Raw genomic sequence first — 56,829 nt, forward strand, 5'->3', positions numbered from 1 at the left:
GTTTGAATATCACTATGCTGAGAGAGGTGCTGCACTCGACGGCACAGGTCACCAGCATGGTGTTTTTGATTCTGATTGGCGCAGCGCTGTTCTCGCTGGTATTTCGCGCCTATGGCGGTGAAGAGCTTGTCACCGAGCTGTTTGAAGCCATGCCTGGTGGGGTCGTTGGCGCCACGTTAGTTGTGATGCTCGTCATTTTCTTGTTGGGCTTTATTCTCGACTTTATTGAAATCACGTTTGTAGTGGTGCCTATTGTGGGGCCGGTACTGCTAGCCATGGGCGTCGACCCTATTTGGCTAGGCATTATGATTGCGGTTAACTTACAAACCTCTTTTTTAACCCCGCCGTTTGGCTTTGCGCTGTTCTATTTGCGCGGTGTTACGCCGCAGAGCGTACCCACCTCGGCAATTTATAAAGGGGTGATACCGTTTATCCTGTTGCAGTTAAGTATGCTGTTGGCGCTAGCCTTTTTCCCAGGGCTTGCCACCTGGCTACCATCGATCATGTAAGAGGGGTATATGACTCATATAGCCAATGTATTGACCATCGCAGGCTCCGACCCTTCCGGTGGCGCAGGTATCCAGGCAGACCTTAAAACGTTTTCTGCGTTGGGTGTATACGGTACCACCGTGATAACGGCGCTAACGGTACAAAACACCGGCGGCGTGGCCGCTGTTTACCCTGTCTCGCCACAGGCCATTCATGAACAGCTTGAACACCTGCTGGACGATGTCCATGTGGATGCGGTCAAAATTGGCATGGTTGCTAGCCGTGAGGTGGCCGAAGTCATTGCTGACGTGCTGAGCACACGCCGCCCCCGCTGGATTGTGCTGGATCCGGTGATGGTGGCAAAAAGTGGTGATATCTTGGTCGATGATGCTGGTATCCGTGCGGTACGCGATATTTTGGTGCCGTTAGCCGACGTGATAACCCCCAACATACCCGAGGCCGCGGTGCTGTTGGGCACTGCGTCGCCCACCACTTTAGATGAGATGGAAGCTATGCTGCCAGGTCTCAGCCAGCTAGGCACACCCTATGTGGTGTTAAAAGGTGGGCATTTGCGGGGCGAAACCTGCCCCGACCTATTAGCCTCACCCGGCGGTCATTCATGGCTACCGGCCTCGCGTATTGCTACCAAAAACCTGCACGGAACCGGCTGCGCGCTCTCCTCAGCGATTGCCGCGTGCTTGGCCAAGCTGCCCCAAGACGCCGCCGCTGAGGCGCCGATAGAGGCCATTAGTGAGGCAAAACAGTGGCTACACACCGCGTTAGAAGCGAGTGAGCGGTTAAGCGTTGGTAAAGGGCGTGGCCCGGTGCACCATTTTCATGCCTGGTGGTGACTGAGTGACGATGGACATATTGTCCTGGCGCAGATAAACGAACAGAACAGCCAAGGTTAGGGCAGCGCCTGCTTGCGGTATGCGCATTCGGGCACCATGCTGAAGAGTGCCTGCTTGTCTTACGACTGCGCCGACTGCTCGGCCAAGGAGTTGTGCTGTGTCTCAGACCCTGCTGTTTGCCACTGACCTTTCCCAAGATAACCGCGCTGCGTTTGCCCGAGCGCTGCGCCTCGCTTACGCTCAGGGTGCCCAGCTCGATATTTTGCACGTACTCGATCCCTACTTGCCTCATCGGGTTCTGCATGAGGTGGAGCGTGCGGTCAGTGAAGACATTAGCGCCACGCTGACGGATCTTCGCGAGGACTATGCGTTAGAAGCCCCCGCACTAATGATTCAGACGCTAGCAGGCTCTCCCCATGTGGAGATCGTCCGCGAAGCCCATGAGCGGCATGCTTCGCTGATCATTATGGGGATGCACCGTAAGCGCGGTCAGAAAGACCTGCTCATGGGTACCACCGTGATGCGGGTGCTGCGCAGCGCGCCTTGCCCGGTGGTAGTAGCGTCGTATCTACCTACCCAGCCCTGGCAACATATCTTGGTGCCCATTGATTTTTCGCTGGCGGATCGTCAAACCTTAAAAGAGGCGTTAATTCGCTTTCCTGAAGCAAAGCTGACGTTACTCCATGCCTGGAGCCTGCCCGGCGAGCGTGAGCTTGGCTCGCAAGCTTACTACGCCCAGTGGCGCGACCACGAGGTATCGCGGTTACGCGAAGCACTGGATAACGAAGTCGAGAGCCTGCTGCGTGAGCTTGATGGTGTGCCTGATATAGAGCTTGTGCTGGAACAGGGCCAGCCCTGCAACGTATTGCACGATTACATAAAGCGCCACACCCCTGACCTAGTGATGATCGGAAGTCGTGGCCAGCCCCATCACACCAGCCAGTTAACCGAGATGCTGCTTAACGAACCCCACTGCGATTTAATGCTGTGCCGTGCGTGGTGAAAGTGATACGGAACCTTTATGAGTTGAGTTTGTATGTATAGCTGAGGTGTAGGGCCAAAAAGGCCGCCCCTTATGCCACTCAATTCGGAGGTTTTGACCGTGCCCCTTATTACTCTTAATCGCAGCATCGCAAGCGTCATACTGATGGCCGGTATGGCGCTTTTTGCGTCAGCGGCCTTAGCCGATAGCGTTACCGAGCGTGGTGAACGCTTTGACCGTGTTGTTGAGGAGAACGGCCAGCGCTATCGGCTGCTTGGCAGCGGAGTGTTTCGCTATATGATCTGGACCGCTTACGCAGGGGCTTACTATCAGCTTGAAGGTGAAGACCAGCCGCAGCCGTTAAGCAACGTGCCGCGCCGCCTGGAGCTTGCTTACTTTCACGCCATTGATGCCAGCGACTTCGCAAAAGCGACCGAAGAGTCGCTAAAAGCGTCGCTAACGCTTTATGAATTCAACCAGATTCAGGAGCCCCTTGAGCGGTTTAACCAGCGTTATCGCGACGTTGTGCCCGGCGACCGCTACCTGTTGAGCTGGGACGGCGAGCAACTGCGTCTTGGGCTTAATGGTGAAATGCTCTTTGAAGACGATAGCGCCGAGTTTGCCAGCGCCATGTTTAGTATCTGGTTGGGCGAACGTCCGCTTGGTGAAGGCTTTCGTGATGCATTGTTGGGCCAGAACTAAATGCGCGGTGAGTTTTGGTTGAATCGGGTGGCGGCGCTTACACTGTCCTCACTGTAGAGAACCATGCAAGGGGAAAGCGTGAAAGCACTGATTCAACGGGTAAAAAGTGCCAGCGTCACGGTAAATGGCGACGTAGTCGGTGATATTAACCACGGGCTGTTGGCGTTGGTAGGGGTGGAGAAGCGCGATAGCGAGACAGAGGCCGATAAGCTACTTCACAAGTTGCTGCACTACCGCGTATTTAGCGATGCTGACGGCAAGATGAACCACAACCTGCAGCAGGCTGACGGGGGGCTTTTGCTGGTTTCCCAATTTACCCTTGTCGCTGATACCCGCAAGGGGCTGCGGCCCAGCTTCTCTAGCGCAGCTCCCCCGGGGGAAGGGGAGCAACTGTTTAATTACTTAGTTAGCCAAGCCCGCGCTGCTTGGCCCAAGGTTGAAACCGGCCAATTCGGCGCTGATATGCAGGTAGCACTGGTGAACGACGGGCCGGTTACGTTTCTGCTGGAAAGCTAGGGGCTGTCCGCCCACCAAGTTAGGTATCTTCGCTTGCCAGTAGCTCGGCTTCCATGGCTTCAAGCGCTTCTTCGGCGGCGAGCCAGGTTTGTTCGGCGCCGTCTAAACGCGCCTTAATGTCTGCTTGCTGGGCAAGCGCTTGGGTTAATTCAGCCTTTCGAGCGCTATCGGTGTAGAGCGCGGGGTCGGCGAGCACGGATTCGACCTCTTCCAGCGCCTGCTGAGTTTTTTCCATGGCTTTTTCAGCGTGATCGCGCTGTTTTTTCAGCGGCCGCAGCTTCTCGCGCAGTTCCGCCGCCGCCTTGCGGGTAGCTTTGCGGTCGCTGCTGGGCTGCTGGCTTTGGCGCTCGCTCTTTTCGCTACGCGCATCGCGGCGGCCCTCTTCCAGGCGTGCCTTCAGCCATATCCGGTAGTCGTCCAGATCCCCGTCGAAGGGTTCCACACGGTGATCGGCCACCCGCCAGAACTCATCCACCGTCGCGCGCAGCAGGTGGCGGTCGTGGGAGACCAGAATCACCGTACCCTCGAAACTTGCCAGTGCCTCGGTAAGCGCTTCGCGCATTTCCAAGTCCAAGTGGTTAGTTGGTTCATCGAGCAGCAGTAGGTTGGGTTTTTGCCAGGCAACCAGCGCCAGTGCCAAACGCGCTTTTTCACCACCGGAGTAAGTAGCCACTTCGCCAAAGGCGTCATCGCCCTTAAAGCCAAAGCCGCCGAGGAAATTGCGAATGTCTTGGTCGCTCGCTGTGGGTGAGAGACGCTGCACATGCACAAAGGGCGTTGTGGTCACGTCGAGGCTTTCCAGCTGGTGCTGGGCAAAATAGCCAATGGCTAAATGCTCCCCAGGCACTCGCTTACCCTCGAGCAGCGCAAGCTCACCGGTCAGTGATTTGATCAACGTCGACTTACCCGCTCCGTTGGGGCCTAACAAGCCGATACGGCTGCCGGGCAGCAGGGTAATGTTGACCTTCTCTAGCTGCGCGACATCGCCCGCGTCGCCGCGATAGCCCAGGGTGGCTTGGTCAAGTACGAGGAGAGGGTGGGATGTTTTGTCGGCGGCAGGCAGGGTGAAGTGAAAAGGCGAATCCGTGTGGGCGACGGCAATGTCTCCCATGCGCTCCAGCATTTTCACGCGGCTTTGTGCCTGCTTCGCTTTGGTTGCCTGGGCGCGGAAGCGTGCAATAAAGCGCTCAATTTCTTCGCGCCGGGCCTGCTGCTTGGCGGCTTCTGCTTGTTGCAACGCAAGCTTTTCAGCCCGCGTGCGTTCAAAGCGGGAGTAGTTGCCGCGGTAAAGCTCAAGCGTTTGGTGATGCATGTGGACGATGTGATCGCACACAGCATCCAAGAAGTCACGGTCGTGAGAAATCAGCAGCAGCGTGCCTGGGTAGCGAGTCAGCCACTGTTCTAGCCAAAGCAGGGCGTCAAGATCCAGATGGTTGGTCGGCTCATCAAGCAGTAATAGATCGGAAGGCATAAACAGCGTGCGCGCTAGGTTCACCCGCATACGCCAGCCACCGGAAAAGTCCGACAGGGGGCGCTTAAGATCGGCTTGTACAAACCCAAGCCCCACCAGCAGCTGAGCCGCCCGTGATTCGGCCGTGTAGCCATCCAGCGTTTCGATCAGCCCATGTAATTCGGCTTCCCGGTGCGCATCGTCTGCTTCGCGAGCGGCCAGCAGGTCTGCCTGCGCGCGACGCAGCGCGTGATCGCCATCCAGTACATACTCCACAATGGGGCGGTTTAGGGCGTCTACTTCCTGGGCCATGTGGGCAATTCGCTGACCACCGCTCATCTCAACGTCGCCCTGGTCGGGCCCAAGCTCGCCTAGCAGGAGTTTAAACAGGCTCGACTTACCGGCGCCATTTGCCCCGATAATGCCCGCCTTTATGCCGCTGTGGAGCATAAGGTCAGCGTTATCGAGTAACGTTTGTGTGCCCCGTTGCAGGGCGACTTGGCGCAGTGCGATCATGCATTCTCCCGATAAAAGTGGGTAAATCAATGCTCGATTCTAACCGATTACAGCGCTTACAGCAGGCTCCGCTGTGGGATTTCGCACTGGCACTTTATGCCCAGCCCGGGGTTGAGCAGGCTTGCCTCGTATTACAGGACAAAGCAGGCGGTGATGTGTGCGAATTGCTGTTCCATAGCTGGCTTTATCAGTATGGTTTGCAAGCTGCTCCTATGGCGTTAAATACCATCCGTCAAGAGCGTTTAGGCTGGCAGCAGCGGGTCACCGAGGCGCTAAGATCGCTGCGTCGTGAGCTTAAGCCGCAAGCGGAAGGAAGTGACTCCATTACTACGCTGCGCAAAACCATTCAGCAGGCTGAGCTTCAAGCCGAGCGTGAAAACCTTCAACGCTGGCAGGCGTGGGCCTGGCACGCCACGGCGAGTAATCAACGATTAACAAATAATCAAATCAGCCCGCCAGAAGTCGCAAGATGGCTGCATGATACGCTGTTTTTTCTGGAATTTGATCAGCAAAGACAAAACGGGAGCCACACTCGTAGAGACCTGTTGTCGGCGTTGGAGGTAGTGGCTTGCCAGCTTGACCGCTTGGGTTCATCACGCTAGCCTGAAATTAAGCTATTTTTGAATAACGCGGCATACGCTGAATAAATCATCTGCTAAATCACAGCAATAACTAACTAATCAGCAGGGGTGATATGCGTTGGCTTTAGAGTCGTTGTGAGCTAGCAAAATAGGAAACTGCGTTATTCAAAAAATAAGATTTTGGCGCACTTGTATAGCGCGCTGACCACTGAAAGGGGAACTCTGCATGAAGGCAAAAAAAACTTTTTCGACTCGTTCAGTAACGACAAAGTTATTGACCACGGCTAGCGTTGGCGCCCTGCTGTTTGGCCTAAGCGCTGCTGCCCAGGCGGATAACTGGCGTTACGCCCACGAAGAATACGAAGGCGATGTACAAGACGTTTTCGCAATGGCGTTTAAAGAGTACGTCGAAGAGAACTCTGATCACACCGTTCAAGTCTATCGCTTTGGTGAGCTTGGCGAGTCTGACGATATTATGGAACAGACCCAGGCGGGGATTCTCCAGTTTGTTAACCAATCACCGGGCTTCACCGGGGCGCTGATTCCTGAAGCGCAAATTTTCTTTGTGCCTTATCTGCTGCCCACCGATGAAGAAACGGTTATTGAGTTCTTCAACACCAGTACCGCTATTCATGAAACCTTCCCAGAGCTTTACGCCGAACAGGGCCTTGAGCTGCTGAAGATGTATCCGGAAGGCGAAATGGTAGTAACGCTTGATGAGCCGTTTACTACGCCGGAAGAGCTGCGCGGTAAAAATATTCGTACGATGACCAACCCACTTCTGGCAGAAACGTATCGTGCTTTTGGTGCCAGCCCCACGCCGCTACCTTGGGGTGAAGTATACGGCGGCTTGCAAACCAACATTTTGCAAGGCCAGGAAAACCCGATTTTCTGGATCGAGTCTGGTGGTCTTTACGAAGTGTCGCCTAACTTAGTCTTTACTGGCCACGGCTGGTTCACCACCGCGATGATGGCCAACCAGGATTTCTATGAAGGGCTGTCTGAAGATGACCAGCAGCTAGTGCGTGATGCGACGGAAGCCGCTTACGAGCACATCATTGAGCACATCTCAGGCTTAGCAGATGAGTCACTGGAGAAAATCCAGGCCGCGTCTGATGAGGTTACGGTTACCCGTCTTGATGAAGAGCAGATTCAAGCCTTCCGTGAGCGTGCACCGCAGGTTGAAGAGCGTTTTGTTGAGCTGACCGGTGAACGTGGTGCTGCGCTGCTTGAACAGTTCAAGCAAGACCTGGAAGCAGTACAAAGCAACTAATCAGCCTTTGGATGGTTAGCGCAACGTGTGTAGGGGCGGCCATAGGCTGCCCCTTTTGCATTAAAGGCTTGTGCGGCTAATCAGCGTTGAATGTTGGGTAGCGGTTAATCGTTACAGTGTAGAGGGACGTGTATTAGCCCCATGTGCTTAGCGTCTCTGCATCACTCGGCACTAGATAACACCGCTGGCTAAATAACAGGACGCAGTGACTAGCGTCAGGGGAACCAAGAGGAGCAAATGCGATGGATATGAGCGAAGATGATATTGCAGAAAAAAAGTATCGCTCCATGTTGCCTGGCCCGCTTGGCGTATTGGATACCTGGATCAGTAAAGGTGAGGCCGTCATTTTAGGTGCCGGTGTCATCTTAATGGCGGTGAATACGGTGGCCAACGTGGTAGGGCGGTTTGTTTTTGGAGAGAGCCTGCACTTTTCTGAAGAAGTAAACCGCATGCTAATCGTGCTGGTAACCTTTGCGGGTATTGGTTATGCCGCACGTCATGGCCGTCATATTCGGATGTCGGCCATTTATGATGCGCTGCCTACCGGCGGGCGTCGCTGGCTGATGATTTTTATCAGCTTGTTTACTGCGCTGGTGATGTTTGTGTTGTGCTACTACGCCGTTGGCTACATCACGACGGTTATGGGACGTGGTCGCAGCCTTCCCTCTACTGGCATTCCTGCATGGTGGATGTACGTATGGGTCCCCGTTGGGTTTGCAGTAACGGGGATTCAGTACCTCATGACGGCCTATACCAACGTGATTTCGAAAGATGTTTATCTCTCGACCCACGTAGTGGATGGCTATAAAGATACCGAAACGGAAGTTTAGGCCGCGAGGAGCGACACATGACTGCAACGATAATTACCATCATGATCGTGCTGCTGCTGCTTGGCTTCCCGATGATGATTCCACTGATGACCGCGGCGTTTGTGGGCTTCTTTATGAGCTTCGGCGGTTTAGGGCAAATGGAAACCCTGATCCAACAGATGATGCGCGGGATAAGTCCTACCGCGCTCATTGCGGTGCCGATGTTTATTTTGGCTGCCGATATTATGACACGAGGCCAATCGGCTAACCGCTTGATCGATATGGTGATGTCCTTTGTGGGGCATATCAAAGGCGGACTAGCGGTGAGTACGGCGACTTCCTGTACGCTGTTTGGTGCGGTGTCTGGCTCAACTCAGGCAACCGTTGTTGCGGTAGGTTCGCCGCTGCGTCCGCGGATGCTCAAGGCGGGTTATAAAGACCCTTTTACGCTTGCCCTGATTATTAACTCCAGCGACATTGCCTTTTTGATACCGCCAAGTATTGGCATGATTATTTACGGAGTTATTTCGCAAACCTCCATTGCTGAACTGTTTATTGCCGGTATTGGGCCTGGCCTGCTGATTCTGGCTATGTTTTCAACCTACTGTATTATCTACGCCATTGTGAATAAGGTGCCTACTGAGCCAAAAGCGTCGTGGAAAGAGCGCGGGGTTGCGGTGCAAAAGGCATTATGGCCGCTGGGTTTCCCGGTTTTAATTGTTGGCGGTATCTATGGCGGCGTGTTTAGCCCTACCGAAGCTGCTGCTGCCTGTGTTCTCTACGCGGTGCTGCTTGAGTTTGTGATTTTCCGTTCCTTGAAGCTGCCCGATATGTTCACCATTGCAAAGTCCACCGGTTTGATTACCGCGGTGGTCTTTATTTTGGTAGCAGCAGGTAATGGTTTCTCATGGGTTATTTCCTTTGCCCAGATTCCTCAGGCAATACTGGGCACCTTTGGTATTAACGAGGCAGGGCCAGTTGGCGTATTAATCGCTATTTCTATTGCGTTTTTTGTCGCCTGTATGTTCGTTGATCCCATTGTGGTGATTTTGGTACTAACGCCGATTTTTGCCCCCGCTATAGCGGCTTCTGGTCTAGATCCCGTGCTCGTGGGTGTGTTGATCACGCTACAAGTCGCCATAGGCTCGGCTACGCCACCCTTTGGGTGCGACATATTTACGGCGATTGCGATCTTTAAGCGGCCTTACTTGGAAGTGATAAAAGGAACGCCACCGTTCATCTTTATGCTGGTTTCCGCAGCGGCGCTTATTATTGCTTATCCGCAAATTGCACTGTTCCTGCGCGACCTTGCCTTCCGCTAAACCATCACAAGGATAACGCACATGTTTAACCGCATTTTAGTGCCGGTGGATGGCTCAAAAGGGGCGATTAAGGCACTTGAAAAAGCTATCGGACTGCATATGCTGACCGGCGCTGAGCTTTACCTGCTGTGTGTATTTAAACACCACAGTCTGCTGGAAGCGTCGCTTTCTATGGTGCGGCCTAACAAGCTCGACATCCCCGATGATGCGCTTAAGGAGTACGCGACTGAAATCGCCGTACACGCTAAGTCTTACGCGATTGAACTAGGCACCGACAGCACTAGGGTCAGGGCCTTTGTTAAGGGCGGGCGCCCGTCGCGCACGATTGTGCGTTTTGCCCGTAAGCGAGAGTGCGATCTTATTGTGATTGGCGCTCAGGGTACCAATGGCGAGAAGAACCTCCTGCTGGGCAGCGTCTCTCAGCGTGTGGCGGGTGCAGCGCACTGTCCTACATTGGTGGTGTGATGCATTAAACCTCTACTCACTTATGTGGTCTGAGCATCACCCGCCGTTTCAGGTAATGCAGCCTGGGGCGGCGGGTGTTAGTCTTTAAGGCACTCAATTTTTGGCGTACCGCGCCCCTGAATAAGGTTTTTTTCATGAAAGTACTGCTCTCTTCAACCGCATTAACGGGTTTGTTACTGGTGGCACCTTTCGCCGCGGCGTCACCTGAAACGGACGAACAGCGTCTTGCTTACAGCTTAGGGGTCACCTTAGGCGAAAGCATGCAAGCCGATATCGAAGATCTTGACCTCGATGCCTTCACTGACGGCATGCGTGATGTATTTGAGGGCAATGACTTAGCGCTGAATGAAGAAGAGATGATGGAAGCGCTGGTGGCATTCCAGGCGCAGTCGATGCAGGCTCGTGAACAGGAAGCCGCTGAAATCGCCCAGCTGAATCTGGAAGAGGGTGAAGCTTTCCTGGCTGAAAACGCCGAGCGTGATGAGGTGGAAGTAACGGACTCAGGCTTGCAGTACGAAGTGCTGGAGTCGGGTGACGGCGCAACGCCGGGCGCTGAAGACACTGTTGAAGTGAATTACGAAGGTATGCTGCTGGATGGCACCGTATTTGATAGCTCTTTTGAGCGTGGTCAATCGGTGAGCTTCCAGGTCAACCAAGTTATCGAAGGGTGGCAGGAAGCGCTCCAACTGATGAGCGTTGGCGATAGCTGGATGCTGTATATTCCTGCCGAACTTGCTTACGGTGAAGGCGGCCAAGGCCCTATCGGTCCGAACGAAATGCTGACGTTCCGCGTTGAACTACTAGGCGTCGAGTAAGCCATGCGCTCAGCCCCGTCTGCTTCTGTGCGTTGCCTGATGGGCGCGCTTATTATGCTGGGCAGCAGCGCTGCCTACGCTGAGACTCCTGCCCCTCTGCCCGAATTAAGTGCTGATAGTGACCAGGCCAGCGTGCTGGGTGTATCGTCCGGGGGCTATATGGCAACGCAACTGGCGGTGGCATGGCCCGAGCGTTTTAGCGGTGTTGGGGTGCTGGCCGCTGGGCCATGGAGCTGTGCCCAAGGGGCATTAAGCCTTGCGCTTAACCAGTGCATGACAACCCGTCGTGGCCTACCTTCCCTGGATGACTTGGATGCACGACGGGAGCGTTACGCCGCGCAAGAGCTGGTGGGCAGCCAGGAGGCACTCAGCCAGCTGCGCGCCTATATCTGGCATGGCGCCGAGGACAGTGTGGTCACGCCTGAACTTGGAAGCCTGCTAGCTGAACAGTGGGAAGCTTGGCTTGCCTCACCGGAAGAGCAGCTTCGCTGGGTTAAAAGCGAGCATACCGGTCATGGGTGGCCGGTGCGGTTGCCCCAAGAAGCAGCCATCGACCCTCAGGCGTTGGGTGGCTGTCGTCAGGGTGGTGGAAGCCATGTACTGGCCTGCAATGAAGACGTCGCCAGCGAGATGTTGTCGTGGCTCTATCCCGAGCGCCCTTCTTCACCAAGTAGCGGTGAACTCGTGGCGTTTGACCAGTCGGAATTTGCGGTAAAAGGGCTGGCGGATACAGGCTATGTGTTTATACCCGAGGCGTGCGAGGCGGGCGGCTGCCCGGTGTCCGTTGCACTGCATGGTTGCCAAATGAGCGTTGATGCTATTGGCGATACGTTTATCCGTCACAGCGGCTTAAACCGCTGGGCAGAAGAGAACGGGCAGGTGGTGTTATACCCCCAGGCGAAAAGCAGCATGGCAAACCCCCAAGGGTGCTGGGACTGGTGGGGCTTTGCCGAAAGTACTTGGCAGATAAATCCGCTTCACGACACCCGCGATGGCACACAAGTTAGGGCATTAATGGCCATGCTGGACAGGCTAGAAGGTGAGGTGACGGAGGAGAGCGCGTCAGCTCACCAGGAGTGACGCGGCATCATCGCTCATCCATCCAGTTCGTTTTCCAATGCTGATATTAAGGCGTGGGGCGTGGGCGAGTAGAGTACTCGCTGCAAAATCTCGCCCTCACGGTTTACCAGGAAGAGCGATGCGCTGTGATCAATGGTGTATGACATCGCTGAATCAGGTGCTTCTACCCGGCGCCAGATGACCCCGTAGCGCGCCGCTACATCTTCAAGCTGTGTGGCACTTCCCACTAAGCCAATAAATTCGTCTCCGAAAAACTGCATGTACTCTTCCATTCGCGAAAGCGTATCACGCTCTGGATCGACGGTAATTAATAGGGGCAGTACGCGCTCGCGCTGTGTTTCGTCTAACTGGGCAAGCGCCTGGCGTTTAACGGCTTGATTGATGGGGCATACGTCGGGGCAGTAGGTATAGCCAAACGAGACAATAGCAATATCCCCTTCATCAAGCTGCGCCAAAGAGAAATCGCCGTGGGTCGAAGGCATTTCGATGGCCCCGCCTGCTGGCTCACCACTATCGTTATTCAGGGTTGTTTGGTAGAGACCGATAAGGCTGATTATCACCAGGGCGACTAACAGCCCTAAGCCTAGCCAAAGAGATTTACGTTTTGTTCTAGCTGCCATGCTTATTAACTCCGAATCACGTCAAAGTCGAACCAACTGCCCAATTTGCCTTCTGGGGTATCCAGTATGACACGTGCACGCCAGGGCATTACGGCTTGCGTACAAATACCTACCTGACCTTGGCCATAAAAATGATCAGCGGCGGTCGCGGTTAAGCCAAAGCGGTGTAGGCCCATATCCATATCTCGGCCGATAAAATCAACGCTAACATGTTGGGCGTCAATACCTTCTACGTGTACTTCCAGCGGCACAATCTCCAACGCTTCAATACGCCCATCGGTATCAACCGTTAGCGTGATTCGCCCTTTGTCGCCGAGCATGGCAGTGCAGGGGTGGGTGTGTAAATCACAGCCTGCGTTGGGTGCAAACCAGGTGACATCGCTATCGTCCCGCAGCGAGTTGGCAAACACGTACCATGTGCAGGCGGCAAGGGCTAAGCCGGTCACAAGAATAAGCACTTTAAGTGCGGGAAAACCCGTAAAGTAGACAGGTTTAGACAATTTCTTCATGGCAGAATAGTCGCTACGCAGGCCGTGAGGCGGAGATGGGCTCATGGTAACAGCAATCGCGCAGATGTCCGCTGTGCTGGGATGTCGCACTTACTAAGGAACGACCATGGGGAGTATCACTGGTGCGTTAGGGCCGCTGTTTTTATTGATTTTGTTAGGGGCTGCGATTGGTTATGGGCGCTGGCCCAACGCTACCTTTTGGCCACAAATGGAGCGCTTAATCTATTTTGTGCTGTTCCCAGCCATGCTGGTAAGCACACTTGCCACCGCGGATGTAAGCCAAGTACCCGTGGGGCGGCTAGCGCTGGTGCTATTAGGTGCCATGGGGCTGTTTGGCCTTGGTTTGTGGCACTTTCGCGCTTGGTTGGGGTTATCGCCTGCGGCGTTTACGTCAGTGTTTCAGGGGGCGGTGCGTTTCAATACCTACGTGGGCGTGGCCGGTGCCGCGGCGCTACATGGCAGCCTTGGCGCCACGACGGCAGCGGTGGCGGTAGCCATCATGGTGCCGGTGGTTAACGTAATGTGTGTTGCAAGTTTTGTCGCCGCAGGCACCTTGGGGCGCGCAAGTATGGGTCAAAGCGCCATAGCGCTGGCGAAAAACCCACTAATACTGGCCTGCCTAGCGGGTATCGCATTAAACCTGACGGGGATAGGCTTGCCCGGTTGGAGTCAAGACACCGTGGAGCTGCTAGGGCGTGCGGCGTTGCCGTTAGGGCTAGTGGCTGTTGGCGTAGCACTGCGTCCGTCGGCGCTGCTGAGGTTTGACCGAGGCGTCATGGCCACCAACAGTGTCAAGCTGCTGTTAATGCCAGCGTTTGTTCTATTGCTGTCCTGGTCGCTGGGGCTGGATGCGGTAAGCCGCGATGTAGCACTTTTATTTGCCGCACTGCCGACGGCGACGTCAGCTTACATCCTGGCTCGTCAGCTGGGTGGCGACGCGGAGATGATGGCGGCGATTATTACCGGGCAAACGCTGTTGGCAATGCTGACGTTGCCCTTTTGGCTGAAATTGGTGGTCTAGCTAAAAATAAATACAAACTATTCGCATTTGTGTTGACAGATTAAATGAGAATGATTATATTGTGTTTGTCGGCGTTTGATGAGACGCCACGAACCTCGACAGATACTTGGTAAGCAGTATCAACTCATTTTCTGTCATGGTTTCTCCCTCTCATTGCTAGTCACGGTCTTTTGCCGCTCCCCTTGGAGCGGCTTCTTTTTTCTGGCTACTCTTTTTCTAGTTACCCTCCTCTTTGTGGATCACCGTTACGCTTATTTGTCACTTTTGGGCAGATAATGTCTCACGTCATGCTTAGCGTTAATCAGTTGCTGAGCGCCAATAACGAGTAAGGAGAAACCGCCATGCGCATCGCCGTCTTTAGCGCTAAACCCTACGATCAAACCTTTTTAACCCGGGCGAATGCCGCTAACCGCCATGAGCTGAGCTTTTTTGATGCGCGGCTGACCCATGACACCGCACCGTTAGCGAAGGGGTTTGACGGAGTATGCGTCTTTGTTAACGACCACGTGGATAGTGCTGTACTTGAGCAGCTTCACGCGGGTGGCACGCGCTTAGTGGCGCTGCGTTCGGCGGGCTTTAACCATGTGGATTTAGCGGCTGCCGAACGGCTTGGGATTACCGTGGCGCGGGTGCCCGCTTATTCGCCCCACGCGGTGGCCGAACACGCTGTGGCGTTGGTGTTGAGCCTGAACCGTATGACCTTTCGTGCCTATAACCGCGTACGGGAAGGTAATTTTGCGCTGGACGGCCTGCTGGGGTTTGACCTACATGGCAAAACCGTGGGCGTGATTGGTACCGGCCATATTGGGCTGATTTTTGCTGACATCATGCACGGTTTTGGTTGCCGTATTTTGGCTTATGACCCGCAACCTAACCCACAGGCCAAGGCGTTTGTAGAGTATGTGCCGCTGGAGTCACTTTACGCCCAGGCGGATATTATCTCGCTGCACTGCCCGTTAACCCCGGATACCGATCACTTGATTGATGCCGATGCTATTGCGTTAATGAAGCGGGGGGTAATGCTGATCAACACGGGGCGTGGCCGCGTGGTGGACACCTCGGCGGTGATTGCTGGTTTGAAAAGCGGCCATATCGGCCGCCTGGGTCTGGATGTCTACGAAGAGGAGGAGCAGCTGTTTTTCGAAGATTTATCCCATGGGATCATCGAGGATGACCAGTTTATGCGCTTAACCACTTTCCACAATGTACTGATTACCGGCCATCAGGCGTTTTTCACTGACGAAGCGCTCACCAATATTGCTGAAACGACCCTGGCCAATGTAGATGCCTTTGAATGTGGCAGCGGCACGTTGCACCGGGTCGTTTACAGCAAGCGCGTTTGAGAGATAGTTAAGCCGCTTTACCCGACGGCTGCGTCGCTTTTTAGTCTTCTCGGCGGTAGATCAAATCCCATACGCCGTGGCCGAGTTTTTCGCCGCGGGCTTCAAACTTCGTCAACGGGCGGAACGTCGGGCGCGGGACGTAGGGGGCAGTTTCTGCACTGGCTGTATTCGCGTAGCCGGGGGCGGCTTCCATGACCTCGGCCATCCACTCGGCGTAGGCTTCCCAGTCGGTGGCCATATGGAAAGTGCCGCCTGGCTTGAGACGCGTACGAATGAGCTCCACGAAAGCAGGCTGCACAATGCGACGTTTGTGATGCTTCTTTTTGGGCCACGGGTCAGGAAAGAACAGCTGCAGCGTAGTCAGCGAGCCCTCTGGCAAGCACTGTTCAAGCACGGCGAGGGCATCTTCACGGTAAACGCGCAGATTAGATAGGCCGCGTTTATCCACCTCATCAAGCAGTTTGCCAACGCCGGGGGCGTGAACCTCAATGCCAATGAAGTCAGTGTCCGGATGGCTTTCGGCCTGCTCAACCAGCGAATTGCCCATACCAAAGCCAATTTCCACCACGCGGGGCGCTTGGCGGCCAAACAGAGCGTCTAAATCCTGGCGGCCATCGGCGATGGTGAGTCCTAAGCGGGGCCATACTTCTTCCAGGCCACGGCTTTGGGCGGGGGTCATACGCCCGGCGCGAATCACATAGCTTTTAATGCCCCGGCGGTGCAGCGGGGCATCAACGCTTTCAGGGCCGGTGGTGCTGCTTTCGGGCGTGGTGTCGTTCGTATCGGTCATGGTGTCTCTATTTCAGCCGTTAATCCGGCCTGCAAAAGGCGAAGAGGGGTCGGCGCTTTGGCGGCGCGGCATGCGGCCTGCCAAAAACGCATCGCGGCCTGCTTCTACGGCAAGTTTCATGGCGTTGGCCATGCGCAGCGGGTCTTGGGCATGGGCAATGGCGGTGTTGAGCAATACGCCATCGCAGCCCAGCTCCATGGCCATGGCGGCATCAGATGCCGTGCCAATGCCAGCATCTACCAGAACCGGCACGCTGCTCTGTTCAACAATCAGGCGCACGTTGTGGGGATTTTGAATGCCGTGACCCGAACCAATCAGCGAACCTAGCGGCATGATGGCGCAACACCCCATGGCTTCTAATTCCCGTGCCACGATAGGGTCGTCGCTGGTGTAGACCATGACATCAAACCCATCGGCCAGCAGCGTTTCGGCAGCTTTTAGGGTTTCGACCACGTTGGGGTAAAGCGTGTGGTCGTCGCCGAGTACTTCCAGCTTGATCAGGTTGTGGCCATCCAGCAGTTCCCGCGCCAGGCGGCAGGTGCGCACCGCATCTTTGGCGTTGTAGCAGCCCGCGGTGTTGGGCAGCAGGGTGTAGCGCTTAGGCGAAATCACATCCAGCAGGTTCGGAGCGTCGGCGTCCTGACCAAGGTTGGTGCGGCGTACAGCGAAGGTGACAATTTCTGCCCCGCTTTGGGCAATGGCAGCACCGGTTTCAGTAAAATCTTTGTACTTTCCGGTGCCCACGAGCAGGCGGGAGCTAAAGTCGCGTCCGGCGATGGTAAACGGTGTATCGGTCAGTTGCGTCATGACGAATCCTTGGAAAAAGCACAAGCGGAAGGCAGCGCTAGCCGCCGCCAATAGCGTGAACGACTTCGACCTGGTCGCCATCCGCTAAGAGGGTGGCGGCCAGCTGGCTTTTGGGCACAATCTGTTCATTGACTTCGACGGCGATACGGCGTCCGCTAAGGCCCAACTGTTCCACTAGGTCTGCGGCGGTTAGGCGAGGAGCAATGGCGTAGGGTTCGCCGTTGAGCGTAAGCTGTATCGACTCATTGAGGGTAGACATAAACGGTGAACGTCCCATTTTTGTGAGGCAAAACGCGCTCTATTGTAGCGGTTTAGCGGCGTGCAAGGTATGCGGTGACGTTAATATCTGAGCGTTTTAATCAGTAAACGGTGGTTATCAAGATTTATCAAGAGGAGTAAAGCGTGCAGCGAGTAGATAGTCTGTGGTGGTGTTTGGTGGCGCTTTCCGGTGCGCTGATGGTGATGTTAGGTGCCTACGCTGCCCATGGGTTGGCGGCGAGCGCTGGTGCGGCGATGGTCGATATTGTGGAAACCGGCGTGCGCTACCAAGCTTGGCATACCTTAGCGATGTTGGCTGTGTTGGTCTGGCGCAGCAGCTGCCCACTGGCAGGGCAGCGGGTTGTGCTAACGCTCTGGGCGCTGGGAATCATCGCTTTTTCAGGCTCGCTCTACCTGATGGCCCTGGCAGGGCTAGGCCTGGGTCTCGTGACCCCGGTTGGTGGGTTGTTGTTAATGTCAGGTTGGCTGGCACTTGGGGCGGTGGCGCTTTTTAGTCGCCCCTAGTCAACCTCCGCCGTCGACTCTGCCAGTTAGCTAACCTGTTGGCGCTTGGGTGATGCGATGAGCACTTGTTGCGCTGCTGGCGCGCTTGAGGATGCGGGCAGTGTAAAGCCGCTCACAGCGAGCATTAGGGTGTCGGCGGTGCCGGATAGCTGCTCAGCCATACTGTGCGAGTTATCCACTGCTTCGCGTGACAGCTCCAAGGCATTGTAAATCTCGTTAACGCTTTGCTCTAGCTCTTCTACGCCTTGATGCTGTTGTTGTAACGCGCTGTCCATATTGGTTAAACGCATAGCCACTTGTTCAAAGCTTTGGATAAGCGACTGAGTGGTTTTGGCGATCGTGGTGGTCTGATCAACGCCTTGAGAGACTTGGTCAGTCGTGACCGCAATGGTTTGACGTATTCGAGAAGCGGTGCTCTGGGTGTTTTTAGACAGCGTGCGAACCTCGTTGGCGACGACAGCAAAGCCTCGCCCGTGCTCGCCGGCCCTGGCCGCCTCAACCGATGCGTTGAGTGCTAACAGATTGGTTTGAAACGTAATGTTGTCAATTTCGCTCAGCATTTCGTGGATGTTACCCGCATGCTGATTAATTAAACGCATCATCTCGCGCATTTCTTCGACCTGCTCACCGTTTTGGCGAGCGACTTGCTCAGCATGATTGGCCAGATCGCGAATGTGCTGGGACTCTTCCGCTGTTTCGCGGGTAGTGGCCGCTAGTTCAGCGGTGCCAGTGGAGATGCGTTCCGTTTGGCTGCTATTACGCGCTGTTTGCGTACGCAACTGCTCCTGGGCCGTAAAAAGGTGTTGGCTGTAATCGGTGACTTGGCTTGCTGCGGTTTGTGTCTTGCGTAAACTTTCAGCAACCTGATCGCGCATATTGATAATAGCGGCTACCCCGGGTAACTGCTGTTCGGTATCGCTAAACACCATATCTAACTTGCCGCCGCCTGCGGCAACGGCAAAGCGGCTGACGTGCAGGCTTTCCTTCACCATTCTCTCCAGCACTTTGGCCAGGTAGCCCAAAATAATCACCTGGGCGACCACGGCGCCGCCATGCATCAGCAAGCAGTATATTAAGTCTATCGGGCCGTGAGTCGTTTCGCCGTGGGCCATACTGTCCATGTCGCCCATGCTGATATACAGCTGCACAACACCTTGATATTGCAGCCATGTGAACAGCGCATGGTGGAGGGCGATGACCAACCCGCCAACGGCGATCACCCGCCAATCGCTGTAGAGAATTAATACCGATAGTAGGATAAAAATACTGAAATGAGCTTCGATCATCCCGCCGCTTTGTTCGATGAGCGTCGCAGCCCAAACCATCATGACCGCGGCTTTAACGAACCCATTGGCAATGTGCCCAGTGAGCTTTTGTTGAAGAAGATAGGTGAGTGGAAGCGTCACCACTCCGACCACGGTAACGAGCATCAGCGTATGAGTGAAAACGCCTACGACCAAGCATAAGAGCGCTATAAAACCTAACGGCCACCACATGAGCCTATCGGTACGCGCAATATGGTGTGAAAAAGAAGCGTTGGTCATTAAGAGTGTTCCTTGCAGCCTGGTAAGGCGTAATCAATCGGTACCACGATTATCGGCTTGGATGTCAATGCCTTTAATGAAAATGTATATAGCTGGAGAGAATATAAAGAAATAACGTTTATTACGATGCCAGGAGCACCAACGTTACGTGTAGGCAGGTAATGCATAGCTAGCAGTGACATGAACGACCGGCTTGGTTTCGTCACTGGCGGAAAAAATCTGCACTTCACCCACCGCAAGGCGACGGCCCAGCTTGATCAGCTTGGCGTGGGCGATGATGTCGTGATCACCAGAAGCGGCCCGCAGGAAATGGCAGTTTAAGTCGCTGGTGACCGCCATGGCTTCCGGGCCAATTTGCGCCAGAATCGCTACGTAAAGCGCTACATCGGCGAAGCCCATCATGGTGGGGCCAGAAACGCGGGGGCCAGGGCGAAGGTGCTCATTGCCAATCGTTAAGCGCATGGTGGCGCACATATCGCCTACGTTTTCTATCTTGCCCATGCGCTGAGGAAATACATCATCAAGGAAGTGTTCGATTTGTTCGGCGGTCATGACGGTCATTGTTATTTTCCTGTGATTGATTTCGTTAACGTTAACGTAAGCATGTTATTAAGCTAAACAAAAGCCCCTCAAGGTGCGAGACCGTGAGGGGCTTTTAGCGACTATTGTCTAGTCAGTGCGCAGCGTTTACTTCGCTTTATGCACCTGACGCCACGCGTGCAGTAGCGGTTCGGTGTAGCCGGAAGGCTGTTCACGGCCTTTGAAGACAAGGTCTGAAGCCGCTTTAAAGGCAGTAGAGCCTTCAAAATTAGCGCTCATGGCGGTGTAGGTGGGGTCGCCCGCGTTCTGCTCATCGACCACTTTCGCCATACGCTTCAGTGTCTCTTCCACCCGTGCTTCGTCCACAATGCCGTGGTGCAGCCAGTTGGCAATGTGCTGGCTGGAAATACGCAGCGTGGCGCGGTCTTCCATCAAGCCGACGTTATGGATATCCGGTACTTTCGAGCAGCCTACGCCGTGCTCTACCCAGCGAACAACATAACCCAGAATGCCCTGGCAGTTGTTGTCCAACTCCTGCTGGATCTCTTCGTCCGACCAGCTGGGGTTTTCCGCCACCGGTACGGTTAGCAGGTCATCGAGGTAGTCTGGCTCACCTTGGGCTTCTAATTCGCGCTGAACATCAGTGACGTTTACCTGATGGTAATGCAGTGCGTGTAGCGCCGCAGCGGTAGGCGACGGCACCCATGCGGTGTTGGCACCGGCTTTCGGGTGACCAATTTTCTGCTCCAGCATGCTGTGCATTAGGTCCGGCATGGCCCACATGCCTTTGCCGATTTGGGCGCGGCCGCGCAGGCCACAGGCCAAGCCGATCTGTACGTTGTTTTTCTCGTACGCAGAGATCCAGGCGGCGCTTTTCATATCGCCCTTGCGAACCATCGGGCCTGCTTCCATGGCGGTGTGCATTTCGTCACCGGTGCGGTCGAGGAAGCCGGTGTTGATGAACACAACGCGGGAGGTGGCTTCAGCAATACACGCTTTCAGGTTGACCGTGGTGCGGCGCTCTTCGTCCATGATGCCCATTTTTAGGGTGTCACGGCTCATGCCCAGAATGTCTTCCACACGGGAGAACAGTTCATTGGCAAAGGCCACTTCCTTCGGACCGTGCATCTTCGGCTTAACGATATATACCGAGCCTGTGCGGGAGTTACGCGCTTGGTCGGCGTCTTTTTTCAGGTCGTGCAGGGCAATCAGTGAGGTGACCACAGCATCCAGAATGCCTTCCGGTAGCTCGTTGCCGTTCTCGTCCAGCACCGCTGGCGTGGTCATCAGGTGGCCCACGTTACGTACAAACAGCAGCGAACGGCCGGGCAGCGTGACGCTTCCGCCATCGGTGGTTTTCCATGTGCGGTCATCGTTCAGCTTACGGACAAACGTTTTGCCACCTTTATCGATGCTTTGTTCCAGGTCGCCCTTCATCAGGCCGAGCCAGTTACGGTATACACCCACTTTATCTTCAGAATCGACCGCGGCAATGGAGTCTTCGCAGTCCATAATGGCCGTTAGCGCCGCTTCTACCACCACGTCTTTTACGTGGGCGGGGTCGGTTTTACCGATCGGATGGCTGGCGTCGATCTGGATTTCCAGGTGCAGGCCGTTGTTGGCCAGCAGGATTGCTTCTGGGGCAGATGCTTCGCCGTTAAAGCCGATCAGCTTGCCGGAATCTTTCAAACCGGTTTCGCGACCGCCTTCCAGCGTGACCACCAAGTGTTCGTCGCGAATAACGTATTTAATCGCATCCCGGTGCGAGCCAGTGGCCAGCGGCGCTGCGCGGTCCAGCACGCCACGGGCGTAGGCAATCACCTTTTCGCCGCGCTTGGGGTTAAAGCTGGAGCCTTTCTCAGCGCCATTCTCTTCTGAAATTGCATCGGTGCCGTACAGCGCATCGTAAAGGCTGCCCCAGCGCGCGTTAGCCGCATTTAGCGCATAACGGGCGTTGCTCACCGGCACTACCAACTGTGGGCCTGCTTGAACAGCGACTTCACGGTCAACATTGGCAGTGGTGGCTTTTACGCTGTTCGGTGCCTCGACGAGGTAACCGACTTCTTTCAAAAAGCGGCGGTAAGCAGGCATGTCGCTGACTGGACCGGGGTTTTCACGGTGCCAGGTATCGAGCTTCTCTTGCAGCACATCGCGCTTTTCGAGTAGTTGACGGTTTTTGGGGGTCAAATCATGAAACAAGGCATCGACACCGGCCCAAAAAGCGCTTTCGTCGACGCCAGTCCCCGGCAGCGCCTGCTCGTTGATGAAGCGGTCTAAGTCGGCTGCCACCTGTAAACGGTGACGCGTGATACGCTCACTCATGGGGTCTCTCCTGTGAAGGTGCCCGTGGGTTAAGGAAAGGTCCACGGTCAGGGTAAAGGTATATTTATGGAAAATACTTCCATATCTGAACGTACATGTAAACAGCCTACTCTTTAAAGCGGCAAAATGCTCGACCAAATGATGAGAAAGGTAGCCCCTATTGCCTGACTCTTGGCCAATGGAAGGTGGCATTTATGGAGCGACGTTGATGCATAATTTCCAACACTTGGAAGGCTTGTTTCGGCAAGCGGCAGGTAAGTCATCGCTCTCACGCTTACGGCTGGGTGACGCGCTAACAGACGCCGTAAATGACTATTTTTGCCATTACGGTTTAGAAGCACTGCTCAATGACACTAGCGAGGTACATGCTGGATTCATTGATACGGGCCGTTTTGCCCTGTGGTGCCAGGTGTGGAGCCCTCCTAGGCCCACTGGAACCGCATTTGTCATTCACGGTTACTTTGACCATTTAGGGCTTTACCGGCACTTGCTTGGCTGCCTGCTGGCGCAGGGGTGGCGGGTGGTGCTTTGGGACTTGCCCGGTCATGGGCTTTCCAGCGGCCCCCGGGCAGAGATCGAAGACTTTGACGATTATCAGCACTGCTTAATGCATTTGCAGACTGCCCTGCAAGTTCAGGGTATGGCTCCTAAGCCGTGGCTGGGCGTAGGGCAAAGTACCGGTGCGGCGATACTGGCAACTGATGCCCTTACCCGGCGGGAAGCATCCGGCTGGTCGGGCATTGTGCTGCTGGCGCCGCTAGTGCGCCCCTGGCGCTGGAGCCAAGCTAGCTGGTTGCATCTGATAGCCAGCCCGTTTGTGAAGGAGCTGCCGCGTAATTATCGGCCCAACTCCACCGATGAGCAGTTTACCGAGTTTCTCCGCGACCACGACCCGCTCCAGCCCGAGCGTTTAAGCGTTGCCTGGATTACTGCCATGCGCCGCTGGATGCCGCGGTTGCTGGCGCTGCAGCCTAACCCCTTGCCTACCTTGATTCTGCAAGGTGAGCAGGATTTAACCGTCGACTGGGAGTGGAACTTAGATGTGTTAGCGGAGAAATTCCCTAATGCTGAGGTGCACCGCCACCCAGATGCCCGCCACCATCTCGTCAACGAAGCGGAACCTATCCGCGATGTGCTATTTGAAGCGCTGGATCATTTTGTCGAGAGTGTGCGTTAAGCCCCTTTCAACATTCGATCTAACTGCCGGTAGCCGATGGCTTCGATAAAGTGCGGCTGTGAGGGTTTAGGCTCGCCCTGTAGATCCGCCAGGGTGAGCGCAACGCGGAGCACGCGATGGTAGGCGCGGGCGGAAAGCTTGAGCTTTTCCAGCACGCTTGCCAGCCAGGCGCGCTCTTCGTCGTTAAGCGCGCAGGCGGCTTCTAAGGCTTTGCCACTCAGCTGGCTGTTAAGTGCGCCTCGGGCCATCTGCCGTTCGCGTGCGGCCATTACGCGCTCCCGCACGGCACTTGAAGGCTCGCCCTGGGTTTGGGCGGTGAGTTGCTCGGGTGGCAGCGCGGGGACTTCCACCTGTAGATCAATACGGTCAAGAAGCGGGCCTGAAAGCCGTGCTTGGTAGCGCTGAATTTGGCTGGCGCTGCACTGGCAGCGTTGGCGTGGGTCGCCTAAGTGCCCGCAGGGGCAGGGGTTCATGGCGGCTACGAGCTGAAATTGAGCAGGGTAGCGGCGCTCGTGGCTGGCGCGGGCTAGATGTATGGTACCTGTTTCTAGGGGTTGCCTCAGCACTTCTAAGACGTTGCGGGAGAACTCCGGCAGCTCGTCTAAAAACAGCACGCCGTGGTGAGCTAGCGAGATTTCCCCTGGTTTGGGTTTAGAGCCTCCGCCGACCAGTGCGGCGGCGCTGGCACTGTGGTGGGGTTGGCGAAACGGCCGCTGGCCCCAGTCGGCTTCTAACGGCAGCCCACATACGGAGCGCACTGCGGCGACTTCTAACGCATCCTCTTCTGAAAGCGGCGGCAGAATGCCGGGCAAGCGGCTGGCCAGCATGGTTTTGCCGGTGCCTGGCGGCCCTGCCAGTATCAGGTTGTGGCCGCCAGCAGCAGCGACTTCTAGCGCTCGGCGCGCTTGATGCTGGCCGCGCACGTCGGCTAAATCTGCCATGGGGGCAGTGGATTTAACTGACGCAGAGAGCTGATGGGGTGTGATTTTTTCCTGGCCCAAAAGGTGAGCAACTACCTGCCAGAGCGAGTCAGCGGGCAGAACGGGTAGATCGCCAGCCAGCGCCGCTTCATCGGCGCAGGCGCGAGGAATAATCAGCGCCTTGTTCGCTCGCCGGGTGGCCAAAGCAAAGGGCAGCACGCCGGGCACGGCGCGCAGCTTGCCATCTAGCGCTAGCTCGCCCGCGCACTCCATGCCTTCCAATGCTTCTACAGGTATCTGCCCGGAGGCGGCAAGAATGCCCAGGGCAATGGGAAGATCAAACCGGCCGCCCTCTTTGGGCAGGTCGGCGGGGGCAAGATTCAGGGTGATGCGTTTGGTGTTGGGAAAGTCAAAGACTGCGTTGATGAGTGCGCTACGCACCCGTTCGCGGCTCTCTTTCACCGCGGTTTCCGGCAGCCCCACCAGCGTAAGTCCCGGCAACCCATTGGCTAAATGAACCTCTACATGTACCGCCGGTGCCTCTAAGCCAACGCCTGCGCGTGTGGCAACAATGGCTAATGTCATCGCGCTCCCTCGCTACTTGTTATCATCCAGGTTTAGCCAAATCTTACTTTATTTTAACCAAGTAAACCTAGTAGTCGCCCTGGATTAGCCACCACTGTTCCTTTAGCGGCGATGGCGTGCTGTAGGGAGAAGTCGGGATAATCATGCATCACATTGGCGCAGGAGGGCGGCGGCAGGCGTATCAACGCACTGCCGTCTTGGTGACGCGTTTACGCTTACTCGTCGGTGGCGTTCGGCTTTGCAGCAGCCCCTGGCTGGATAGGCTTTGTCGAGTCGGTGTGATCAGGCGTAGGGGGCACCTCGGCCTCAAGCGGCGTGGTGTTGTTAGCCACAGAGGCTTCTACCGTGGCTTCTAAGCTAGCCACCTGCCGCTCCAGGGCTTCAACCCTTGCGCGAGTGCGCTGCAGCACATCCATCAGAATATCAAAGTCTTCCCGTGACACGAGTTCCAGGCGGTCAAAGGCGCCACGCACGACTTGCTGTACGCCTTTCTGGATATCTTCGGGAGCGTGGGATGCGTTTTGTAAACGATCGCCAATCTGCTGAGCGAGACGGCTGATGCGGTCTTGGGGCGCCATAGTTCTCTCCTTAAACGAACACGCATAAATGTGAACTGCTTAATAGTAAGGATACGCAACCCTTCGCTAATACGCATGTGTCGTTTGCATTTGTGCGCTCAGATTATCGTTGCATCGAAATGGGGCGCGCAGCTTTTTTGAATGATCACTTATGGTGCAGCGTCATGCTGCGCGCTATTTCAATTCTTGTCCTAAGCGTATTAAAGGTTCCGTATATTTTGTCAAGTTACTGACTTTAATAATAAAAAAATCGAGTGGCACGGTATGCGCATTAACGAGACAAGCACTTATTTCGGGCGACCATGTCGCCTCCTATTCAGCAGGGCTAATCCAGCAGGGGAGAACCGGGATGAAACTCATCACCGCTATCATCAAGCCATTCAAGCTTGACGACGTTCGTGAAGCGCTCGCCGACAACGGCGTTCAGGGCATCACGGTTACAGAGGTCAAAGGTTTTGGTCGTCAAAAGGGGCATACCGAGCTATATCGCGGCGCAGAGTATGTGGTCGATTTTTTACCCAAAGTAAAAGTGGAAGTTGCTGTTGATGATGCGCGTCTGGAAAGCGTTCTTGATGCTATTTGCAGCGCGGCGAACAGCGGCAAAATCGGGGACGGCAAGGTCTTTGTAACACCCCTTGAAGACGTGATTCGGATCCGTACCGGTGAGCGCGGCGCTGATGCCGTGTAATCCAGCCAGCTAATAACATCTTTCTATGGTTAATGGGGAACTGACAATGAACGAGCTTGCAGAGTTGAGTTACGCGCTCGACACCTTCTACTTCTTAATGTGTGGCGTGTTGGTCATGTGGATGGCGGCTGGCTTCTCGATGCTGGAAGCCGGTTTGGTGCGCTCTAAAAATACCGCCGAAATTCTCACCAAAAACATCGCGCTGTTTGCAATTGCCTGCACCATGTACCTCTTGTTGGGTTACTACCTGATGTACTCCAGCGCGGAAGGTGGTTTCCTGCCTAACCTTGGTTTCTTGCTAGGCGGTGAAAACAGCGCCGATGCGGTAACCGCGGGCGGTGATGACGCGCCTTACTACTCCATGCGTGCAGATTACTTCTTCCAAGTAGTATTTGTTGCCACGGCGATGTCGATTGTGTCGGGTGCGGTTGCCGAGCGCATGAAACTGTGGGCGTTTTTAGCCTTTGCTGTTGTGATGACGGGTGTGATTTATCCGGTATCGGGCTACTGGACTTGGGGCGGCGGCTGGATTGATGCGATCGGCTTCTCAGACTTTGCAGGTTCGGGCATTGTTCACATGGCTGGTGCGGCAGCTGCCTTAGCCGGTGTGCTGGTATTAGGTCCACGTAAGGGTAAATACGGTAACGACGGCACTATCCGGGCTATTCCTGGCGCTAATCTGCCGTTGGCAACGCTGGGTACCTTTATCCTGTGGATGGGCTGGTTCGGCTTTAACGGTGGCTCTGAGCTGAAGGTGTCAGACGTAGACTCCGCTAATAATGTTGCACAAGTCATGGTAAACACCAATGCAGCAGCGGCGGGGGGTGTTATTGCTGCGCTTATCCTGGCGAAGCTATGGTTCCGCAAGGCAGACCTGACGATGGCGCTTAACGGTGCACTGGCGGGCTTGGTGGCGATTACGGCTGAACCTTTGGCGCCTACTGCCTTCGGTGCAATGCTGATCGGTATGGTGGGTGGCCTGATCGTTGTGGTTTCCATCGTGATGCTCGACAAGCTGAAGCTTGATGATCCGGTCGGTGCGATCTCGGTGCACGGTGTGGTAGGCATCTGGGGCTGTCTGGCAGTGCCTCTGTCTAACGCTGATGCCACCTTCGGGGCGCAGATCATCGGTATGCTGGGCATCTTCGCCTGGGTCTTCTTGGCGAGCCTAGTGGTATGGCTGGTGCTGAAAGCCATCATGGGTATCCGCGTTAGCGAAGAAGAAGAGTATGAAGGGGTGGATATCGCTGAGTGCGGACTTGAAGCCTACCCTGAGTTTAGCGTTAAGAAATAAACGTGCGCTAATGAAGTGAGCCGGCGCGCTCCCTTGGCCTCCCTAACCGGGAGGCCTTTTTGTTTTAGGATACGCTTAGGCTACATTTGCGTTGATTTTTTATTCTCCGCCGGTAGCGGTGTATGCTTAACGGTAACGGGTGATGGGCTTTAACCACAGTGGCCCGCCAACCTTCGACAATAGGCCACCAAGCTAGAGGATGTCGCAATGAAATTAATCTCAGCCATTATCAAGCCGTTTAAGCTTGATGACGTACGCGAATCACTCTCTGATATCGGCGTGCAGGGCATTACAGTCACTGAAGTGAAGGGCTTTGGTCGTCAAAAAGGCCACACAGAGCTATACCGTGGTGCAGAGTATGTGGTGGATTTTCTGCCCAAAGTAAAGCTGGAGGTGGCGGTCGATGACGATATGGCGGAGCAGGTCATCGATGCCATCACGCAGGTGGCCAATACAGGCAAAATTGGCGACGGCAAAATCTTTGTCATGCCGCTTGAGCAGGTGATCCGTATTCGTACTGGTGAAACCGGGAAAGACGCTGTTTAGGTTAACGGTGAATAGTGAGTGGTGAAGTAAAAAGCTGTCAGTTTTTGCACTGTAAATAGTAAGCAGCACAAAGCCCCTGTGGATCAACTCCAGCAGGGGCTTTGTATTAGTGATGTGGTCATTAAAGTGACTAGAATTTTTCTACTCACGACTCACGACTCACGACTCACTTCTCAACAAAGGCACGCTCAATCACGTAATCGCCTGGCTCGCCCATTCGCGGAGAGATATTCAGGCCCAGCTCGTCCAGCAGCGCGCTGGTGTCGTCCAGCATGGCGGGGCTGCCACAAATCATCGCCCGGTCTTGGCGCGGATCAATCGGCGGAAGACCAGTATCTTCAAACAGTTTTCCACTGCGGATATGGTCGGTCAGGCGGCCCATGGTGTGGAACTCTTCGCGGGTGACCGTGGGGTAGTAAACCAGCTTCTCGGCGACCTCTTCGCCCAGGTATTCGTGAGCGGGCAGCTCCTTGGTGATGAAGTCAGCGTAGGCCAGCTCCGAGACTTCACGTACGCCGTGTATCAACACTACTTTCTCAAAGCGCTCATACACTTCAGGGTCTTGGATCAGGCTCATAAAGGGCGCAAGACCGGTGCCGGTGGAGAGCATGTAAAGGTTGCGACCCGGCAGCAGGTCGTCGCATACCAGGGTGCCGGTGGGCTTGCGGCTGACCATAATTTGATCGCCCACTTTTAAGTGCTGCAGGCGCGAGGTGAGAGGGCCGTCGGGCACTTTAATACTGAAAAACTCCAGGTGGTCTTCGTAGTTAGGGCTGGCGATGGAGTAGGCACGCATCAGCGGTTTGCCGTTTACTTCCAGGCCGATCATCACAAACTGACCATTTTTGAAGCGCAGGCTGCGCTCGCGGGTGGTGCGGAAGCTAAACAGAGTGTCGTTCCAGTGATGAACGCTGAGGACTTCTTCTAAGGCAAACTTGCTCATGCTGACTCCTCTAGGGGCAGAGTGGGCTACGCCTCGCCGCCATATTCTAAAAAAGAATAAAAAATAGCTGTATATGATGCTGCTAATTCTAAATAACGGGTGGTATATCTGTTAAGTGAATTATACTGATAACACTTATCTAAATAATAGATATAGAGCCCCGAACGGATAGGTCACTGCTATGCATTACACCCTGCGCCAGCTAGAGGTCTTTGTGGCGGTTGCCCAGCACGAAAGCGTTTCCCATGCAGCGCGTGCGCTTGCCATGTCTCAGTCCGCGACCAGTACGGCGTTGGCGGAGCTAGAGCGCCAATTCGACTGCCAACTGCTGGATCGTATAGGTAAGCGGTTAAAGCTTAATGCGCTCGGTTTTCAGCTGTTGCCCAAAGCCGTGGCCTTGCTGGACCGTGCCGAAGAAGTGGAGGAGCTACTGCGCGGCCAGCAGGGGGTAGGCGCGCTAGATGTCGGGGCAACCCTTACCATTGGCAACTACTTAGCCACGCTGCTGATTAGTGACTTTATGCAGCAGCACCCCGGCAGCCGCGTGCGTCTAGCGGTGCGCAATACGCGGCATATCATCGAAGGCGTGCGCCAGCACTCGCTGGATTTGGGGCTGATTGAAGGGCAGTGCGATGACGAGATGATTATCAGCCAGCCTTGGGTCGAAGATGAGCTTTGCGTGTTCTGCTCGCCGCGCCATCCACTGGCGGGGCGTGAGCATCTTGAACTGGAGCAGTTGCTCCGTGAGGATTGGATAATGCGCGAAGAGGGCTCAGGTACGCGCATGACCCTTGAGCACGCCGCCCGCCATCGGCGCAGTCGGTTTAATACCCTGCTGGAGCTTGAGCATACCGAAGGCATTAAACGGGCAGTGGAATCGGGCCTGGGTATCGGCTGCGTTTCCAGGTTGGCGCTACGCGATGCCTTCCGACGGGGCAGCTTAGTGCCGCTGCCCACGCCGGAGTTAGACTTAAGACGCCAGTTCACCTTTATTTGGCACCGCCACAAGTACCTCACCACCGGAGTGCGTGAGTTCCTGCGGCTCTGCCGCGAAATGACCGCGGGCGCTAAGCGTAGCGATGATATTCCGCTACCGCCGATTCCTTAGCCCATCAGCGGCACGTTTCTGGAGCCGGCAGTGAATACTCTTTTAGCGCCTCGCTGCCAGTCGTTTCAAGTGTGAAGCCACCCACCAATGCGGCCAACCGATCGGCTTGGTCTTTCAGCTGTTCGGCAGCGGTGGTGGATTCTTGCACCAGGGCAGCGTTTTGCTGGGTCATCTGGTCTAAGTCGGTCACAGCAATACTGACCTGGCTGATGCCATCGTTCTGTTCTTGCGCTGCTGTGCTGATGTCTCCTAGCATCTGAGTGACGCGCGTTACGCTCTGGGCCAGCTCACGCATAGCGGCTTCGGCATCGCGCACCATTTGGGTGCCGCTCTCTACTTTGTTGGCTGAGGCATCAATACGCTGGCGAATATCTTTGGCGGCGTCGCTACTACGCGACGCTAATTTGCGTACTTCATCTGCTACAACAGCAAACCCTCGCCCATGTTCCCCCGCCCGAGCGGCTTCGACGGATGCGTTTAGCGCCAGCAGGTTGGTTTGGAAGGCAATGCCATCAATGACGCTGACAATGCTCTGTATCTCATCAGAATTGGTACGAATATCCGTCATGGTGGTGACCACCTGCTCAAATGCGCTATCCGTGCGGGATGCTAGCTCCGAGGCGGTTTCGGAAAGCCCACTGGCTTCCTTAGAGGCGTGGGTCGTATGGCTAACGGTGCTGCTAATCTCTTCCATAGCAGAAGATGTTTGTTGCAGGCTGGCAGCGGCCTGTTCGGTTCGCCGTGAAAGATCGTGGCCCCCTTGGGTAATCTCATTGGCGGCATGATTGACCGCTTCGCTGCTGCGCCGTACATCCAGTAAAATCGCTTGGATTTTGGCGGCAAACGCATTGAATTGCTCGGCTAACGCTGCGCTCTCGTCGCGGCCATGCACCAGCAAACGCTGGGTAAGATCGCCACTGCCCGAGGCAATTTCCTGCATACGGTTAGCAAGCCGCTTTAATGGACGTGCGATTCGCCCACCAATCCACCAAAGGGCTATGACGCCAATAGAGGCAAGTAACAGGCCAACAAGCGTCATGCCGATCGTGTTTTGCTGGCGCTGGTCGCCGAGCAAACCTTGCAGCGTATTTAGCTCTGCCAGTACCAGTGACTCGGGTAGCTGCAACACCAGTACCCAGGGCTGCTCGGTACCCAGAGGAATAGGCTGGTAGCGCTGTAGCATGCCGTCATCTAGGCTGCTGTGGAGACTGCCCTGAAAGGCCGCTTGGGCAATCCCAGACATCAGCGTATTACTAAGCGACTCGCTTGCTGGTAAGCCAAGGCCACTTTCGCCTGCGGTGTCCGCTACTAAGCCGCCACGGCCGGCTACTAGCGCCATGCGGCCTGCTCCGTTATAGAGGGATTGATTGGCTTCGTTTAATAGCGTTTGAATAAAGTTAAGCGATAGATCCACCCCTGCGACGCCACGAAACTCCCCATCCACCACGATCGGTGCGTTGAAGGAGGTGACCAGCTCTGTGACGCCGTCATAGTCGTAGGCGGCGGGGTCAATAATGCAGGGGGCCAGCGTTTCGCGCGGGCACAGGTAGTACTCGCCTTCGCGAACGCCACTGGCTAGACGTGTTTGGCTCTCCATGGTATCGCCCAGGGGTAGTACCGCCAGGGAGCCGTCGCCGGTACGGTACCACCAAGGCATAAAACGGCCGCTGCCGTCATGTCCGTAGCGCTCATCACCCGCGTAGCGTGCGTCATCCCCAAAGGCGTTGGGCTCCCAGCCAATAAAGGCATCCAAAAGAGCAGGGTGATCGGCGACGGTTTGGCGAACCAGGTTCGATAACTGGCGGCGGCTCAGGTGTAACGCTCGGAACCCTTCTTCATCTTCTACGCCCATCAAGGCATTGGTAGATGCCAGTTGAGACGCGAGGGTCATCGCCGTGTCTAACTCTCGGCGGATGCGCTCGCCCTCTGCATCGGCAATGGCATCCAGCCGCGCATCAAGCGCGCCCTTAATTAAGGGGCGTGTATAGTCATCCACCGTTTGTTGGGTGCGGGCGGCGGCAATTAAGTTATACGCCACCAGCGCTGCAACGATGGCAAGTAAGCAAGGCGCGGCTAAGGCAACCACAAACGAGCGTAAAGAGCGAAAATGCATAAGCGTGGCTATCCCTTTAAGGCCATATATGGGCGAGGGCTTTCAAGTGCCTGGGGCGTTGCTGACGACAGCTTAAAGCTGCTGACGGTGCCCTTAAGGTGATCGGCCTGCTCTTTTAGCTGTTCCGCAGCGGTAGTGGACTCTTCCACCATGGCGGCATTCTCTTGGGTCATACGGTCAAGTTCCGCCACGGCGATATTGACTTGCTTAATGCCATCGCTCTGCTCGCTAGTCGCGGAGTTGATTTCCTCCAGCACATCGGCAACACGGGTAATATGGGCCACGATATCCTGCATGGTCGCCCCTGCGTTTTGCACTAATGTGGTGCCGTTATTCACTTTGCTTTGTGAATCTTCGATCAATTTCTGAATATCGTTGGCCGCGTCACTACTGCGCCCTGCTAATTTGCGTACTTCATCGGCCACGACCGCAAAGCCTCGGCCATGCTCCCCCGCCCGGGCGGCTTCTACGGAGGCATTGAGGGCCAATAAGTTGGTTTGAAAGGCAATGCTGTTCATGAGCGTGACGATCTCGCCAATTTTATTGGAAGACTGGGAGATGTCTTCCATGGTAGTGACCACGTTAGCTACCACTTGTCCCCCTTCTTTAGCCACTTTCGAGGCCGTATGGGAGAGCTTGTTGGCTTCTTGAGCGGACGCGGCGGTGTGCTCGACCGTGCTCGTTATCTGCTCCACTGAGGCAGAGGTTTCCTGCAGATTAGACGCTGCGTTCTCGGTGCGTCGGGATAGATCCTGGCCGCCCAGGGCGATTTCGTTCGCCGCATGGTGAACCGACTCGCTGCTGGTGCGTACATCGATCAATACCGCTTCCATTTTGCCGACAAAACGGTTGAAGGCGCTGGCGATTTGGGAAACCTCGTCGTTGCCCTCTTCTGGTAGGCGCTGGGTTAAATCGCCCTCTCCAGAGGCAATGTTATCCATTGCATTACGCACCCCGAGTAAGCGGCGCAGCAGCAGTGAGAGCAGCATACTAAAGACAACTGCGGTAATGGCGGCGACAATTAGCAGCGTTACTATCGATGTGGTGGCAATGGCGCGCAGCCCTGCGGTCGCTTCTTGTTCATCGAGTGCAACGATGAGCTGCCAACCGCTACTGCCGCCGACATAGCTCCCCATAAGCAGCTTATCGCTGTTTTGCAGCTTAAGTGCTTGGGGCTCATTGCCTTGGATGATTTGGCTAAGGCGTTCATTGGTAAGGTCTCCACTCAACTGCGTAGAAGCTTCAAGCGTTAATTCAGCATCAGGATGGGCGACGAGGGTGCCGTCTTCTGTTGTTAAAAAGCCAAAGCTGGAAGGCGTAGGCGCAATGCCTGAGACGATATCGATGACGTCACCAATGCTAATGTCAGCACCGATAACGGCGGCAAGCTGATTGTTTTGGTAGAAAGGGCGTGCAAAGGTAACAATCAATCCACCTGATTGAGCATCCACATAAGGTGCTGTAATAATAGTATCTTGCGCTTCAGCAGCCTCTAGATACCAAGGGCGCTGCCGTGGGTCGTAATCACTGGGGGGTTGCCATTCGTCAGAAAATACGGCCGCTGATGTAGAAGGGTAGGCAATGTAGGTGGACATAAAACTGCCGGAATCAGCTAGCTGACGTAATGCAGCCAGTGGGGAGTCGCTAGCGACCGTATCTTCCATGCTGGCGAGCATCGTATAACGGGCGTTAAACCACTCATTAATGGCTTGTGTGTTGCCGTCTACGACGGCGCTTAAGTTACGGCTAATTTGTTGACTATTGTGATGCTTAACAGTGGTATAGCTGGCAATGCCGTTAATAATCAGAGCGAGGGTAATTGCCGTTAAGGCAGCAAGTAAGATTCGTATGCGAAGGGAGGAAAACATGGTCGCTCTCTCGAGGATGGCTGGATACCAAAGCTCTATCGGCGAGAACGACCACGACTTGAGTGACGATTAACGCAAATCGCTTACCGCGTTTTGAATATCCTGCACAGAGGCTTTGCTTAGATCTTTAGAGAGCGTGTGAATAACCAGCTTTTGAGTGGGGTTATCAAGTTTTTCACGCAGTAGGCCTAGAAACTTAGGCGGCGCAACCATAATCAGCTTTTCCATGCTGTTTTCCACCCGAGCGGTATAAAGGCGCTGAACCACTTCTTTAGCAAACAGCTCGTTCTCATGTTTTGAAGCGGCTCCCTCTTCACCGGAGGAGCGTGACGTAGTGGACATTGACTCATGGACATCGGCGCCACGACGATCGGTGATTAAATCTCCTTCATGCAGCCGTCCTTCCGCATGTACCAAACTCTCCTGTTCAACGAGGTTTAGTGCATCACGGGTGAAAATACGCGCACGGGCGGCATCGGCTACCACAATATAGGTGGTCATCGTCATACGTCCTCCTTGTCATTAGTTGCCTCTTAACCATGGCAAGCGTTTGCCGTTTGGTCAAACACTTGCGAGGGCTAAAACATGTTTTGGAGAGTTAAAGTACCTTGCTGCGCAGTAAGCTGGTAATTGCCTCGCCAATCAGTACAAGCACGATGATCGCGATCAAAATGGTGGCAACAGTGGGCCAGGCAAAGGTATCGATAGCGCCCTGAAGAATCACGCCAATACCGCCAGCGCCCACGAGCCCTAGCACGGTGGACTCACGAATGTTGATGTCCCAACGCAAAATCACAATGGCGAAAAAGGCCGGCATCACCTGAGGCACAATAGCGTAGGCAACCACTTTGGCTTTGGAAGCACCGGTGGCTTCCATAGCCTCCACCGGTCGGCGATCGATTTCCTCAATGGCTTCGCCCATTAATTTGCCGATAAAGCCTATCGAGCGAAACACAATCGCCAGGATCCCTGCTAACACGCCGGGGCCAAAAATGGCCACGAATAACAGCGCCCATATAATTGTATTAACCGAGCGGCTTGAGACCAGAATAAAGCGCCCGAGCCACAGGCACGCACGATTGGGCGTGGTGTTTTGGGCAGCGATATAGGCCACCGGCAGGGCTAGAAAAATAGTGAGAAAGGTTGCTAGCGTCGCGATATGCACCGTTTCCAGCAGCGCGTTCAAAATATTGCTTAGCCCGGCAGCGCTCGGGGGCCACATGCGCGCACCCAAATTCGACATTTGATTGGGGGCGTCCCACACCCAGGGCCAGAAAATATCAATATCGCGAACTGCCCAGAACACCAGCATCAACGTGCCTAGTAGCACCGCATAGCGGATGAGCCTCTCTTTACGGTCGTAGCGTTGCCAAACGCGGTCGGCGAGTTGCTGTGCGTGATCTACCATATTTTTTTCCTTACCCAGCCGCTGATGCCTTCACTGAGCAAAATAACCGCAATAATGATCAGCAGAATCGCAAAGGCGAAGTCGTAATCGTAACGGCCAAAGGCATTCATTAACGTGCCACCGATACCCCCCGCCCCGACGATGCCAACCACCGCAGAGGCGCGCAAATTGCTGTCAAGTTGATACATTGATAAACCAACTTGACGGGGTAATATTTGTGGGAAGACAGCGTAATACAGTGTGGCTATATAGCCTGCACCTGCTGCGCGCATGGCTTCTACTTGCCCCCAGTCAATCTCCTCAATCTCTTCGGCCAGCAGTTTGCCTACAAAGCCAATGGAGTAGAGGGTGAGCGTTAAAATACCTGCCAGCGGCCCAAAGCCCACCGCTGCGACAAATAAAATGGCCACAATCACTGGGTGAAAGCTGCGCGAGATAATGATCACCGAACGGCCAATTAAGTAGATCGGTAGGGGGGCAATGTTACGTGCGGCCATCACCGCAAAAGGAATCGAGAGCAGCACACCCAAGAGCGTTGCCAGAATGGCGATTTGAAAGCTCTCTTTAAACCCGGTGAGCAGCAGGCCAAAGCGCTCAAAGCTTGGTGGGAAGCCGCCGCTAAAGATGCGGGCAGCCCTAGGTAGGCCTTCCGAAATGCGTGCCCAGTTAAACGGCAAAGAACCGAAAGCCCACACCAGATAAATCGCGGCGACAATAAAAATGCCGTAGCGAATAAAGGGGTTGGCAATAAACGGCGGCTTTTTCCAGGTGCGAGGCACATGGGGTTGGGGGTCAGGCGGAGTCATGGCGTTCTACCTCCGCTGAGCGGTGCGGCTGCTCGGAAACCGTTTCATCCGGTGCCTCAATGCCACCATAAATGGCATCTAGCGCGTCTTTGTTAAAGTCCGCGGGCCGCCCGTCAAAAATCATCTTGCCGTGGCGCAGGCCGACAATGCGCTCTGTGTAGGTTTTTGCCTGGGCAACGTTGTGAATGTTGATCAATACTGGCAGCGAAAGCTCACTGGCAAGGCTCTGCAGCAGAATCATGATTTGTTCCGACGTACGTGGGTCTAGCGATGCCGTTGGCTCGTCGGCCAGCAGTAAGTCAGGTTCTTGCATTAACGCTCGCACTACGCCAACGCGCTGGCGCTCACCGCCGGAAAGCTCATCGGCACGCTTATTGGCGTAATGGGCAATGCCCACTCGCTCCATGAGGCTAAATGCGCGCTCTATATCGGCTTGGGGGTAGCGACGTGAGATGGCTTGATAGAGGTTAACGTAGCCAAGCCGCCCGGCGAGTACGTTCTCCATAACCGTGAGCCGATCCAGTAAGTTAAAGCCCTGGAACACCATGCCAATTTTGCGCCGGGCACGGCGTAACTCAGCCCCTTTCACGTTAACCAGCTCAGCACCGTTGAGTTTGATCGAGCCTGACGTGGGCTCTACTAAGCGGTTGATACAGCGCAGCATGGTGCTTTTACCGGCACCGGAAGCGCCTACGATAGACACAACGCTGTTGTCTTCTACCTTAAGATCGAGGCCTTTTAGCACCGCCTCGTTGTGGCCATAACGCTTGACCAGATTTGTAATTTCCAGCATAGGTTCGCTTCCATCGATAAACGAAGAACCGCGCCGCGAGTAGCGGCGCGGTACGCGTTACTCCAAATTTTCCCGCGTATAACGCACGTCATTAGCGGCTTGGATGGTGCGAATCACTTGCCAGTTATCTTTGTAATTAATCGGAATAAACTTCTCGACGCCCTCAAACTCTTCGCCAAGTTCGGTGCCGACAAAATCAAAGGTAAAAAAGGCTTCTTCGATTTTCTCCACGAGGTCTGGGTGCAAGTTATGGGCGTAGTTATAGGAGGTGGTAGGGAAGCGGTCTGACTCATAAATCAGCCGAACATCCTCTTCATCGTAAAGCCCCCGTGCGGCCATGCGCTCGACAACCTCAGAAGCGACCGGCGCTGCGTCGTAGTCACGCGCTACAACACCCAGCATGGACTGGTCGTGGCTGCCGGAGTAGACCACGTCATAATCTTCCTCTGGCGTGATCCCTAGTTCGGGCAGCAAGGCACGCGGAGCCAAGTTGCCAGAGTTAGAGGTAGGTGAGGTGTGGGCTACCCGTTTACCTTTAAGGTCTTCAAGGCTCTCAATGTCAGAGTCCACGTGGGTGAACATCTGCAGGGTGTAGCCGAACTGGCCGTCGTCGGAGCCCATCAGCGCAAAAGGCACCGCACCCGCTAAATTAACGGCAAATGGGGTTGGCCCGGTTGAGAAACCGGCGATATGCAATCGCCCGCTGCGCATGGCTTCAACCTGTGCGGCGTTGGACTGTACCGCGAAGAAACGCACGTTACGCTCGGTAACCTCAGATAAGTGGTCAATAAAAGGCTGCCAGATGTCTGAATAAATGGCAGGATCTTCTACGGGCGTATAAGCAAAAATAAGAGTGTCTGGGTTGACCCACTTTGACTCATCGCTTGGCCGGTCAGCGACCATATCGCCATCTTCGTCGCAGAAAATAGTGTCAAGATCGCCGCGTTCGCATTCTGCGAAGGCGTGGGTAGAGAGCAGTGCTAAGGGGAGCAGCGATGCCGCCGCGAACATAGCAAGCGGTCGTTTGCAGAAACGTGATGTTTCCATAGTTAGCCTCTTATATGCGTTATTTTTGTGTTTTGCTATCCACTATCGCGTTTAGCGCTTTCTTTTGCTTGGCGTGCGTTTCGTAAGTGGACATTGGTAATGCTAGATGTTTATTTTTCGAAAACGATCTCTTCCAATCTAGGATTTATTGCAAAGCTATGTCAAACACTTTCAGAACCTCTTCCTATCATTGGCGAAACAGCTATCTCTTGATGCGTCATGGGCATAGCCAAGCCAATGAGCAGGGCTTAATTATTAGCTCGCCTGAAAGGGGGCTTAACGCGTTTGGGCTTTCTGCTTTGGGAGAACAGCAACTGCTTGAGACGGTAGAAGACTGGCAGTGGCCAACCCCGACGCGGGTAGTGCATTCGGACTTTTTACGTACAACACAAACCGCTGAAAGGGTTGCCAGTGCTTTTGGTTTAACGCTGAAGAAAGAGCAGCGCCTGCGTGAGCGCTATTTTGGTGAGCTTGATGGTCAGGCGGATCGATATTACCCCGATGTATGGGCGCTAGATGCTCAGGATGCCGACCATCAGCAGTACCAAGTGGAAGCCGTAAGCCGCGTAGCTGCGAGATTGTGTGCAGTGATCGAGGGGCTAGAGCAGCAGTGCAGCGGCGAGACGGTGCTGGTGGTTAGTCATGGGGATCCGTTACAGATACTGCTCACTGCGCTGGCCAATAAACCGCTGACGCAACACCGTGAGCAGGCCGCACTACTGCCCGCGAGTATTACCCGGCTGGGCGGTTAAGCGTTGCTTTCTTTGGGCGGAATCCAGGCAATCATGTCCACTTCTACGTCCGCACCACCGGCAAGGCCGGTAACGCCAATACAGGTGCGGGTAGGCAGCGGCTTCTGGAAGTAGCTGGCATATACACCATTTACCTCGTCAAAGTGGCCCATGTTGGTAATAAATACCCGTGACTGAACCACGTACTCAAAGCTGCTGCCCACCTCTTCCAGCACAATCGCTAGGTTTTGCATCACGCGGTGGGTTTGTTCGGTAAACGTACCCAGCAGCATTTCGTTGGTTTCCGGAACAGTGGGCATTTGGCCGGTAATAAATACCAAATCTCCCACCCGGCATGCGTGGGAGAAGGGCGCAATCGGCTGTGGGGCGCGGTCGATAAATAGCTTTTCCATCGTAAACTGTCTCTCTTATGTCGATGTGTCGGCGATGCTAGTTATAAATGAAATACAAAAATGGGCCTGCGATGAGGCCCATTGTCTTACCCATTCCCGTACTTAGTGCCCCAGAATCTGGCTTAAGAACAGCTTCGTGCGCTCAGACTGTGGGTTATTAAAGAACGGCTCAGGCGCGTTCTCCTCAATGATTTGCCCCTGATCCATAAAAATCACCCGGTCGGCGACGGTTTTGGCGAAGCCCATTTCGTGGGTCACGCAAAGCATGGTCATGCCCTCATTGGCCAGCTCGACCATGACGTCTAGCACTTCTTTAATCATTTCAGGGTCAAGGGCGGAGGTGGGCTCGTCGAAAAGCATCACATCGGGGTGCATACACAGCGAGCGGGCAATCGCCACCCGCTGCTGCTGGCCGCCTGAAAGCTGTCCGGGATACTTTTTGGCCTGCTCGGCAATGCGCACCCGCTCTAGGTAACGCATGGCCTGCTCTTCTGCTTCGCGGCGCGGCTTTTTCTGCACCCACATGGGCGCGATACAACAGTTTTCCAGCACCGATAAATGGGGGAAGAGGTTAAAGTGCTGGAAGACCATGCCCACGCTGCGACGAATCTGCTCGATACGCTTAACGTCCTGGGTCAGCGGCACGCCGCCCACCACGATTTCACCCTGCTGGTGCTCTTCTAAATGATTGATGCAGCGAATCAACGTGGATTTACCCGAGCCAGAAGGTCCACATATAACGATACGCTCACCGCGTTTAACCTCTAGGTCGATATCGCGTAGCACGTGAAAGTCGCCGTACCATTTGTTAACGCCGCGCATTTCAACCATCAGATCAGAAGTACGTGTGCCAGAGACGTTGGTGGCTGCTTGTGTCATGTCAGTATCCTGCTAAAAATCGTTAATAAAAGCGGCGTTAGCGCTTATGGCCGGTGTGTAGCTTGCGTTCTAAGTACTGGCTATAGCGCGACATGCTGAAACAGAAGATCCAGAACATAAACGCGGCAAATACATAGCCCTCTAGCGAGAAGCCCAGCCAGCGAGAGTCGGACAGTGCCGCTTGCACGATCCCTAATAGGTCAAACAAGCCGATAATCATGACCAGCGTGGTGTCTTTAAACAGCGAGATAAAGGTATTCACGATGCCTGGAATCATCATCTTTAGCGCTTGGGGTAACACAATCAGCCCCATGCGTTTCCAGTAGGTCATCCCTAGCGCGGCCGCAGCCTCTTCTTGGCCTTTGGGAATAGCCTGTAAACCACCCCGGATAACCTCAGCCATATAGGCACTTTGGAACAGCGTAAGGCCGATAAGCGCACGTACTAAGCGGTCAACGCTGATTCCTGAGGGTAAGAACAGCGGCAGCATTACCGAGGCCATGAACAGGACGGTAATCAGCGGCACACCGCGCCAAAACTCAATGAATACTACGCAGAAGCTTTTGACGATGGGCATATTAGAGCGCCGCCCCAATGCCAGCACAATACCAATGGGTAGCGCGCCCACCATACCGACGGTGGCCAACAGCAGGGTCAGCATTAAACCGCCCCAGCGGTGAGTGGGTACGCGGGGCAGGTCGAAGTAGCCGCCGTGGAGCAGCACGTAGGCCACTACCGGAAAGCCCACTAAGGCAAACACCGCCACCCAGCGTTTAAAGGGCAGCTTGGGAATAGCCAGCCATGCAATCAGCGCAAAGAAACCCGCAAACGCCACGTTAGCGCGCCATATTTCTGTGCGCGGATAAAGGCCATAAATAAACTGGCTAAAGCGGGCATTGACAAATACCCAGCAAGCGCCTTCACGTGAGCAGTCGTCGCGGCTCGTGCCGACCCAGTCGGCGTTAATAAACGCCCACTGCACGGTGGGCACGACCAAAAGATACAGCACGTAAAGCCCGATAAGCGTAAAGATGGTATTGATTGGGCCGTTAAACAGGTTGGTGCGCAGCCACGCGACTGGCCCCACTGAACTACTGGGGGCGGGCCTCGGATCAATCATCGATTGGTTATGAATCATGTGTATTTCCTCGCCATTGGCCTAGCGTTCAACCAGCGCCACGCGGGCGTTGAACCAGTTCATAAACATGGACACCAGTAGGCTGATGGTCAGATAGACCGCCATGGTCATGGCAATGACCTCAATGGCTTGGCCAGTCTGGTTCAGCGTGGTGCCTGCAAACACCGAGACAAGGTCTGGGTAACCAATAGCCGTGGCCAGCGATGAGTTCTTGATCAGGTTTAGATATTGGCTAGTAAGCGGCGGAATAATCACACGCAGCGCCTGGGGAATGACCACTAAGCGCAGTACTAGATTGCGCGGCAGGCTAAGCGCCTGGGCGGCTTCGGTTTGGCCGTGTGAAATGGCCTGAATGCCTGAGCGCACAATTTCGGCGATAAACGAGGCGGTATAAATCGACAGCGCAAGCCATAAAGCGAGGAACTCAGGAATGATCGTAATGCCACCGCGGAAGTTAAAGCCACGCAGCTCTGGCACATCCCAAGTAACCGGCACACCCGTGGCCACCAATACCAGCATGGGTAAGCCGAAAATTAACGCAAACGAAATCCAGTAAGCTGGGATGCGTTTGCCGGTTGCCTCATGGCGGCGTTTGTTCCAAACAACCAGCGCAATGCTGGCAATGACCGCGGCCATAAAGGTTGCGGGGATGAGGCCAAAGCCTGACTCAAAGAGCGGTTCAGGCAGGTAGAGGCCGCGCACGTTGAGGAAGATAACTTCACCAAAGGCGAGACTGTCCCTGGCGCTGGGCAGCGTGCGAAGCACTGCGTAGTACCAGAAGAAAATTTGCAGTAGCAGTGGGATATTACGAAAGGTTTCGATATACGCATTGGCTAAGCGGGCAAGTAACCAGTTAGGCGACAGGCGGGCAATCCCGACAATAAACCCAATGATGGTCGCCGCTAAGACCCCTAAACCCCCTACCAATAGGGTGTTGAGCAGGCCCACGACAAACGTGCGGCCGTAGGTGCTTTGGGATGAGTAGTCGATCAGACTCTGAACTATCCCAAAGCCTGCGGTGTTACCTAGGAAACCAAACCCGGTAGTAATGCCACGTGCGGATAAGTTGTCCTGGGTATTCCCGACGATATAGAGCAAAAAAGCGGCGACAGCGGCCACAAGGAGTAACTGAAAAATAAGAGCGCGCTTAGCGCGGTCTCGCCAGAAGGGAGGCTTTTGGCCGACCGGGCGAGAGTTGGGTCGAACGGACATGGATAGCGTCTCCGCGATACGGCAGGTCAATCAAATGGCCCGCCGTCACTAAACAGGAGGGCGGGCCGGGGTCAATCGAGACGCTTAGCGAATCGGCGGTGCGTACTGGAAGCCGCCTTGGTTCCACAGCGCGTTAACGCCGCGTTCGATTTCCAGCGGAGAGTCCATTCCTACGTTACGCTCAAAGCTTTCGCCGTAGTTACCCACTTGGCTTAGGATGTTGTAAGCCCAGTCAGCGTCTAAGCCCATGCCTTCACCGTAGTTGCCGTCTTGGCCGAGCAGGCGTGCAATGTCGGGGTTATCAGAGTCGCGCATTTCTTCAGCGTTTTCGCTGGTAACGCCATACTCTTCACCGTTAAGCATGGCAAAGAGTGACCATTTGACGATATTGAACCACTGGTCGTCGCCCTGGCGAACCACCGGGCCAAGGGGCTCTTTTGAGATAACATCGGAGAGAATGACGGCGCCATCTGGGTCATCTAGTTGGATGCGCAGAGCAGCAAGCTGAGAGGTATCAGAGGTGAGTACGTCACAGCGGCCAGCTTGGAAGCCACCTACCGTTTGCTCAGACGTATCAAATACAATCGGGTCGAATTCCATGTCGTTAGCACGGAAGTAGTCAGCTAGGTTGAGTTCTGTAGTGGTGCCCGACTGGATGCAGATAGCGGCGCCATCTAACTCAGAGGCTTCTGAAACGCCCAGGTCGCGGGAAACCATAAAGCCCTGGCCGTCGTAAAAGTTAACACCGGTAAAGTTAAGACCTAGGGTCGTATCGCGGGTAGTGGTCCAGGTGGTGTTGCGTGACAGTACGTCCACTTCGCCCGACTGCAGCGCGGTGAAGCGCTCAACCGCATTTAAGGAGATGTAGTTAACCGCATCGGCATCACCCAGCACCGCTGCTGCTACGGCGCGGCATACGTCAACGTCGATACCTTGCCACTCGCCGCTATCGTCTGGCGCGGAAAAACCTGGTAAGCCATCGCTAACACCACACTGAACGGCCCCGCGTGATTTGGTATCTTCGAGCGTGCTGGCCTGCGCAGTTGCTACGCCCGCAACGGTGATGGCGCCCGCAGATGCCAGCAGTACCAAGTGTTTCTTGTTAAACATGGTAGTTCCCCTTCCTAGATGTAATGTCGTTATGCATGCAGGTGCATGACACTAAAAGCTAGCAAGGAAGGTGCCAAGAATGATACGACGTTAAATTCAGCGCTTTTCAACGCAAAACGGAGCAATTTCCTACCAAAGTTGTGGTGCATGAAAGTGCATTAGCGGCTACCGTGCGCACTTTTTTGGTGCGTAGCCGCTAATGCAGAGGTGATACTCTCTGCTGAGAGCTTAATAATCGGACGTCTTAGCGAATGGGTGGAGCGTACTGAATGCCGCCGTCATTCCAAAGACTGTTTAAGCCGCGTGCAATATTGAAATCTGACCCTGTACCCACGTTACGATCATAAATATCCGCATAGTTGCCTACCTGTTTGACGATTTGGTAAGCCCAGTCGGTCTCAATACCCATGGCTTCGCCAAAATTACCGTCCTGACCTAGCAGGCGCATCACATCGGGGTCTTCTGAGGTGAGATGCTCGTCCACGTTTTCCTGGCTAACGCCCAATTCTTCGGCGTTAAGCATGGCAAACAGCGTCCATTTGACGATGTTGAACCACTGGTCATCGCCTTGGCGCACGGCGGGGCCAAGCGGCTCTTTCGAGATGATTTCGGGGAGTACAACAGCCATGCTGGGGTCGGCAAGCTGCATGCGCTGAGCATAGAGCTGGGAGGCATCGGAGCTTAAAACGTCGCAGCGGCCCGCTTCAAAGCCGATGATCGACTGCTCAGGGGCATCAAACACCACGGCGTCGTAGGTCATTCCATTGAGGCGGAAGTAGTCGGATAGGTTAAGCTCACTGGTGGTGCCGGACTGAGTGCAGACTGCCGCGCCATCCAGCTCTTTGGCGCTTTGCACGCCCAGGTCACTAGCGACCATAAAGGCTTGGCCGTCGTAGTAACTAACGCCGGTAAAGTGCATGCCCAGGGTGGTGTCACGGCTCGATGTCCACGTGGTGGTGCGGGATAGTACATCGACTTCGCCAGACTGCAGGGCGGTAAAGCGCTCTACAGAGTCTAGCGGTACGAAATCTACTTTTGTTGCATCCCCGAGCGCCGCTGCGGCAACTGCTCGGCACACGTCGGTATCCAGGCCGCGGTACTGATCATCGTCATCCAGTGAAGAGAAGCCCGGCTGGGCGGCATTGACGCCACAGCGAAGGCTGTCACGGTTCTGCACCGTTTCCAAAGTGCTGGCCATGGCCACCGTGGGTAGCAGTATGCTGATTCCTAACCCCAACCAACGAACGTTTTTCATTTTTATTCCTTAACGTGGATAGCTAAATAAACAGGTTTAGCAAACAAACAGATTTAGCAAATAAAACTAAGCGCACAAAAAAGGCCGAGCAATGCCCGGCCTTCGCTGTCAATACCTTAGCGCTCACTTACGCAAAGGCTTTCCGCATAAAGGGCGGTAGTGCCAGGGCGCCACGGTGGGCATCACCTGTGTAGTACTGTAGCGGCATTTCGTGGCTGGCGGCAGCTTGTTCGCGAAAGCTTTCCACGTTGGCGTTTTTACCCGCCAAGGTCACACTCCACCAGCCAGAGGGGTACACCGGCTGTGGGAAGGGCAGGGTGGCCACGCTATCAAAGCCTGCTTCACGCATATCGTTGCGCAGCTCACGAATGATAGAGCCGCTGTGGTAGAGCGGTGATTCGCTCTGCTGCACCATCACGCCACCATTTTTTAGGATGCGGTGGCAGCGCTTCAGGAAGTCGGTTTTAAACAGCCCTTCGGCAGGGCCTACCGGGTCGGTGGAGTCGATAATCAGCACATCGATGCTCTCATCGGCAGCGTCATCTACCCACTTCACGCCGTCGGCAAATAGCAGTTCGGCTCGGGGGTCGCCGTTAGCTTCCACCAACGCCGGGAAAAAACGCTCCGCCGCCTTGGTGACCTCTTCATCAATGTCGATTTGGGTGACTTTTTCAACGCCGGGGTGGCGGAGCACCTCTTTAAGCGTTCCACAGTCACCGCCGCCAATGATCACCACCCGCTTGGGGTCTTGATGGGTGAATAGCGCCGGGTGGGCAATCATCTCGTGATAGAGGAAGTTGTCGCGGTCGGTCAGCATCACGCAGCCATCCAGCACCATCAGGTTGCCGTAGGTCTCCGTGGCGTACACTTCTAGGTGCTGGTAAGGGCTCTGTACATCCAGCAGTTTTTCAGAGATTTTCAGCGAGAAGGCGCTGCCGTGGCTATCAAATACCTCGGTGAACCACTGGTCGTTACGTAGTTCGCTCATGACTTTGCTCCTGAGCGTGGGACGCTGGTTTGCGTTGCAATGCCTTGGTGGTATTGGGGGCTTAACTCGTGCAGCGCGTCCATAAAGGCGGTGACATTATCTGGGTTAGTGAACTGGCTGATGCCGTGGCCCAGGTTAAACACGTGGCCCGGGCCGTGGCCGTAGCTTTCAAGCACGCGTGCCACTTCAGCGCGAATAGCAGAAGGCCGTGCGAACAGCACGTTAGGGTCGAGGTTGCCTTGCAGGGCTACTTTATGACCCACCCGTGCGCGGGCGTCAGACAGCTCGGTAGACCAGTCGATACCCAGCGCATCGGCACCGGCGCAGGCGATGTGTTCAAGCCACTGGCCGCCATTTTTGGTGAACAGGATGACCGGCACGCGGCGTCCGTCGTGGTCGCGGATCAAACCGGAAACAATCTGCTCCATATAGCGCAGCGAGAACTCAAGGTAAGCCGGGGTAGATAGCGCGCCGCCCCAGGTGTCAAAAATCTGCACCGCCTGGGCGCCCGCACGAATCTGGGCATTCAGGTAGTCGGTTACCGCGTGGGCCAGGGTGTCCAGCAGCTGGTGCATGGTGTCTGGCGTATCGTAAAGCATAGTTTTCAGGTGGCGGAAATCTTTACTTGAACCGCCCTCCACCATGTAAGTAGCCAGCGTCCAAGGGCTGCCTGAAAAACCAATCAGCGGCATACGGCCGTTGAGCTCACGACGGATGGTCGACACTGCGCGCATCACATAATCAAGGTCGCGCTCGGCGTTGGGCACGGTGAGTGCGGCAACCTCTTGTGGCGTGCGCACGGTTTTTTTGAATTTCGGGCCTTCGCCGGTTTCAAAATAGAGCCCCAAGCCCATCGCGTCAGGGATCGTCAATATATCTGAGAACAGAATGGCGGCATCAAGGGGGTAGCGTTCTAAAGGCTGCAGCGTGACCTCACAGGCCAAGTCATGGTTGCGACACAGATCCATAAAGCTACCCGCATCGGCACGGCTGGCGCGGTATTCCGGCAGGTAACGGCCTGCTTGACGCATCATCCACACCGGAGTGCGGTCTACGGGCTGACGAGCCAGCGCGCGGAGAAAACGGTCGTTTTGCAAAGGTGTGGTGGTCATAAACACTTGCTCTTAAGAAATTTGCCCGCATTGTAAGGGAGTCTTTGTACCTGAAGATAGGAATTGTACGTGAAGATAGGACGCATGGCGGCGTCTGGGCTGGCATTAATCGTCGCACCCTATTAATCGTTGCACCCTAGGGATACCGTGAGGCCGCCGCCGCTTCCTGGTAAACTATGTGCCCACTTTGCCAACACTGGTGTGGTTAACTGGTTTGGTTGATCAGCGAGGTAACCTGTGACCATCCGCTTCATTGCCGCTTCTCGGCTGCCCACTCCCTGGGCGACATTCACTATGCATGGTTTCGAAGACGAGGCCACGGGCAAAGACCATATTGCGCTAACGCTGGGCGACGTGAGCGGCGGCGAGCCAGTGCTTGGGCGCGTGCACTCTGAGTGCTTAACCGGCGATGCGCTGTTCTCCATGCGCTGTGACTGTGGTTATCAGCTGCAGGAGGCGCTCAAGCGTATTGCCGAAGAGGGCCGGGGCGTACTGTTCTACCTGCGCCAAGAGGGGCGCGGTATTGGGCTACTTAATAAAATTCGCGCCTACAACCTTCAAGACCAGGGGGCCGATACGGTCGAGGCCAACGAACAGCTCGGTTTTGGTGCCGACATGCGCCGCTACGACCTGTGCGTGCCGATGCTCAACCATTTAGGTATTACGGCGTTAAAACTGATGACGAATAACCCGCGCAAGGTGGATGCCTTGACTCGGGATGGAGTGAATGTGGTCGAGCGTCTGCCGATTACCACAGGTCTGAACCCGCACAACGAACACTACCTCTCCACTAAAGCGGGCAAGCTCGGCCATATGATGGCGCTGGATGATTTTACCCAGGCCAGCGACGTGGATATTGAGCGTAAGGGGTAGAAAAAAAGAGGCTTGACCGTTGTATGCCTTTAACGCAAAGTAAATTTATTGATAACTCAAAGGCATAATGATGCAACGCTTATCTATTTTGCTTGTGGAAGATGATCCCGGTGATGCCGGTCTTATTAAGTATACGCTTAAGTATGAAGATCAAGAGACCACGCTAGATTGGGTAAGCAGCCTCTCAGAGTTAGCCGATTATTTACAGCAAGCGCCCTTACTCCCTGATGTTATTCTGCTCGATTTAAGCTTGCCAGACTCAAGCGGTATTGCAACGGTACAAGCCTGTAAAAGGCTCGCTGCTGGAACGCCCATCGTTGTATTGACAGGTTACGACGACGCTCACTTTGCGCTAGAAGTGCTTGAAATGGGTGCTCAAGACTATCTTGTTAAAGGCAGTATCGATGCGGACTCTTTAAAACGCACCATACGCTATGCCATTAGCCGCGCTAAGCTTGAGCAACGTTTAGTGCTTTCTGAAGAGCGCATGGCGGCAGCCATTGAAGGGGGCAAACTAGGGGTTTGGGACTGGTTGTTTGACCGCAATGAGTTTGTTTTTAGTGATCGCTGGCTGGCTACCGTGGGCTTTAAATCTGATAGTCCAGACCTGCCCGCTAATGCTGAAGCCTGGATAGAGCGCATACATCCTGAAGAGCGCCAACATTTTGAGCTAGCCGTTGAACGCTACCTGTCTGGCGAGTTGCCTAATTACCAGTGCGAATTTCGTATCCTTCACCGTGATGGCCATTGGGTGTGGTTATTTGAATCCGGTCACGTCACTGAGCGAGACGCGCAGGGAAACCCTATTCGCATGGTAGGCGTACAACAGGATATTAGTGAGCGAAAAGCGATGGAGGAGCGGCTGATCCATTTAGCGATGCATGACGAGTTAACGGGTTTGCTTAATCGCCGTAGCTTCATGAATATAGCGGACAGAGAGTACGGGCGAGTTAAGCGCCAAGCTGACTACTGTGTTGGCATGCTGATGCTCGATTTAGATAGGTTTAAAAGTGTTAATGATACCTATGGGCATGCTGCGGGAGATGAAGTGTTAAAACGCTTTTCACACGTGGTAACTGAGCAGTTAAGGGAAAACGATGTATTTGCCCGTTTAGGGGGGGAGGAGTTTGCTGTTTTACTTCCTCACACGGAACGAGATGGCGTAGAAAAAGCGGCTGAAAAGCTTAGAGCGGCTGTTGAAAGCCTAAATATTGACCTTGATGAAACATTAACGATCAAGGTAACGACCAGTATAGGCGCTACCATGATGCACCCTGATGATGATCGACCCGACGGGGGGCTAGCCAGAGCAGATAGCGCGCTTTATAACGCAAAGAACAGTGGTCGGAATCGTGTTTGTGTGAATGTAAATAGTGCCTAGCTTTTAATGCGATAAGGATAAACGGTATGCAGTTGGCCGCGTCTATAAAAATAACGAAGCAAGGCTGGCTCACCCCTTTAGTGTTAGCGCTTCTACTACTCCTGCCGTGTATTGCCCAGGCTTCTCTGACTATCGGTGTCTTTGCCTACCGCGACGCAAGCGCTGTAGAGCAGGAGTTTGCCCCTGTGGCAGACGCTGTGAATAGCGCTTTTCCGGAGCGGACTGTCGAGCTTAGCGCTTTAAGCCTGGAGCAGTTAGAAGCCGCTATCGAGGCGGGAAACCTTGATTTTGTTCTCACCAATCCGCTGCACTTTTTAACGATACGCCACCAATACGATGTAAGTGGCGCTTTGGCAACACTCTCCCGTCCTTATGCAGGACATCGGCTTAATGCACTGGGTGGTGTCATCGTCACACATGCAAATCGTGATGCTCTTCAGCAGCTTGAAGACCTTGAAGGCTTAGTCATTGGCATGCCGGGTAAGCGTTTTTTAGGGGGTTACCTTACCCAAGCGTATGAAATCTATCAGCATGGATTTCGCCCTGAACGTTTTGCTGTTTATCGCGAACTAGGTAACCACGACGCCGTTATTCAAGCCTTGATAGATAAAGACATAGACGCGGGGTTTGTGAGAACCGGGACGCTCGAATTATGGCAGCAAGAGAGCAGGGAGGGTATTGATCAACTCAAGGTATTGAATGCCCAGCAGCATACTCACTTTCCTCTTGAGCACTCAACTCGCCTGTATCCCGAATGGTCATTTGCCGCGCTGCCCCGCGTCTCTGAAGAAGATAAACGAACGGTGAGCAGAGCATTACTTAATATGCCGCCCGATGCACCCTTAGGGTTTGTTGCCCCTATGGATTACTTGCGCCTTGAAGAGACGGCTAGGGCGTTGCAGGTGCCGCCTTATAACCCTGTCAATGCCCCGTTGTTGCTACGTTTGCAGCGTGAGCTTGGCAATTGGCTGTGGGTTTTCACCGTATTACTAAGTGGTTTGATTGTCTCTTTACTGCTGCTGGGCGTTCTGTATTGGCGGGGGCGTAAGCACTTGGTCAAAATTAAAGAGCAGCGCCAGGCACTTAATCATATTTTGTGGGGGACGGCGGCAGGCACCTGGGAGTGGAATGTTCAAACAGGCGAAACGCGTTTTAACGAACGCTGGGCAGAGATGGTTGGTTATCGCCTAGCTGAGCTTCAGCCCACGACCATTGATACGTGGATGACGTTTTGTCACCCAGATGATCTAGCTCGCTCTAATGCTGCCCTTCAAGACCACTTTGAGGGACGTGTAGACAGCTATAGCATGGAAGCGCGTATGCGCCATCGAGATGGGCATTGGGTTTGGGTGCATGACCGTGGCCGCATTGTAGAGCGAGATGAAGTAGGAGCACCGTTATGGATGGCGGGCACGCATACCGATATCACGTCTCGCAAAGAAGCAGAGGGAGAAGCCTTTGAGGTGACAGAGCAGCTCAAAAAGTTGGCAACCCTGCTGCCTGGTACCATCTACCAGTATCACCTTGCGCCCAGCGGCCATGCCTGCTTTCCCTACGCCAGCCCAGGCATTGAAGCTATTTATGGCGTAACTATTGAAGAAGCGGCAAGTGATATAACGCGTATATTTAATGCTATTCACCCGGATGACCGGGAGACCGTCGCAGAGAGTATTCGACAGTCAGCAGAGACATTGACTATTTGGCATGCTAACTACCGTGTTAACCATCCTAACGGCAAGCTGCTGTGGATAGACGGCATTGCCATGCCAGAGCGTTTAAGCGATGGCGGTACCATATGGCACGGTTACTTACGTGACATAACGGCTGCTTACTTACTGCAAAAGGAACGCGACGAATACCGAGAATCCTTAGAAAAATCAAACCAAGAGCTTGAGCATTTTGCTTACGCGGCATCGCATGATTTACGTCAGCCGCTGCGCATGGTGACCAGCTATGGGCAGCTGCTACAGCGCCACTTGGGGGACACCCTAGATGACGATGGCCGCACGATGCTGCATTACATGAGTGATGGTGCCAAGCGTATGGATGCCATGCTGCTCTCGCTACTTGAGTATTCCCGAGTGGGCCGTAAAGGGCAGCCTATGCAAATGATGTCTCTCAAGGCATCCCTTGATGAAGCGCTGCACTTTCTAAAACCTAGTATTGATGAAGCGCAGGCGCAGGTAACGGTTACTGGTGATTGGCCAGACGTCGTCGCTAGCCCGGATGAAATGACCCGGCTTTTTCAGAATCTGATAGGCAACGCATTAAAATATTGTGCAACCGACCAGGCAGTGACCATTGATATTGCCGTCATCGAACTCTCTGATCCAGCATGCTGGCAAATCAGTATCTGCGATAACGGTATTGGCATCGCGCCAGAGCACATTGAGCGCCTATTCAAAGTGTTTCAACGCCTGCATACCCGTGAAAAATATGAAGGCACTGGCGTAGGGCTAGCGGTTTGCCGCAAGATTATCGATCGTTATGACGGACGCATTTGGATAGAGTCTGAGGGTGAGGGGAAAGGCAGCTGTTGTATCTTTACACTACCCATAAGAAATGCCGCTCAAGGAGCCGATTAATGCGACACACACCGCGGTTTCTCGGCTACCTGCTGGTGTTGCAGCTATTATTGCCGATGTTCGCCTGGGCCACTCCAAGTTTTGATGAATATTTTGAACGTCACTCAGCGCCTATGTGGATGATTGACACCACGAGTGGGGACATTGTGCGCGCCAACGCCGCTGCTTATGAATTTTATGGCTACGATGATCTTGAGCAGCGCAATATACGTCAAATTAATCTGTTAACGCCGGCACAGATAGAAGAGGAAATTGCGCGCGCGAGTGAACGCTCTTCCAACCATTTGTTCATGCGCCATAGGCTTGCCAATGGCAACATCAAAGTAGTTGGTATTAATACCCAGCGGCACAATATCGATGGCCGCGAGGTATTAATATCGTCCATCTACGATACCAGCGAGTTCGAAAGCTCTGCTGAGCGGCACTATATCAAAAGCGTTGAGCAGCAGGTGGACCTGCAGACAGCCGCATTAATAGCCGCTGAACGTAGAACGAGATGGATAAGTTTAATCGCTACCTCTGCGCAGGCGTTGTTTATCGCATTGCTGCTTTTTATGATTTTCCGGCTACGTAAAGCAAAGAAAGATAATGAACAGTTAATTGATGCGCTTTCTCATCAGAATCGCGATTTGGAGCGGCTAGGTCATGCAATGGCCCACCACTTTCAAGAGCCAAGCCGACGCTTAATTAGTTTTTCTCAGCAATTAAAAAGGGAAGTTGTTGATGCTGCTTCTCCAGGCACGGCAATGGCCGTTCACTATATAAGTACCCAGTCTCAACGTTTAAGCGAGCTCGTGGCAGATGTACAGCGCTATTTAAGTCTGGGTACCGTACCGCCTGTATTTGAGCGGCTGGATACTCTGTCCATCCTGCAAGATGTCTATCAGATGGAACGTCTATTAGACCCCATGCGGTTAGAGTGCGAGCTGGAGATAGCTACACCGCTGCCCCGTGTTTATTTTGATAAGAAACAGCTAAGCCTTATTTTTAAAATATTACTGCACAATGCTTGGCAGTACCGCTGTAAAGATAGGCCGCTACGTGTGGTGGTGAGTGGGCTGAAGGTGGGTGACCGAGTACGTTTTCGGGTAGAGGATAATGGCCAGGGTGTTGCACCTGAATATCGTGAGCAAATCTTCGATATGTTTTCACGCCTAGTGCCTAATAACGAAGAGTACCCAGGTACAGGGATGGGGTTAGCACTGGTGGCCAAAGCACTTAGAAAGACCAACGGCCGTATAAGCATTGAAGATGGCCCCCAAGGGGGAGCCTGTTTTATATTTGATTTGCCATCGGCAGGGAGTGAAAAATGACGCGCGCGCAGTTTAAAGTATTGCTGGTGGAAGATGAACCCGCGGATGTGCACCTCACTAAAATGGCCTTCAATGAAGGTAAAGTACTGGTGGATGTGCATGACGTGGGAGATGGTGTTGAGGCGTTAGCATTTTTAAAGCAGGAAGCCCCCTATCAGAATGCGCCAAAGCCGGACTTAATTCTGCTCGATCTTAATATGCCGCGTATGGATGGCAAAACGTTCCTGAAAAAATTCAAAACCTTGGAAACACTTCGTCAAATACCGGTGGTTGTATTAACCACGTCGGAAGCAGAGTCCGATATTATTGACTCTTACGATCTTGGCGCTTCGGGCTTTATTGTCAAACCTGTTGATATAGATCAGTTTATTAACGCTATCCAGGCGCTAGAAGAGTACTGGTTGACGTTGGTAAGAAGGCCATCTTAAAAATGTGCGTGTTGTTTCTCTAACATGCGCCAGAACCTTCCTGTTAATCATCATTGTGAATGCTCGCGCGATATTACTGAGAGTATGACGAGTAAATTTATGGGGCATCTACGGCAGCATAATTTTATATGGTTAGCTTTATTAGGGCAGTCTTAAGTTGAGCGGGGTATCATCACGTTAGTTAGCTCGTTACGGAATGCGCTCACCTCAATGGTGAGTCCTGCGCTGGTGAAGCGTTTCTAATAATTTGTAATGAGTCGTATTTTCTAAGAGTATTAGATAAACGCTTCTATACAGATCATTGAGGGTGTGTAGTGAGTGTTGAGTGCTATTCGTGAATGCGGGCGAAAATGTTAATCCTGCTGATAAAAAAATAAGCGTAGAGGCTACGATGAGCACGACTAAGAATGCCCACGATTCGACAATGCCGTCGGTGTTGGGAAAGCACGATAGTGCTGATGACATGATTCACCGCATAGGCTATGTAACTCGCCTGCTGCGCGACAGTATGAAAGAGCTGGGGTTGGATCAGCAGATCTCTCAGGCAGCGCAGGCGATCCCTGATGCTAATGATCGGCTTAGCTATGTGGCGGCAATGACAGAGCAGGCCGCTGAGCGCGCTTTAAATGCTGTTGAACGAGCCCAGCCATTACAAGATGACCTTGAGAGTGCCGGCGATGCGCTGAGCCAGCGCTGGCAGAAAGCTGCCGCCGCGCTGGCCAAGGTGGACGGAGATGCGACGCTGATTGAAGATACCCAGCACTATCTAAGCCAGACGCTGCCGGATGCCACCGGCGCCACACAAAAAGAGCTGCTAGAAATCATGATGGCGCAAGATTTCCAAGATCTTACCGGCCAAGTGATCAAAAAGATGATGGAAGTCATCAAGCTTATCGAAGAGCAGCTGGTTCAGGTGCTGGTGGATAATGTCCCGAATGTAACCGATGGGGTTAAGGCAGAAGATAACCGTGACGAGCATGCCAAGCTGCGAAACGGACCGCAGGTCAGTCAAAACAAGACTGATGTAGTGGCGGGGCAAGATCAGGTTGATGACCTGCTGGATGAGCTAGGCTTTTAACCGACACCTAGCCCGGTGGCTAGGCGCGGTTAGCTGCTGTATTAATCTTCACTCTCTTCTTTTGCTGCCTGCTCTTTTTCCATGGCGCGCGCCATCGCCGGGCGTGCCGAATGGCGAGCGTGGTAAGCCACTAATGGCTCGGGTAACCGGTGCTTCATGCTAGCTGCCCAGCTTAGCGTATGGGTAAGAAATAGATCTGCCAGGGTAAACGTATCGCCGACAAGGGTTTCTTGGCCATCATAGCGGCGCTCAAGCGCGTGTAGTGCGCGCTGGAACTCCCACGCGGCGGTGGGTAAAACCGCGGGCACACGCCGTTCTTGGGGCAGGGCAAACTTATGCTTGGCCTGTAGCCACAGCGGCTGCTCAATTTCGGTAATGATAAAGCTCAGCCATTGATCTACCTGCGCACGCTCGGCAGCGCTGTTTGGCAGCAGGTTGCCGTCTCCATACTGTTCTGCGAGGTATCGGCAGATAGGCGCCGACTCGAACAGTATTAGCTCACCATCTTCAATCACGGGCACCTTGCCGTCGGGGTGTCGGACTAAGTGCGCAGTGGTTTGTCCCTCGCCTTTATCCAATGCGACATGCTGGCAGCGGTATTCCAGGCCGAGCTCTTCAAGTGTCCAGGTAACCCGCACCGAGCGAGAGTTCGGAAAGCTGTAGTTGGTTATCATGAGGCGGCTCCTGTGATGTGCAGCGGAAGACTCACTTTAGGCACTGTCGTGCACGCTTGTCATTACCTACTGCCCCCGGGCGCTACGAATACGTTCGTAGGCGTTACCAATCTCGCTGGTGCGGGCCTGGGCAACTTCGCGCATGCTGTCGGGAAGCCCTTTGCCAGCCAGTTTGTCTGGGTGGTTTTGGCTCATTAGGCGGCGGTAAGCCTTTTTGATCTCGGTATCGCTGGCATCTTCACTTACCCCCAACACTTGATACGCATCTTTAAGCGCTTCTTCGCTGGAGCCCTGGGAGTTGGCGGCTGCGCCGTGCAGCATTGCTTCAATTTGTTGAACTTCGGCTTCGCTGCAGCCAACACCGCGGGCCACCCGTAGAATCATTTCGTGCTCGGCGGGGTGGAGCACGCCGTCGGCAGCAATGGCGGTGAGCTGAACCTGCAAAAACACCTGACGTAAAATGGGCTGACGCTGGGTGAGGCGGTTGACGCTGGCCAGTTCTGCATCAAGATTGAAATTGTCGGCGCGACCGCGTTCAAAGGCGGCACGCGCTTTAGCGCGCTGTTCACCCTGGAGGTGCATCTGGTCGAACAGCTTTTCGGCTACGCCCAGCTCGCCATCCGTGACCTTGCCGTCGGCTTGGCACAGGCAGCCCATCACCGAAAAGATCGACTCTAGAAAGCCCTCTTGGATTTGCATTCGCGCGATGGTTAAGCGGCGTTTGATGCGCCGTCCCAGCCACCAGCCTAAAACACCCCCCGTGAGCAAGCCCCAAGAACCGCCAATGGCGAGGCCAATCAGGCCAAATAGAATAATTAGAAATAGCATTGCATTCTCAAATATTTAAACGTCAAAAAATCACGGCAGCCGGGCGCGGATCGCGTGTTCAATGCCCGCTGCATCTAGCCCGCAGTCGCGTAAAAGCTCGGCGGGGGTGCCGTGTTCAACAAAGGCGTCCGGCAGGCCTAAATTTAGCACCTCCACTTGAACGCCTTCGGCGTGGAGGAGTTCATTCACTGCACTGCCTGCGCCACCGGCAATCACGTTCTCTTCCAGGGTGACGAGCAGTTCGTGCTCATCGGCAGCATGTAGCACGGCGTCGCGGTCAAGCGGTTTAATTGAGCGCATATTAATGTGAGTGGCGTTGAGCGTTTCAGCCACGTCGGCGGCGGCGCTATTAACACTGCCAAACGCCAGCAGTGCGATACGCACTCCGTCGTTTGAGGCGTGGCGGCGCACCTCGGCCTTGCCGATGGCGAGGGGTTCCAGGTGCGTGGGAATATCGACGCCGGGGCCGCTTCCCCGCGGGTAGCGTACGGCAGCGGGGCCAGGGTGGTGATACGCGGCGCTAAGCAGGGCGCGGCATTCGGCCTCATCGGCGGGGGCTAAAATCACCATGCCCGGCACACAGCGTAAAAATGAAAGATCCATACTGCCGTGGTGCGTCGGCCCGTCTTCCCCCACCAGCCCTGCACGGTCAATCGCGAAGGTGACATCCAGGTTCTGTACGGCCACATCGTGAATCAATTGGTCGTAGCCGCGCTGTAAAAAGGTGGAGTAGATCGCCACTACCGGTTTCATGCCTTCGCAAGCCATACCTGCTGCCAAGGTGACCGCGTGCTGCTCTGCAATGGCGACATCAAAGTAGCGCTCAG

General features: G+C 54.4%; 57 protein-coding genes (2 of these 57 running past the window's edge). 27 read left to right on the forward strand and 30 right to left on the reverse strand.

What is annotated here, in order from left to right:
* From BB497_04500 to BB497_04520, 5 genes are all read left to right on the forward strand, one after another.
* A protein-coding gene (locus tag BB497_04500) for a C4-dicarboxylate ABC transporter (GenBank protein AVI62014.1) crosses the window boundary here: on the forward strand, positions 1–509 show its end. It extends 907 nt beyond the left edge of the window; the window shows 509 of its 1,416 coding nt (coding positions 908–1,416); the start codon falls outside the window, past its left edge; it ends in the stop codon at positions 507–509.
* 9 nt (positions 510–518) lie between these two features.
* On the forward strand, positions 519–1,340 hold the full coding sequence (locus tag BB497_04505) for a bifunctional hydroxymethylpyrimidine kinase/phosphomethylpyrimidine kinase (protein ID AVI62015.1): 822 nt from the start codon (positions 519–521) through the stop codon (positions 1,338–1,340).
* A 157-nt stretch (positions 1,341–1,497) separates the two neighbouring features.
* Positions 1,498–2,343: a universal stress protein gene (locus tag BB497_04510; GenBank protein ID AVI62016.1), complete on the forward strand. Its 846-nt coding sequence runs from the start codon at positions 1,498–1,500 to the stop codon at positions 2,341–2,343.
* Positions 2,344–2,415: 72 nt separating this feature from the next.
* Entirely contained in the window at positions 2,416–3,024 is a 609-nt protein-coding gene (locus BB497_04515; protein ID AVI62017.1) for a hypothetical protein, read from the forward strand.
* A gap of 78 nt (positions 3,025–3,102) precedes the next feature.
* Positions 3,103–3,540, forward strand: coding sequence for a D-tyrosyl-tRNA(Tyr) deacylase (locus BB497_04520; protein AVI64257.1), 438 nt, complete (start codon positions 3,103–3,105; stop codon positions 3,538–3,540).
* Positions 3,541–3,559: 19 nt separating this feature from the next.
* Here the strand turns inward: BB497_04520 and BB497_04525 are convergent, their stop codons facing one another.
* Positions 3,560–5,506: an ABC transporter ATP-binding protein gene (locus BB497_04525; GenBank protein ID AVI62018.1), complete on the reverse strand. Its 1,947-nt coding sequence runs from the start codon at positions 5,504–5,506 to the stop codon at positions 3,560–3,562.
* Between the two features lie 29 nt (positions 5,507–5,535).
* Here BB497_04525 and BB497_04530 point away from each other — a divergent pair, with 29 nt between their 5' ends.
* The 7 genes from BB497_04530 to BB497_04560 all read left to right on the forward strand — a co-directional run bounded on the left by BB497_04530 (position 5,536) and on the right by BB497_04560 (position 11,851).
* Positions 5,536–6,108 (forward strand): TIGR02444 family protein, encoded by a 573-nt coding sequence (locus tag BB497_04530; protein AVI62019.1) that lies wholly within the window; start codon positions 5,536–5,538, stop codon positions 6,106–6,108.
* 205 nt (positions 6,109–6,313) lie between these two features.
* The gene (locus BB497_04535; protein ID AVI62020.1) at positions 6,314–7,360 is read left to right on the forward strand and encodes a C4-dicarboxylate ABC transporter; all 1,047 of its coding nucleotides are present in this window, start codon (positions 6,314–6,316) and stop codon (positions 7,358–7,360) included.
* A gap of 242 nt (positions 7,361–7,602) precedes the next feature.
* Positions 7,603–8,190: a C4-dicarboxylate ABC transporter permease gene (locus tag BB497_04540; protein ID AVI62021.1), complete on the forward strand. Its 588-nt coding sequence runs from the start codon at positions 7,603–7,605 to the stop codon at positions 8,188–8,190.
* 17 nt (positions 8,191–8,207) lie between these two features.
* Positions 8,208–9,491: a C4-dicarboxylate ABC transporter permease gene (locus BB497_04545; protein ID AVI62022.1), complete on the forward strand. Its 1,284-nt coding sequence runs from the start codon at positions 8,208–8,210 to the stop codon at positions 9,489–9,491.
* A 21-nt stretch (positions 9,492–9,512) separates the two neighbouring features.
* Entirely contained in the window at positions 9,513–9,956 is a 444-nt protein-coding gene (locus BB497_04550) for a universal stress protein UspA (protein AVI62023.1), read from the forward strand.
* Positions 9,957–10,090: 134 nt separating this feature from the next.
* Positions 10,091–10,771, forward strand: coding sequence for a hypothetical protein (locus BB497_04555; GenBank protein AVI64258.1), 681 nt, complete (start codon positions 10,091–10,093; stop codon positions 10,769–10,771).
* A 3-nt stretch (positions 10,772–10,774) separates the two neighbouring features.
* Positions 10,775–11,851, forward strand: coding sequence for a poly(3-hydroxybutyrate) depolymerase (locus tag BB497_04560; GenBank protein AVI62024.1), 1,077 nt, complete (start codon positions 10,775–10,777; stop codon positions 11,849–11,851).
* Between the two features lie 14 nt (positions 11,852–11,865).
* Here BB497_04560 and BB497_04565 read toward each other — a convergent pair whose 3' ends face one another.
* Both BB497_04565 and BB497_04570 read right to left on the reverse strand, forming a co-directional pair.
* On the reverse strand, positions 11,866–12,471 hold the full coding sequence (locus BB497_04565; protein AVI62025.1) for an effector protein: 606 nt from the start codon (positions 12,469–12,471) through the stop codon (positions 11,866–11,868).
* Positions 12,472–12,476: 5 nt separating this feature from the next.
* Positions 12,477–12,980, reverse strand: coding sequence for a hypothetical protein (locus BB497_04570; protein AVI64259.1), 504 nt, complete (start codon positions 12,978–12,980; stop codon positions 12,477–12,479).
* 106 nt (positions 12,981–13,086) lie between these two features.
* On the opposite strand from BB497_04570, the gene BB497_04575 reads away from it, so the two are divergent.
* Together BB497_04575 and BB497_04580 are read left to right on the forward strand one after the other, a co-directional pair.
* Positions 13,087–14,001: a transporter gene (locus BB497_04575; GenBank protein ID AVI62026.1), complete on the forward strand. Its 915-nt coding sequence runs from the start codon at positions 13,087–13,089 to the stop codon at positions 13,999–14,001.
* A gap of 341 nt (positions 14,002–14,342) precedes the next feature.
* Positions 14,343–15,344: a hydroxyacid dehydrogenase gene (locus BB497_04580; protein AVI62027.1), complete on the forward strand. Its 1,002-nt coding sequence runs from the start codon at positions 14,343–14,345 to the stop codon at positions 15,342–15,344.
* A 40-nt stretch (positions 15,345–15,384) separates the two neighbouring features.
* Here the strand turns inward: BB497_04580 and BB497_04585 are convergent, their stop codons facing one another.
* The 3 genes from BB497_04585 to BB497_04595 are packed head-to-tail and all read right to left on the reverse strand — an operon-like array spanning position 15,385 to position 17,200.
* On the reverse strand, positions 15,385–16,134 hold the full coding sequence (locus tag BB497_04585; protein AVI62028.1) for a tRNA (guanosine(46)-N7)-methyltransferase TrmB: 750 nt from the start codon (positions 16,132–16,134) through the stop codon (positions 15,385–15,387).
* A gap of 12 nt (positions 16,135–16,146) precedes the next feature.
* On the reverse strand, positions 16,147–16,941 hold the full coding sequence (locus BB497_04590) for a thiazole synthase (protein AVI62029.1): 795 nt from the start codon (positions 16,939–16,941) through the stop codon (positions 16,147–16,149).
* A 37-nt stretch (positions 16,942–16,978) separates the two neighbouring features.
* On the reverse strand, positions 16,979–17,200 hold the full coding sequence (locus BB497_04595; GenBank protein ID AVI62030.1) for a thiamine biosynthesis protein ThiS: 222 nt from the start codon (positions 17,198–17,200) through the stop codon (positions 16,979–16,981).
* A gap of 143 nt (positions 17,201–17,343) precedes the next feature.
* Between BB497_04595 and BB497_04600 the strand changes: the two genes are divergently transcribed.
* A complete protein-coding gene (locus BB497_04600; GenBank protein AVI62031.1) occupies positions 17,344–17,724 on the forward strand; it encodes a hypothetical protein in 381 nt (126 codons plus the stop codon).
* Positions 17,725–17,750: 26 nt separating this feature from the next.
* On the opposite strand, the gene BB497_04605 is transcribed toward BB497_04600, so the two are convergent.
* From BB497_04605 to BB497_04615, 3 genes are all read right to left on the reverse strand, one after another.
* Positions 17,751–19,268 carry a chemotaxis protein gene (locus BB497_04605; GenBank protein AVI62032.1) on the reverse strand — a complete coding sequence of 506 codons (1,518 nt, stop codon included), beginning with the start codon at positions 19,266–19,268 and terminating at the stop codon, positions 17,751–17,753.
* 144 nt (positions 19,269–19,412) lie between these two features.
* Entirely contained in the window at positions 19,413–19,829 is a 417-nt protein-coding gene (locus BB497_04610; GenBank protein AVI62033.1) for a phenylacetic acid degradation protein, read from the reverse strand.
* A 126-nt stretch (positions 19,830–19,955) separates the two neighbouring features.
* On the reverse strand, positions 19,956–22,130 hold the full coding sequence (locus BB497_04615) for a malate synthase G (GenBank protein AVI62034.1): 2,175 nt from the start codon (positions 22,128–22,130) through the stop codon (positions 19,956–19,958).
* A 208-nt stretch (positions 22,131–22,338) separates the two neighbouring features.
* Here BB497_04615 and BB497_04620 point away from each other — a divergent pair, with 208 nt between their 5' ends.
* Positions 22,339–23,307: an alpha/beta hydrolase gene (locus tag BB497_04620; GenBank protein ID AVI62035.1), complete on the forward strand. Its 969-nt coding sequence runs from the start codon at positions 22,339–22,341 to the stop codon at positions 23,305–23,307.
* Here the strand turns inward: BB497_04620 and BB497_04625 are convergent.
* Together BB497_04625 and BB497_04630 are read right to left on the reverse strand one after the other, a co-directional pair.
* The gene (locus BB497_04625) at positions 23,304–24,812 is read right to left on the reverse strand and encodes an ATP-dependent protease (protein ID AVI62036.1); all 1,509 of its coding nucleotides are present in this window, start codon (positions 24,810–24,812) and stop codon (positions 23,304–23,306) included. The two genes, BB497_04620 and BB497_04625, sit on opposite strands and share 4 nt — an antisense overlap.
* A gap of 215 nt (positions 24,813–25,027) precedes the next feature.
* The gene (locus BB497_04630) at positions 25,028–25,390 is read right to left on the reverse strand and encodes a hypothetical protein (GenBank protein AVI62037.1); all 363 of its coding nucleotides are present in this window, start codon (positions 25,388–25,390) and stop codon (positions 25,028–25,030) included.
* 349 nt (positions 25,391–25,739) lie between these two features.
* On the opposite strand from BB497_04630, the gene BB497_04635 reads away from it, so the two are divergent.
* The 3 genes from BB497_04635 (at position 25,740) to BB497_04645 (ending at position 27,918) form a co-directional block, all read left to right on the forward strand.
* Positions 25,740–26,078, forward strand: coding sequence for a transcriptional regulator (locus tag BB497_04635; GenBank protein ID AVI62038.1), 339 nt, complete (start codon positions 25,740–25,742; stop codon positions 26,076–26,078).
* Between the two features lie 46 nt (positions 26,079–26,124).
* Positions 26,125–27,372, forward strand: coding sequence for an ammonium transporter (locus tag BB497_04640; GenBank protein ID AVI62039.1), 1,248 nt, complete (start codon positions 26,125–26,127; stop codon positions 27,370–27,372).
* 207 nt (positions 27,373–27,579) lie between these two features.
* On the forward strand, positions 27,580–27,918 hold the full coding sequence (locus BB497_04645) for a transcriptional regulator (GenBank protein AVI62040.1): 339 nt from the start codon (positions 27,580–27,582) through the stop codon (positions 27,916–27,918).
* A gap of 166 nt (positions 27,919–28,084) precedes the next feature.
* On the opposite strand, the gene BB497_04650 is transcribed toward BB497_04645, so the two are convergent.
* Complete coding sequence (locus tag BB497_04650) at positions 28,085–28,861, reverse strand: ferredoxin--NADP(+) reductase (GenBank protein ID AVI62041.1); 777 nt, start codon at positions 28,859–28,861, stop codon at positions 28,085–28,087.
* A 181-nt stretch (positions 28,862–29,042) separates the two neighbouring features.
* Here BB497_04650 and BB497_04655 point away from each other — a divergent pair, with 181 nt between their 5' ends.
* On the forward strand, positions 29,043–29,969 hold the full coding sequence (locus tag BB497_04655) for a LysR family transcriptional regulator (protein ID AVI62042.1): 927 nt from the start codon (positions 29,043–29,045) through the stop codon (positions 29,967–29,969).
* Positions 29,970–29,973: 4 nt separating this feature from the next.
* Here BB497_04655 and BB497_04660 read toward each other — a convergent pair whose 3' ends face one another.
* From BB497_04660 to BB497_04690, 7 genes are all read right to left on the reverse strand, one after another.
* Entirely contained in the window at positions 29,974–32,082 is a 2,109-nt protein-coding gene (locus BB497_04660) for a chemotaxis protein (protein AVI62043.1), read from the reverse strand.
* An 8-nt stretch (positions 32,083–32,090) separates the two neighbouring features.
* Entirely contained in the window at positions 32,091–33,950 is a 1,860-nt protein-coding gene (locus BB497_04665; GenBank protein AVI62044.1) for a chemotaxis protein, read from the reverse strand.
* A 69-nt stretch (positions 33,951–34,019) separates the two neighbouring features.
* Complete coding sequence (locus BB497_04670; GenBank protein ID AVI64260.1) at positions 34,020–34,451, reverse strand: hypothetical protein; 432 nt, start codon at positions 34,449–34,451, stop codon at positions 34,020–34,022.
* Positions 34,452–34,548: 97 nt separating this feature from the next.
* Complete coding sequence (locus BB497_04675) at positions 34,549–35,358, reverse strand: phosphonate ABC transporter, permease protein PhnE (GenBank protein ID AVI62045.1); 810 nt, start codon at positions 35,356–35,358, stop codon at positions 34,549–34,551.
* Positions 35,352–36,164, reverse strand: a complete 813-nt coding sequence (locus BB497_04680) for a phosphonate ABC transporter, permease protein PhnE (protein ID AVI62046.1) — start codon at positions 36,162–36,164, stop codon at positions 35,352–35,354. Before BB497_04680 ends, BB497_04675 begins: the two co-directional genes overlap by 7 nt.
* Positions 36,151–36,957 (reverse strand): phosphonate ABC transporter ATP-binding protein, encoded by an 807-nt coding sequence (locus BB497_04685; GenBank protein ID AVI62047.1) that lies wholly within the window; start codon positions 36,955–36,957, stop codon positions 36,151–36,153. Before BB497_04685 ends, BB497_04680 begins: the two co-directional genes overlap by 14 nt.
* Before the next feature lie 57 nt (positions 36,958–37,014).
* Positions 37,015–38,004, reverse strand: a complete 990-nt coding sequence (locus tag BB497_04690) for a phosphonate ABC transporter substrate-binding protein (GenBank protein ID AVI62048.1) — start codon at positions 38,002–38,004, stop codon at positions 37,015–37,017.
* 158 nt (positions 38,005–38,162) lie between these two features.
* On the opposite strand from BB497_04690, the gene BB497_04695 reads away from it, so the two are divergent.
* Positions 38,163–38,756 carry a phosphoglucomutase gene (locus BB497_04695; GenBank protein ID AVI62049.1) on the forward strand — a complete coding sequence of 198 codons (594 nt, stop codon included), beginning with the start codon at positions 38,163–38,165 and terminating at the stop codon, positions 38,754–38,756.
* Here the strand turns inward: BB497_04695 and BB497_04700 are convergent.
* The 8 genes from BB497_04700 to BB497_04735 form a co-directional block, all read right to left on the reverse strand.
* Positions 38,753–39,148 carry an enamine deaminase RidA gene (locus tag BB497_04700; GenBank protein ID AVI62050.1) on the reverse strand — a complete coding sequence of 132 codons (396 nt, stop codon included), beginning with the start codon at positions 39,146–39,148 and terminating at the stop codon, positions 38,753–38,755. The genes BB497_04695 and BB497_04700 overlap by 4 nt on opposite strands.
* Before the next feature lie 102 nt (positions 39,149–39,250).
* Positions 39,251–39,979, reverse strand: a complete 729-nt coding sequence (locus BB497_04705; GenBank protein AVI64261.1) for an ABC transporter ATP-binding protein — start codon at positions 39,977–39,979, stop codon at positions 39,251–39,253.
* Positions 39,980–40,064: 85 nt separating this feature from the next.
* Positions 40,065–41,165, reverse strand: a complete 1,101-nt coding sequence (locus tag BB497_04710) for an amino acid ABC transporter permease (GenBank protein ID AVI62051.1) — start codon at positions 41,163–41,165, stop codon at positions 40,065–40,067.
* A gap of 21 nt (positions 41,166–41,186) precedes the next feature.
* Positions 41,187–42,377, reverse strand: coding sequence for an amino acid ABC transporter permease (locus BB497_04715; protein AVI62052.1), 1,191 nt, complete (start codon positions 42,375–42,377; stop codon positions 41,187–41,189).
* An 84-nt stretch (positions 42,378–42,461) separates the two neighbouring features.
* On the reverse strand, positions 42,462–43,487 hold the full coding sequence (locus BB497_04720) for an amino acid ABC transporter substrate-binding protein (protein ID AVI62053.1): 1,026 nt from the start codon (positions 43,485–43,487) through the stop codon (positions 42,462–42,464).
* 244 nt (positions 43,488–43,731) lie between these two features.
* A complete protein-coding gene (locus tag BB497_04725) occupies positions 43,732–44,742 on the reverse strand; it encodes an amino acid ABC transporter substrate-binding protein (GenBank protein AVI62054.1) in 1,011 nt (336 codons plus the stop codon).
* A gap of 127 nt (positions 44,743–44,869) precedes the next feature.
* Positions 44,870–45,730: a spermidine synthase gene (locus BB497_04730; protein ID AVI62055.1), complete on the reverse strand. Its 861-nt coding sequence runs from the start codon at positions 45,728–45,730 to the stop codon at positions 44,870–44,872.
* Positions 45,727–46,842: a uroporphyrinogen decarboxylase gene (locus tag BB497_04735; GenBank protein ID AVI62056.1), complete on the reverse strand. Its 1,116-nt coding sequence runs from the start codon at positions 46,840–46,842 to the stop codon at positions 45,727–45,729. The genes BB497_04730 and BB497_04735 overlap by 4 nt, the downstream gene beginning before the upstream one ends.
* Before the next feature lie 237 nt (positions 46,843–47,079).
* On the opposite strand from BB497_04735, the gene BB497_04740 reads away from it, so the two are divergent.
* The 6 genes from BB497_04740 to BB497_04765 all read left to right on the forward strand — a co-directional run bounded on the left by BB497_04740 (position 47,080) and on the right by BB497_04765 (position 54,500).
* Positions 47,080–47,715 (forward strand): GTP cyclohydrolase II, encoded by a 636-nt coding sequence (locus BB497_04740; protein ID AVI62057.1) that lies wholly within the window; start codon positions 47,080–47,082, stop codon positions 47,713–47,715.
* Between the two features lie 70 nt (positions 47,716–47,785).
* Positions 47,786–49,096, forward strand: coding sequence for a hypothetical protein (locus BB497_04745; GenBank protein ID AVI62058.1), 1,311 nt, complete (start codon positions 47,786–47,788; stop codon positions 49,094–49,096).
* Between the two features lie 26 nt (positions 49,097–49,122).
* A complete protein-coding gene (locus tag BB497_04750) occupies positions 49,123–51,681 on the forward strand; it encodes a hypothetical protein (GenBank protein AVI62059.1) in 2,559 nt (852 codons plus the stop codon).
* Positions 51,681–52,994 carry a hypothetical protein gene (locus tag BB497_04755; GenBank protein AVI62060.1) on the forward strand — a complete coding sequence of 438 codons (1,314 nt, stop codon included), beginning with the start codon at positions 51,681–51,683 and terminating at the stop codon, positions 52,992–52,994. The genes BB497_04750 and BB497_04755 overlap by 1 nt, the downstream gene beginning before the upstream one ends.
* Entirely contained in the window at positions 52,991–53,422 is a 432-nt protein-coding gene (locus BB497_04760; protein ID AVI62061.1) for a two-component system response regulator, read from the forward strand. Before BB497_04755 ends, BB497_04760 begins: the two co-directional genes overlap by 4 nt.
* Positions 53,423–53,813: 391 nt before the next feature.
* Positions 53,814–54,500: a protein phosphatase CheZ gene (locus BB497_04765; protein AVI64262.1), complete on the forward strand. Its 687-nt coding sequence runs from the start codon at positions 53,814–53,816 to the stop codon at positions 54,498–54,500.
* Positions 54,501–54,541: 41 nt separating this feature from the next.
* Here BB497_04765 and BB497_04770 read toward each other — a convergent pair whose 3' ends face one another.
* The 3 genes from BB497_04770 to BB497_04780 all read right to left on the reverse strand — a co-directional run.
* Positions 54,542–55,174 carry a glutathione S-transferase gene (locus BB497_04770; protein AVI62062.1) on the reverse strand — a complete coding sequence of 211 codons (633 nt, stop codon included), beginning with the start codon at positions 55,172–55,174 and terminating at the stop codon, positions 54,542–54,544.
* Positions 55,175–55,240: 66 nt separating this feature from the next.
* On the reverse strand, positions 55,241–56,002 hold the full coding sequence (locus tag BB497_04775) for a molecular chaperone DjlA (GenBank protein AVI62063.1): 762 nt from the start codon (positions 56,000–56,002) through the stop codon (positions 55,241–55,243).
* A gap of 30 nt (positions 56,003–56,032) precedes the next feature.
* Positions 56,033–56,829: the final stretch of a 1-deoxy-D-xylulose-5-phosphate synthase gene (locus BB497_04780; GenBank protein AVI62064.1), read on the reverse strand. The gene runs 1,129 nt beyond the window's last position; the window shows 797 of its 1,926 coding nt (coding positions 1,130–1,926); the start codon falls outside the window, past its right edge; its stop codon occupies positions 56,033–56,035.

The organism is Halomonas sp. GFAJ-1, assembly GCA_002966495.1.
GTDB lineage: Bacteria > Pseudomonadota > Gammaproteobacteria > Pseudomonadales > Halomonadaceae > Vreelandella.

Bases quoted from the DNA above. Each gene is read 5' to 3' on its own strand.
- BB497_04505 (AVI62015.1), top strand. From the start codon at position 519: ATGACTCATATAGCCAATGTATTGACCATCGCAGGCTCCGACCCTTCC.
- BB497_04515 (AVI62017.1), top strand. From the start codon at position 2,416: ATGCCACTCAATTCGGAGGTTTTGACCGTGCCCCTTATTACTCTTAAT.
- BB497_04525 (AVI62018.1), bottom strand. From the start codon at position 5,506: ATGATCGCACTGCGCCAAGTCGCCCTGCAACGGGGCACACAAACGTTA.
- BB497_04530 (AVI62019.1), top strand. From the start codon at position 5,536: ATGCTCGATTCTAACCGATTACAGCGCTTACAGCAGGCTCCGCTGTGG.
- BB497_04535 (AVI62020.1), top strand. From the start codon at position 6,314: ATGAAGGCAAAAAAAACTTTTTCGACTCGTTCAGTAACGACAAAGTTA.
- BB497_04540 (AVI62021.1), top strand. From the start codon at position 7,603: ATGGATATGAGCGAAGATGATATTGCAGAAAAAAAGTATCGCTCCATG.
- BB497_04545 (AVI62022.1), top strand. From the start codon at position 8,208: ATGACTGCAACGATAATTACCATCATGATCGTGCTGCTGCTGCTTGGC.
- BB497_04550 (AVI62023.1), top strand. From the start codon at position 9,513: ATGTTTAACCGCATTTTAGTGCCGGTGGATGGCTCAAAAGGGGCGATT.
- BB497_04555 (AVI64258.1), top strand. From the start codon at position 10,091: ATGAAAGTACTGCTCTCTTCAACCGCATTAACGGGTTTGTTACTGGTG.
- BB497_04560 (AVI62024.1), top strand. From the start codon at position 10,775: ATGCGCTCAGCCCCGTCTGCTTCTGTGCGTTGCCTGATGGGCGCGCTT.
- BB497_04565 (AVI62025.1), bottom strand. From the start codon at position 12,471: ATGGCAGCTAGAACAAAACGTAAATCTCTTTGGCTAGGCTTAGGGCTG.
- BB497_04570 (AVI64259.1), bottom strand. From the start codon at position 12,980: ATGAAGAAATTGTCTAAACCTGTCTACTTTACGGGTTTTCCCGCACTT.
- BB497_04575 (AVI62026.1), top strand. From the start codon at position 13,087: ATGGGGAGTATCACTGGTGCGTTAGGGCCGCTGTTTTTATTGATTTTG.
- BB497_04580 (AVI62027.1), top strand. From the start codon at position 14,343: ATGCGCATCGCCGTCTTTAGCGCTAAACCCTACGATCAAACCTTTTTA.
- BB497_04585 (AVI62028.1), bottom strand. From the start codon at position 16,134: ATGACCGATACGAACGACACCACGCCCGAAAGCAGCACCACCGGCCCT.
- BB497_04590 (AVI62029.1), bottom strand. From the start codon at position 16,941: ATGACGCAACTGACCGATACACCGTTTACCATCGCCGGACGCGACTTT.
- BB497_04595 (AVI62030.1), bottom strand. From the start codon at position 17,200: ATGTCTACCCTCAATGAGTCGATACAGCTTACGCTCAACGGCGAACCC.
- BB497_04605 (AVI62032.1), bottom strand. From the start codon at position 19,268: ATGACCAACGCTTCTTTTTCACACCATATTGCGCGTACCGATAGGCTC.
- BB497_04610 (AVI62033.1), bottom strand. From the start codon at position 19,829: ATGACCGTCATGACCGCCGAACAAATCGAACACTTCCTTGATGATGTA.
- BB497_04615 (AVI62034.1), bottom strand. From the start codon at position 22,130: ATGAGTGAGCGTATCACGCGTCACCGTTTACAGGTGGCAGCCGACTTA.
- BB497_04620 (AVI62035.1), top strand. From the start codon at position 22,339: ATGCATAATTTCCAACACTTGGAAGGCTTGTTTCGGCAAGCGGCAGGT.
- BB497_04625 (AVI62036.1), bottom strand. From the start codon at position 24,812: ATGACATTAGCCATTGTTGCCACACGCGCAGGCGTTGGCTTAGAGGCA.
- BB497_04630 (AVI62037.1), bottom strand. From the start codon at position 25,390: ATGGCGCCCCAAGACCGCATCAGCCGTCTCGCTCAGCAGATTGGCGAT.
- BB497_04635 (AVI62038.1), top strand. From the start codon at position 25,740: ATGAAACTCATCACCGCTATCATCAAGCCATTCAAGCTTGACGACGTT.
- BB497_04640 (AVI62039.1), top strand. From the start codon at position 26,125: ATGAACGAGCTTGCAGAGTTGAGTTACGCGCTCGACACCTTCTACTTC.
- BB497_04645 (AVI62040.1), top strand. From the start codon at position 27,580: ATGAAATTAATCTCAGCCATTATCAAGCCGTTTAAGCTTGATGACGTA.
- BB497_04650 (AVI62041.1), bottom strand. From the start codon at position 28,861: ATGAGCAAGTTTGCCTTAGAAGAAGTCCTCAGCGTTCATCACTGGAAC.
- BB497_04655 (AVI62042.1), top strand. From the start codon at position 29,043: ATGCATTACACCCTGCGCCAGCTAGAGGTCTTTGTGGCGGTTGCCCAG.
- BB497_04660 (AVI62043.1), bottom strand. From the start codon at position 32,082: ATGCATTTTCGCTCTTTACGCTCGTTTGTGGTTGCCTTAGCCGCGCCT.
- BB497_04665 (AVI62044.1), bottom strand. From the start codon at position 33,950: ATGTTTTCCTCCCTTCGCATACGAATCTTACTTGCTGCCTTAACGGCA.
- BB497_04670 (AVI64260.1), bottom strand. From the start codon at position 34,451: ATGACCACCTATATTGTGGTAGCCGATGCCGCCCGTGCGCGTATTTTC.
- BB497_04675 (AVI62045.1), bottom strand. From the start codon at position 35,358: ATGGTAGATCACGCACAGCAACTCGCCGACCGCGTTTGGCAACGCTAC.
- BB497_04680 (AVI62046.1), bottom strand. From the start codon at position 36,164: ATGACTCCGCCTGACCCCCAACCCCATGTGCCTCGCACCTGGAAAAAG.
- BB497_04685 (AVI62047.1), bottom strand. From the start codon at position 36,957: ATGCTGGAAATTACAAATCTGGTCAAGCGTTATGGCCACAACGAGGCG.
- BB497_04690 (AVI62048.1), bottom strand. From the start codon at position 38,004: ATGGAAACATCACGTTTCTGCAAACGACCGCTTGCTATGTTCGCGGCG.
- BB497_04695 (AVI62049.1), top strand. From the start codon at position 38,163: ATGTCAAACACTTTCAGAACCTCTTCCTATCATTGGCGAAACAGCTAT.
- BB497_04700 (AVI62050.1), bottom strand. From the start codon at position 39,148: ATGGAAAAGCTATTTATCGACCGCGCCCCACAGCCGATTGCGCCCTTC.
- BB497_04705 (AVI64261.1), bottom strand. From the start codon at position 39,979: ATGGTTGAAATGCGCGGCGTTAACAAATGGTACGGCGACTTTCACGTG.
- BB497_04710 (AVI62051.1), bottom strand. From the start codon at position 41,165: ATGATTCATAACCAATCGATGATTGATCCGAGGCCCGCCCCCAGTAGT.
- BB497_04715 (AVI62052.1), bottom strand. From the start codon at position 42,377: ATGTCCGTTCGACCCAACTCTCGCCCGGTCGGCCAAAAGCCTCCCTTC.
- BB497_04720 (AVI62053.1), bottom strand. From the start codon at position 43,487: ATGTTTAACAAGAAACACTTGGTACTGCTGGCATCTGCGGGCGCCATC.
- BB497_04725 (AVI62054.1), bottom strand. From the start codon at position 44,742: ATGAAAAACGTTCGTTGGTTGGGGTTAGGAATCAGCATACTGCTACCC.
- BB497_04730 (AVI62055.1), bottom strand. From the start codon at position 45,730: ATGAGCGAACTACGTAACGACCAGTGGTTCACCGAGGTATTTGATAGC.
- BB497_04735 (AVI62056.1), bottom strand. From the start codon at position 46,842: ATGACCACCACACCTTTGCAAAACGACCGTTTTCTCCGCGCGCTGGCT.
- BB497_04745 (AVI62058.1), top strand. From the start codon at position 47,786: ATGCAACGCTTATCTATTTTGCTTGTGGAAGATGATCCCGGTGATGCC.
- BB497_04750 (AVI62059.1), top strand. From the start codon at position 49,123: ATGCAGTTGGCCGCGTCTATAAAAATAACGAAGCAAGGCTGGCTCACC.
- BB497_04755 (AVI62060.1), top strand. From the start codon at position 51,681: ATGCGACACACACCGCGGTTTCTCGGCTACCTGCTGGTGTTGCAGCTA.
- BB497_04760 (AVI62061.1), top strand. From the start codon at position 52,991: ATGACGCGCGCGCAGTTTAAAGTATTGCTGGTGGAAGATGAACCCGCG.
- BB497_04765 (AVI64262.1), top strand. From the start codon at position 53,814: ATGAGCACGACTAAGAATGCCCACGATTCGACAATGCCGTCGGTGTTG.
- BB497_04770 (AVI62062.1), bottom strand. From the start codon at position 55,174: ATGATAACCAACTACAGCTTTCCGAACTCTCGCTCGGTGCGGGTTACC.
- BB497_04775 (AVI62063.1), bottom strand. From the start codon at position 56,002: ATGCTATTTCTAATTATTCTATTTGGCCTGATTGGCCTCGCCATTGGC.